The 57,671-nt window shown below is 47.1% G+C and carries 23 protein-coding genes and 4 pseudogenes (2 of these 27 running past the window's edge); 20 read left to right on the forward strand and 7 right to left on the reverse strand.

What is annotated here, in order from left to right:
• From QP794_RS06950 to QP794_RS06985, 10 genes and pseudogenes are all read left to right on the forward strand, one after another.
• A pseudogene (locus QP794_RS06950) lies at positions 1 to 15,505 on the forward strand (SDR family NAD(P)-dependent oxidoreductase); its annotated part reaches 1,217 nt to the left of the window's first position; the annotation flags it as partial.
• A 363-nt stretch (positions 15,506 to 15,868) separates the two neighbouring features.
• A complete protein-coding gene (locus QP794_RS06955; RefSeq protein ID WP_285075551.1) occupies positions 15,869 to 26,890 on the forward strand; it encodes an SDR family NAD(P)-dependent oxidoreductase in 11,022 nt (3,673 codons plus the stop codon).
• Between the two features lie 19 nt (positions 26,891 to 26,909).
• A pseudogene (locus tag QP794_RS06960) lies at positions 26,910 to 31,838 on the forward strand (SDR family NAD(P)-dependent oxidoreductase); the annotation flags it as partial.
• A gap of 165 nt (positions 31,839 to 32,003) precedes the next feature.
• Positions 32,004 to 33,593 (forward strand): annotated as a pseudogene (locus QP794_RS33290) (type I polyketide synthase); the annotation flags it as partial.
• A 429-nt stretch (positions 33,594 to 34,022) separates the two neighbouring features.
• A pseudogene (locus QP794_RS33295) lies at positions 34,023 to 34,265 on the forward strand (acyl carrier protein); the annotation flags it as partial.
• Between the two features lie 90 nt (positions 34,266 to 34,355).
• A complete protein-coding gene (locus QP794_RS06965) occupies positions 34,356 to 34,871 on the forward strand; it encodes an isoprenylcysteine carboxylmethyltransferase family protein (RefSeq protein ID WP_285075553.1) in 516 nt (171 codons plus the stop codon).
• Between the two features lie 51 nt (positions 34,872 to 34,922).
• Positions 34,923 to 36,122, forward strand: a complete 1,200-nt coding sequence (locus QP794_RS06970) for a cytochrome P450 (protein WP_285075554.1) — start codon at positions 34,923 to 34,925, stop codon at positions 36,120 to 36,122.
• A 149-nt stretch (positions 36,123 to 36,271) separates the two neighbouring features.
• Positions 36,272 to 36,805, forward strand: coding sequence for an antiterminator LoaP (gene loaP, locus QP794_RS06975; RefSeq protein ID WP_285075555.1), 534 nt, complete (start codon positions 36,272 to 36,274; stop codon positions 36,803 to 36,805).
• 342 nt (positions 36,806 to 37,147) lie between these two features.
• Positions 37,148 to 38,773, forward strand: coding sequence for a helix-turn-helix domain-containing protein (locus QP794_RS06980; RefSeq protein ID WP_285075556.1), 1,626 nt, complete (start codon positions 37,148 to 37,150; stop codon positions 38,771 to 38,773).
• 103 nt (positions 38,774 to 38,876) lie between these two features.
• Complete coding sequence (locus tag QP794_RS06985; RefSeq protein WP_285075557.1) at positions 38,877 to 40,541, forward strand: cache domain-containing sensor histidine kinase; 1,665 nt, start codon at positions 38,877 to 38,879, stop codon at positions 40,539 to 40,541.
• 70 nt (positions 40,542 to 40,611) lie between these two features.
• Here QP794_RS06985 and QP794_RS06990 read toward each other — a convergent pair whose 3' ends face one another.
• The 5 genes from QP794_RS06990 to QP794_RS07010 all read right to left on the reverse strand — a co-directional run bounded on the left by QP794_RS06990 (position 40,612) and on the right by QP794_RS07010 (position 45,715).
• Positions 40,612 to 41,502: a carbohydrate ABC transporter permease gene (locus tag QP794_RS06990; RefSeq protein WP_285075558.1), complete on the reverse strand. Its 891-nt coding sequence runs from the start codon at positions 41,500 to 41,502 to the stop codon at positions 40,612 to 40,614.
• Between the two features lie 15 nt (positions 41,503 to 41,517).
• Positions 41,518 to 42,408 (reverse strand): ABC transporter permease, encoded by an 891-nt coding sequence (locus QP794_RS06995; protein ID WP_079345264.1) that lies wholly within the window; start codon positions 42,406 to 42,408, stop codon positions 41,518 to 41,520.
• Between the two features lie 90 nt (positions 42,409 to 42,498).
• Entirely contained in the window at positions 42,499 to 44,103 is a 1,605-nt protein-coding gene (locus QP794_RS07000) for a type 2 periplasmic-binding domain-containing protein (protein ID WP_285075559.1), read from the reverse strand.
• Positions 44,104 to 44,391: 288 nt separating this feature from the next.
• Positions 44,392 to 45,138, reverse strand: coding sequence for a type I methionyl aminopeptidase (gene map, locus QP794_RS07005; protein ID WP_285075560.1), 747 nt, complete (start codon positions 45,136 to 45,138; stop codon positions 44,392 to 44,394).
• 7 nt (positions 45,139 to 45,145) lie between these two features.
• A complete protein-coding gene (locus QP794_RS07010) occupies positions 45,146 to 45,715 on the reverse strand; it encodes a TetR/AcrR family transcriptional regulator (RefSeq protein ID WP_285075561.1) in 570 nt (189 codons plus the stop codon).
• 276 nt (positions 45,716 to 45,991) lie between these two features.
• Here QP794_RS07010 and QP794_RS07015 point away from each other — a divergent pair, with 276 nt between their 5' ends.
• The 6 genes from QP794_RS07015 (at position 45,992) to QP794_RS07040 (ending at position 52,273) form a co-directional block, all read left to right on the forward strand.
• Positions 45,992 to 48,115, forward strand: coding sequence for a 5'-nucleotidase C-terminal domain-containing protein (locus QP794_RS07015; protein ID WP_285075562.1), 2,124 nt, complete (start codon positions 45,992 to 45,994; stop codon positions 48,113 to 48,115).
• A gap of 326 nt (positions 48,116 to 48,441) precedes the next feature.
• Entirely contained in the window at positions 48,442 to 49,137 is a 696-nt protein-coding gene (locus QP794_RS07020) for a hypothetical protein (protein WP_285075563.1), read from the forward strand.
• Between the two features lie 48 nt (positions 49,138 to 49,185).
• The gene (locus QP794_RS07025) at positions 49,186 to 49,899 is read left to right on the forward strand and encodes a cytochrome c biogenesis CcdA family protein (RefSeq protein ID WP_024629965.1); all 714 of its coding nucleotides are present in this window, start codon (positions 49,186 to 49,188) and stop codon (positions 49,897 to 49,899) included.
• A gap of 21 nt (positions 49,900 to 49,920) precedes the next feature.
• A complete protein-coding gene (locus QP794_RS07030) occupies positions 49,921 to 50,499 on the forward strand; it encodes a peroxiredoxin family protein (protein ID WP_024629966.1) in 579 nt (192 codons plus the stop codon).
• A 21-nt stretch (positions 50,500 to 50,520) separates the two neighbouring features.
• Complete coding sequence (locus QP794_RS07035; protein WP_094937730.1) at positions 50,521 to 51,216, forward strand: response regulator transcription factor; 696 nt, start codon at positions 50,521 to 50,523, stop codon at positions 51,214 to 51,216.
• Complete coding sequence (locus QP794_RS07040) at positions 51,197 to 52,273, forward strand: sensor histidine kinase (RefSeq protein ID WP_285075564.1); 1,077 nt, start codon at positions 51,197 to 51,199, stop codon at positions 52,271 to 52,273. Before QP794_RS07035 ends, QP794_RS07040 begins: the two co-directional genes overlap by 20 nt.
• 293 nt (positions 52,274 to 52,566) lie before the next feature.
• Here the strand turns inward: QP794_RS07040 and QP794_RS07045 are convergent, their stop codons facing one another.
• Complete coding sequence (locus QP794_RS07045; protein ID WP_285075565.1) at positions 52,567 to 53,160, reverse strand: LysE family transporter; 594 nt, start codon at positions 53,158 to 53,160, stop codon at positions 52,567 to 52,569.
• A gap of 126 nt (positions 53,161 to 53,286) precedes the next feature.
• Here QP794_RS07045 and QP794_RS07050 point away from each other — a divergent pair, with 126 nt between their 5' ends.
• Positions 53,287 to 53,841, forward strand: a complete 555-nt coding sequence (locus QP794_RS07050) for a helix-turn-helix domain-containing protein (protein WP_285075566.1) — start codon at positions 53,287 to 53,289, stop codon at positions 53,839 to 53,841.
• Between the two features lie 94 nt (positions 53,842 to 53,935).
• On the opposite strand, the gene QP794_RS07055 is transcribed toward QP794_RS07050, so the two are convergent.
• Positions 53,936 to 54,817 carry a LysR family transcriptional regulator gene (locus tag QP794_RS07055; RefSeq protein ID WP_285075567.1) on the reverse strand — a complete coding sequence of 294 codons (882 nt, stop codon included), beginning with the start codon at positions 54,815 to 54,817 and terminating at the stop codon, positions 53,936 to 53,938.
• A gap of 181 nt (positions 54,818 to 54,998) precedes the next feature.
• On the opposite strand from QP794_RS07055, the gene QP794_RS07060 reads away from it, so the two are divergent.
• From QP794_RS07060 to QP794_RS07070, 3 genes are all read left to right on the forward strand, one after another.
• Positions 54,999 to 55,982: an aldo/keto reductase gene (locus QP794_RS07060; RefSeq protein ID WP_285075568.1), complete on the forward strand. Its 984-nt coding sequence runs from the start codon at positions 54,999 to 55,001 to the stop codon at positions 55,980 to 55,982.
• 432 nt (positions 55,983 to 56,414) lie between these two features.
• On the forward strand, positions 56,415 to 56,975 hold the full coding sequence (locus QP794_RS07065; RefSeq protein WP_285075569.1) for a class I SAM-dependent methyltransferase: 561 nt from the start codon (positions 56,415 to 56,417) through the stop codon (positions 56,973 to 56,975).
• A gap of 263 nt (positions 56,976 to 57,238) precedes the next feature.
• On the forward strand, positions 57,239 to 57,671 hold the 5' portion of the coding sequence (locus QP794_RS07070; protein ID WP_285075570.1) for a hypothetical protein. Its footprint extends 140 nt past the window's final position; only the first 433 of its 573 coding nucleotides appear in the window; the start codon lies at positions 57,239 to 57,241; its stop codon lies beyond the right edge, outside the window.

Here is a 57,671-nt window from a genome sequence, read left to right on the forward strand (position 1 = left end):
TGAAGTGCGCATTTCGGTCAGGGCATTTTCCCTGAATTTTGGGGATTTGCTCTGTATTCGCGGACTGTATCCTACCATGCCGCCATATCCGTTCACGCCGGGCTTTGAGGCTGCGGGCATCGTGGTCGAAACAGGAACGGATGTAACGTCGGTAAAATCCGGCGACGAGGTCGTATTTTATGCAGATGCATCGCTTGGTGCGCATTCAACCGCGATTACGTGCAAAGCAGAGCAGGTATTCGCCAAGCCTCATCCGCTCACTTATGAAGAAGCCTGCTCGTTGCCAGTGGTAGCCATGACCGTTATTGCCGCCTTCCGCAAAGCCAATATTCAGCGGGGGGAACGGGTTTTGATTCAAACGGCAACCGGTGGAGTGGGGCTTGTGGCAGTTCAGCTTGCCCGTCATCTTGGAGCCGAAATCTTTGCTACAGCCAGTATGCAGCACAAGCTGGACTATTTGCGTGAAATGGGCGTCAAGCATGTGATCAACTATGCGACAACGGACTTTGAACAGGAAATACAGCGAAGGACGAATGGGGAAGGGGTACATGTCATTCTAAATACCCTGTCCGGCGATGCAATGCAAAAAGGATTAAATTGCCTCGCGCGCAATGGAAGATATATTGAAATCGCCATGACCGCCCTCAAAAGCGCCCATGCGGTCAACCTGTCCGGACTGAATCACAATCAGACCCTGTACAGTCTGGATCTGCGCAAGCTGGGCATGGAAGAGCCTGAACTGCTGGAGGATTACCGCCAAGAGATGATGAGGTGGGTTGAACAAGGAGTAATCCGCCCTCAGATCGGTCAGACGTTTCCCATGGACAGACTCCAGGAAGCCTATCGCTGCTTGGATCAAAGGGGAAATATCGGCAAGATTGTCGTAACCGTTCCGGAATATTTGCGCTATCAGCCTAACGCTGCTGCGAATCAATCCGGCGGTCATGTCGATGTCAGCGCCCATGGCCTGATTGCCACCGCAAGTTCTGGAAGCGCCCACGAAGTGAAGACACCCCATGAGCCGGTGGCTATCATTGGCATGAGTGGTCGATTCGCCGGTTCACGTGATGTAGCGGAATTGTGGCGGCATCTGGAGAACGGAGACGATCTGATTCAGCGCGAGCAGCGCTGGAATCTGGCTGAATATTATGGAGCGGACGCATCCTATTGCGACCAGGGCAGCTTTTTGGATAATATTCGTGCATTTGACCCGCTTTTTTTTAACATTTCAGGACAGGAAGCGGCCTACATGGACCCGCAGCAGCGCATTTTTCTGGAAGAAGCCTGGAGAACTTTGGAGGACGGTGGTTATGCCGGAGCCTCCATGCAGGGCCGGAAATGCGGTGTATACGTCGGCTGTACAGAGATGGATTATGGTCATTTAATAGGAGAGAAGCCTCCGGCACAGTCGTTCTGGGGAAAAGCCGGGTCTATCATTCCGGCAAGAATCGCCTATTATCTCGACTTGAAAGGCCCTGCCATCGCCGTGGATACCGCCTGCTCCAGTTCCCTGGTGGCCATTCATCTGGCTTGTCAGTCGCTGTGGGCGAAGGAAACGGATATGGCGCTTGCCGGTGGGGTATTTATCCAATCGACCTCCCAGTTTTTCCTGGATGCCAACCGGGCGGGTATGCTCTCATCCACCGGAAGATGTTACACCTTTGATGAACGGGCAGACGGGTTTGTTCCGGGAGAAGGAGCTGGAGCGGTTCTGCTGAAACGACTTAGTGATGCCGTCCGTGATGGAGATCATATCTATGGAGTTATTCGGGGGACAGGAATCAATCAGGATGGTGCTACCAACGGAATTACCGCGCCAAGCGCCAAATCCCAGACCGCTCTGGAAAAGCAGGTGTATGAACGCTTTCACATTGATCCGGCAGGCATTCAGATGGTGGAGGCGCATGGAACGGGAACGCGGCTTGGGGACCCTATTGAATTTCAGGCGCTGACCCAAGCGTTCTCATCCTATACGGATCAAAAGCAGTACTGTGCACTCGGCTCTATCAAAACCAATATTGGACATCTGGCTACCGCAGCGGGCATTGCCGGATTGATCAAAATTCTGTTATCGCTACAGTACAAGCGTATCCCGGCCTCGCTGCATATGAAAAAAGGAAATCCCAACATTTCGTTCAGCAACACTCCCTTTTATGTAAATACGGAGACCAAAGCATGGGTGCCGGACAAAGGCAAGGTGCGCAGAGCCGCCATCAGTTCCTTTGGCTTTAGCGGGACTAACGCCCACATGGTCATAGAGGAAGCACCTGTGCAGCCGGAACCAACGCAAGATGATCTGCGTCCCGGATATTTGATTGCACTGTCAGCCCGAACGGCAGATCAACTCCGTCAGCAGGCTGAGCGGCTTATGGCCTATTGCAAGGAGCACCCCGCCACGGCAATTGCACATATGAGCTATACCTTGCTTGAAGGCAGATCACATTTGGCGCATCGCCTGATCTGTATTGCGCGCAACGGGCCGCAGGTTGTTGAACTTTTATACCAGTGGCTTGCGAAAGGTGGAGCGGAGACAGCGGTTTACAGTGGAAACGTCAATCGGAACGAACAGCGTGGCAGCGCCTCGTTGAAGCGATATGCGGCAGAATGTGTGCGGCAATGCAGAGAAACGGATGATTCGTCGATTTATCTGGAACATTTGTCAGCCCTCTGCGAAATGTATGTACAGGGACACGACATTGGCTTCAATGAGCTGTTTCCATCCTCTGCAAGGCGTGTGCCGCTCCCGACTTACCCGTTTGCCGGGGACGACTATTGGGTATCTGCACGGCAAGATGACCGGGGCTCAGCGAAACTGAGAACTTCTGAATATCCTGCCGGGACTGTACTTCATCCGCTGGTTCACAGCAATACTTCGAGCATTCGGCAACCGCAATATTCATCCGTGTTCAACGGTGAAGAGTTCTTTTTCAAGGACCATCTGGTTAAGGGGATGAAAGTACTTCCGGGTGTGGCTCATTTGGAATGGGTACGCTTTGCAGCAGAAAGCGCCTGGGGCAGTCATTCAAAATCTCGGATGATTCGCTTGAAAAATGTGATCTGGTCTGCTCCGTTAATCCTGGACGATGCTTCATCTTCTTTTGCCATCCGTTTTCGCTCTGTTGAGCAGTCCGGAGAAGAAAAAGAGGATGAAACTTTGCATTTTGAAATTTGTCAGGATCAAGGGACCAGCAGTGGGCATCGGCAGCTGTACAGTCAGGGACAGGTGACTCTTGCTGATCTTCCAGGCCCGACGTGGCTGGATATTCAAACCGAGCTGGAGACTTGTGAACCCAGTCCGATTGATGCAGCAGCCTTTTACGAAGCTTCCGCACAGACCGGGATTAGACTTGGGCCACGCTTGCAGGGACTAAAATCCGTGTATCTCGGCGCTGATCGAGTCATTGCACTACTCTCGCTTCCGCAATCCGTAGCGGATGCCAGTGAGCCCTATGTTCTGCACCCCAGCATGATGGACTCGGCGCTTCAAGTCACCATCGGATACCTGCTGGGTATTGTGACAGACCAGGCTGCAGCTGGCAGACCAGCACTTCCGTTTGCGCTGGAGCAATTGGACATACTGGCACCATGTACAGATCATATGTTGGTGATTGCCCAATACGGTACAGGAAGCGGCCGGAACAGCAAAGTTCACAAACTGGATGTGGATCTGTACGACATGGACGGAAACCGATGTATCCGTATGACTGGATTTACACCGCGTGTGCTGGAGGGGGAACTCCCTGCTTTGGAAGAGAGGGCCGTACGTTCAATGGTGATGGTGCCGGAATGGACACCACTGGACATTCCTTCACAACAGGTAGCGACTCGATACAGCAAGCATTTGATCCTGATTTCGACTGGTTTTGAAAATCGGATCAATTCCTTGCGCGAATCATTTCCGGATGCCCGCTGCGAACGACTTGGAAGAGAATTAACTGCAACCGTAATGCATTCCAAGCAAGATCCTGAATGGCTGCATCCACTGGCGCAGTCTTATTCTGACGCTGCATCTCACTTGCTTGAAGAAATCAGACAGATTGTGAATTCGGGAATCGGAAGTTCACTCATTCAGATTGTTGTTCCTGATGAAGGTGAAGATCAATTGCTCACAGGTCTTGCCGGCATGCTAATGACAGCCTCCCGAGAGCATCACCAGTTAACCTGTCAACTCATTCAAGTTCATGCTGCTGTCCCAACAGAAGAACTGAACAACATACTGGCGGCAGAGGGTCAGTCTTCCCAGGATAGCTTTGCCCGTTATCCGGTTCCCGGCATGAGACAGACGAGGGTATGGCATGAGTTGACTGAACACGACGGGGACAACGTTTTGCCCTGGAGAGATGGTGGGCTTTATCTGATCACCGGTGGATGTGGAGGGCTTGGATTGGCCTTGACACAGGTACTTGTGAATCAGGTCAGAGATGCAACGATTCTGTTGAATGGCCGATCGACACCTGACTCTGAACAACGCTTTCAGCTTCAGCAGCTTCAAATCAACGGAAACCACATACACTACAGGACTGCGGATGTCACGTCTCGCGAGGAAGTTCACAAGCTGGTACAGGATATTCAGTCCGATTACGGCGAGCTGAACGGTATTGTTCACGCAGCGGGTTTGCTAAAGGATCGTGCTCTGCAGGATAAAGATCCGGAGGAGCTGCAATCTGTCCTGTCTCCCAAAGTGGACGGAACGATTTGGTTAGATGAAGCAACCGCTCATATGTCGCTCGATTTTTTCACCCTATTCTCTTCGTTGGCTGCTGTGACGGGCAACCAGGGGCAAGGGGATTATGCCTGCGCGAACGCCTTTATGGATGCCTACGCCGCGTATCGTAATGGCATGGTCAGGAGCGGCCAGCGAAACGGCAATACAGTGGCGATCAACTGGCCGCTCTGGAGGGACGGAGGCATGCAGCCGGGAGAATCATCGCTGCAGAGAATCCGCAGCCAATGGGGTATGCTGCCGATGGATACACCGATGGGATTCGGACTGCTCAGCATCGCCATGAACAGCAGCGCATCCCAAGTACTGGCTTTTTACGGCCAAACGGACATTTTTTTGTCAAAACTTATGCCCATCCCTAAAATTTCGACGAATCAGGAAGCATCACGCCATGATTCCTCAGTTCCTTTCATATCCAATTCGTCTCCTGCGACCCAAAGGGAAATCTCTCAGCCGGGAGAACAAATACTGCCGGTCGGGGATGAACGGAAACAGCTGCTGGCATCGAAGGTACAGGACGCTTTAATGGGACATATGTCTGAATTATTACAGGTACATCGGGTTGACATCTACCCGGATGTGGAATTTGGCGAATATGGATTTGATTCCATTTCGTTTACCGATTTTGCCGGAATGCTGAATGAACAATATAGCCTTCAACTTACACCTACCGTGTTCTTTGAGCACTCAACCGTGCGTTCCTTAAGCAGCTACCTAGTGACAACCTATCCTGAACACTGGAATGAATTCCTGCCGAAAATGGACGTAATCAGCCATAAGCTCAGTACTGATTCTGCTTATCCACGAACAGAAACGGAAAGCATCGCGATGCGTCCGGGCAACCAGAAAGAAAATCATTCGGGCCCCGAGCAGAGTGGGGAAAAAGGGTCTTCAATGCCTTTGCCGGAGCAGAAGGAAACGTACACCTTAACCGATTCCGTTGCTCCAAGCGTATTGGAACCCGTCGCCATCATAGGCATGAGCGGCAGATTCCCCATGGCGGACAGCATCGATGATTTATGGGACAACCTGCTTCAAGGACGGGATTGTATATCGGAGATTCCGCCGGATCGGTGGGACTGGAAAGACTATTATGGTGATCCTGAGCAGGCTCACAACAAAACCAATATTAAGTGGGGCGGATTCATGGAGGGTGTTGCCGAATTCGATCCTGCTTTTTTTGGCATTTCCCCGCGCGAAGCGGAACTGATGGACCCGCAGCAGCGGCTTCTTATGATGTATGCATGGAGAGCCATTGAAGATGCGGGCTATGCTCCACAGAGCCTGTCCGGGACCAACATGGGTATTTTCGTTGGCACCGCGAGCAGTGGTTATCATCGCTTGTTGGCACAGGCGGACACGGTAATTGAGGGTTATACATCCACAGGACATGTGTCTTCCGTAGGACCAAACCGGATGAGCTTTTTCCTGAATGTGCATGGACCTAGCGAACCGGTGGAAACGGCATGCTCCAGTTCACTGGTGGCACTTCACCGGGCTGTGCAAGCGATACGCAACGGAGACTGCGATACCGCTGTGGTGGGTGGAGTCAATACCATTTTGGACCCGGACTATCACATTAGCTTCAACAAAGCGGGAATGCTGAGCCAGGATGGGCGATGTAAAACGTTCTCCGACGAGGTTAACGGATATGTGCGCGGGGAAGGCGTTGGCATGATTTTTCTGAAGGGAAAACGGGCAGCCGAGCGGGCAGGTGATCACATTTATGGCTTGATCCGTGCTACAGACCAGAATCACGGTGGTCGAGCCGCATCGCTAACGGCGCCGAATCCACGAGCTCAGGCGGATCTGATCAAGTCCGTTTACTCCAAGGCTGGTGTAAATCCATCCACCATAGGCTACATTGAAGCTCACGGAACCGGTACACCATTGGGTGACCCCATCGAAATCAACGGCTTGAAAACTGCATTTCAGGAAATGCAGGCAGATAACGAACCAACTCCCCTGCCATCCGGATTTTGCGGTCTGGGGTCAATCAAAACCAATATTGGGCATCTCGAGCTTGCTGCAGGCGTTGCCGGAGTTATCAAAGTTCTTCTGCAAATGAAATACAGGACACTGGTAAAGACAGTCCATTATCAGAGATCTAACCCTTATATACATCTGGAAGGCAGCCCTTTCTACATTATTGATGAAAATAGGGAATGGGAGGCATTCAGGGACCCTGCGGGCAAGGAGTTGCCAAGGCGTGCAGGTGTCAGCTCATTTGGGTTCGGAGGCGTAAATGCCCATGTGCTGCTTGAGGAGTATGTCCCGGAACATCAGGCCGTTGATCGGGAAATGAATGACGGTTCCGATCGCGTTAGATCCATGACGGATGCTGTTCCTGTACCTATTGTTTTGTCGGCCAGAACGGAAGAAAGCCTTCTTGAACAGGCTAGACAATTGCTAGCTGCGTTGCAGTCCGGCCGGTATGAGGATCACCAATTGACCGAAATGGCCCACACGCTCCAGACAGGACGAACAGCGATGGAGGAGCGCCTTGCATTTATGGCAGGCTCCATTCTTGAAGTGAAGGAACGGCTGGAAGGCTATATTCTGAATCCACAATCGCCCGGAAAGATGTATCGTGGAAAAGTGAAACCGCACAGAGCAACACTTGCTGCATTAGCAGATGATGCGGATATGAAAGAAACGGTGAAAAACTGGCTTCGCAAACGTAAGTACGAGCAACTGCTCGATCTGTGGGTCAAGGGGCTGGAGGTTCCATGGTCCGAAGGTTACCGTGGAAGGAAGCCGCAGCGGATCAGTCTGCCTACGTATCCCTTTGCCAAAGAACGTTACTGGGTACCTGGAGCCAAAACAGGGAAAACCGACGCGCACAGTCTAACATCGGTTCTTCATCCGCTTCTCCAACGGAACACATCCGATTTGAGGGGCATTCGTTTCAGTTCGCAGTGGAGTGGCCAGGAATTTTTCCTGAAGGATCATGTCATTCAAAACCGGAAAATCTTGCCCGGGGCCGCCTATCTCGAGATGGCAAGGGCCGCAGCGGAACAGCTCATTCCGAATTTGTCTCTTCAGGATAACGTCATAGTGCTTCGGGACATCCATTGGACTACACCGCTAGGCATGGAGCTCCATTCGGACACAGGGGAGATGCTTCTGACGCATCTGGGAGTGACTCCACTGGATAAGGACCAGGTTCATTACGAAATTTACAGCGGCGGCGATCCGCAGGTAAATGAACCCTCCGAGCGGATCATACATCATATGGGCACTCTATTCACCCGGAAAGTAGATGCTTACCCAACGATGGATCTGGAGACCCTGCTTTTGCAGTGCGGTCATCAAACGATGATGGCTTTTGAATGTTACCAATATTTCGAGCAGGCAGGCCTGAACTACGGACCTGGTCATCAGGGAATCCAGAGCCTGCATATCGGGCATGAGCAGGTGATTGCACAATTAAAATTGCCTGCATCTCTGAAGTCCGCGGTGAACGAGTATGTTCTGCATCCGGCGCTAGTGGATTCGGCTATTCAGGCTTGTATCGGATTGCCGGAATTCAGGGAAGGAGGCGTTACTCCCTTTGCCCTGGAGCAGGCTGTAATCTACCGGAGCTGTCCAGATTCCGTCTGGGCATGGGTGAGGCATTGTCCTGAACAAGATGCATCCCGCACGGTCAGCAGAGTGGACATCGATCTGTATGATGAGCAGGGAGTGGCTGTTTTGGAATTAAAAGGGCTAACCCTTCTGCATGGTCCGAATCGCGGGGGATTTCAAGACAACAAACACAAGGATGTCATCTCAGAGCGGATACAGCAGTTGTTGCCACAGATGCAAGTATCAGGAGCGATGACTTATGCGCCCGATTGGAGAGAAGTACCGTCCGGTTCAGCTTCAATCGAGCTTGCGCCCATGCGTTTGGATGGTCAGGGGATGCTTATTGGAGGAACGTCGGAGCAACAGGTCACTGTAAAGCAGTGGTATCCCAACCTGAGACATGTTGAGGCCCTGCCGGGGACGCAGGCTGAAATGCTGGAGAGACAATTGAAGCAATATGGCGTAATCAGCCATCTGGTTTGGATCGTCCCCCCATCCCAAGCCGTGCACGGACCCGAAGATACACCTAACTTGATGGCAGAGCAGGAAGAAGGCTTGTATCAAGCGTTTCTGATCATCAAAAGCTTGCTGAATCAGGGCTATGGAGCTCGCAAGCTGGAACTCACCATCGTGACCCAAAGGGCAAGCAGCGTGCTGCCGGGTGAAGTCCATTGGCCTGCACACGCTGGAATTGGGGGGCTTATTGGATCTCTTGCCAAGGAAATGTCCGATTGGAGGGTCTGTCACCTTGACGTGGATGATGTCGATGGCATCCACATGCACCCTGAACACCATTTTCCCGGAATATGGGACGGAAATACGAGAGCCTGGAGGAACGAAAAAAGGTATGAGAACATTCTTCTGAATGTCTGTCCTGTGGGTAATTCCCAAGAAGCGTTTAGGGCAGAAGGTGTCTATGTCGTCATTGGCGGAGCTGGCGGCATTGGGGAGATGTGGAGTGAATATATGATTCGTCGCTACGGAGCCCGGCTTATCTGGATTGGCCGGAGGAAAGTCGATGAACGCATTGAAGCCTCGTGCAAACGCCTAGGCGCGTATGGTATACCTCCGCTGTATATCTCTGCGGACGCATCAGAAAAGGATAGCTTGCAGAAAGCGTACCACCAAATCAAACAGATTACGCCCGTCATTCACGGGGTGGTTCACGCAGCTGTTGGCCTGATGGATCACAGTTTGACGCAGATGACACTGGATCATTTCCGAGATGTAATGTCTGCCAAGCTGAATGCCGGCGTGAACATGATAAATATGTTTGGACAGGATTCACTGGATTTTATGCTGTTCTTCTCTTCCATGAGTTCCTTTACCAAACCAGCAGGGCAAGCCGGGTATGCTGCAGGTTGTGCTTTTGTTGATGGCATGGCAGCTATAGCGCAGTCCTGGAATTTCCCCGTAAAAGTGATGAATTGGGGCTATTGGGGAGAGACAGGAATAGCGGGTCAAGTGCCCGCGGCCTTTAAGCAAAGACTGAATCAGTCAGGAATCGGGACCATTCATCCTGAAGATGCGATGCAAGCGTTGGAGCTGCTGATGGCAGGCGGCAGAGATCAATTGGCATTTATCCAGACGAATAAACCCGGTGCAGTGGACGGCGTATCATCTGATCTTGTACTCGTTGCAGCGCCAGCAGCGAGACAGATCAGATCCAGCCATTTAATGAGCCGAATCCCAGATCGTCAGCTCATTGTGGAGTCCATCCAACAGAAATGGAGCGCCTTTAATCATGAATTTGAGAACGTGCTGGCCCGACTGCTGGCCATTCAATTGCAAGAATTGCTTTCAGGCAGTCATTCAAACAGCCCTATCAAAATCTATGAGCGCTGGATGGAAAAGAGTAAAGTATGGTTACTGCAGCATTCTTTGTCGGTACAAGGGCTTACGGCCGATTCCGCTTGGGCGGAGTGGAGTAAGGGGATGAAGCGATGGCTGCTGGACTCGGATTTTGCATCCCAAGTACGGCTGGCCGACCAGATGATCCGCCACCTGCCGGAGATGATCAGAGGAGAACGGGCAGCCACCGATGTCATGTTTCCCGACGGATCGATGCATATGGTAGAGGACATTTATAAAAACAACTCGGCCGCAGACTATTTTAACGGGATGCTCGCCGATACGGCTGCAGCATATATGGTGGAGAGGCTCGAAGCCAATCCGGACGCCAAGCTGCGCATTCTTGAAATTGGCGCCGGGACGGGAGGTACTACCCAAAAAGTGCTGGAGAGTTTAAAACCGTATTCTGCCTCTATTGCCGAATATGCGTATACGGACATCTCCAAAGCATTCCTGCTGCACGGCGAACAGGCATATGGTGTAGACCACCCTTATCTGAAATACATCCTGCTGGACATTGATAAGCCTCCAGTTGAGCAATTAATGGATTTGGGAGGGTATGATCTGGTGATAGCTGCCAATGTTCTTCATGCTACACGTAACATTCAGCGCACCATGGAGCATGTGCATTATCTGTTGAAACGAAATGGCTTGTTGCTGCTGAATGAGCTGACCCGCAGTTCGCTTTTTAGTCACCTGACCTTTGGGCTGCTGGAGGGGTGGTGGCTGTATGAAGATGAAGATATTCGGATCAAAGGTTCACCTATCCTTCACCAGCAGCAATGGTGTCAAATATTGCGGCAAACCGGATTTGGACAGGCCATTATGCCTGCGGAACAAGGCAACAGCCTTGGACAGCAGATCATCGCTGCATTCAGCGATGGTTACATCCTGCAGCCAGTACAAACCTCTGAATTTATAGCAGATCATGGCAAGCTCAGTTCTACAGGTACATCATCCGCGAAAATGGAAGATACGAAGGTGAAGCCGGATCAAATATGGCAGGCCAGCCTGACATTTTTCAAACGTTTGGTCGGGGAAGTCATCAAAATGGAACCTGAACTCATCGATGAATCCGAACCACTGGAAGCCTACGGCATTGATTCCATTCTGATTGTTCAACTGACCAATCGACTGCGTAAACATTTTGACGGGATAAATACCACGTTGTTTTTTGAACATAAAACGCTTGCGGCATTGATTCATCATTTTATGAAACAGCATGAAGTGCAGTTAATTGCTGCCGTTCTACCGGATAAGCCTGAGAATGAAATGTTGCAAGATGTAAGCTTGCATCATCAACAACCCGTATCCGAAGCGAAAAAGGCGGTCCTCGAACCTGTCTTAAGCCCGGCAGAGCCTGTACAGATTACAGCATCACGAACAGATTCAACCGCTTATGAACCGATAGCCATCATCGGAATCAGCGGACGGTACCCGCAGGCAGACAACCTGGAACAGTTTTGGGACAACCTGATCACAGGTAAGGACTGTATCTCGGAAATCCCGGAGGAGCGCTGGGCATTGGAAGGATTCTATCACCCGGATCGCAAGGAAGCGGCACGCAAGGGCAAAAGCTACAGCAAATGGGGCGGGTTCGTAGAGGGATACGCGGATTTCGACCCGCTGTTCTTTCAGCTTTCCCCGCGGGAGGTCATGAACATGGACCCGCAGGAGAGGCTCTTTCTGCAAACGGTATGGGAAGCCCTTGAAGATTCGGGCTATACAAGAGAACAAATGGATCGCCAGTATAGCGGTAAAGTCGGTGTATTTGCCGGTATCACCAAAAATGGCTTTAATTTGTATGGCCCACCACTGTGGAATGAAGGTGGAGAATGGTTTCCGCAAACCTCTTTCAGTTCGGTTGCAAACCGGGTTTCGTATTTGCTGAACCTTCATGGGCCCAGTATACCAGTGGATACGATGTGCTCCTCCTCTTTGACGGCCATTCATGAAGCATGTGAAAGCATTCGCCGCGGTGAGTGTGAGGCTGCCATTGCAGGAGGGGTAAACCTTTATCTGCACCCTTCAAGCTACGTAGCGCTGTGTGCCCAGCAGATGCTGGCGAGTGACGGGAAATGTAAAAGCTTTGCGGAGGAGGCGGATGGATTCGTACCTGGTGAAGGAGTCGGGGTAGTCATCCTGAAACGCCTGTCTAAGGCTGTTGAGGATGGCGATCAGATTCATGCCGTAATCCGAGGAACTCATATTAACCATGGGGGTAAAACGAACGGATATATGGTGCCGAATCCGGCAGCACAGGGGGACTTGATTCGGGAAGCACTCGACAAAGCAGGAATTGATGCCCGCTGGATCAGCTATATCGAAGCCCATGGAACCGGAACCCGACTGGGAGATCCGATTGAAATTGCAGGGCTTGCGCGTGCATTCCGTCTGGATACGCTGGATAAGGAGTATTGCTCCATAGGGTCATTGAAAAGCAACGTTGGGCATATGGAATCGGCTGCTGGAATCGGAGGACTCACCAAGATAATTCTTCAGCTCAAACATGGTCAGATTGCTCCAAGCCTGCACGCAGGAGTACTAAACCGTGAAATTGCCTTTCATGACACTCCGTTTATAGTTCAACAGTCCGCGAGTGAGTGGGTTAGGCCCACGGTTGAGGTGGATGGACAAATGAAAGAAATCCCTCGGATTGCCGGGGTATCCTCCTTTGGCGCCGGGGGTGCGAACGCTCATGTCATTGTTGAGGAATACATTCCTGTTCAAGCGCCTGTTTCCATAACAGCGCCTTCTTCTTACAGGACTCAGCGCCAACCGGGACGACCAGTCCTAGTGGTGTTGTCCGCCCGAAATGAAGAGAAGCTGCTTGCTGTAGCGGAAAAATTACTTCAGTTCATTCAGCGTCATAACGTGGAAGATCAGATGCTAGAGAAATTGGCCTATACGCTTCAAACAGGTAGAGAGGCGATGGAAGAACGTTTGGCTTTTGCGGCAACCGACATAAAGGAACTGTCTGCTACACTCTGCTCGATTCTGGCCAGTCAATTGAAGCCGCTCCCTCCCGGTGTATACAGAGGAAGAGTCAACCGAAGCTCCTATACGCCCTTGGATACGGATTTAGAGGGGAGAGAGGTCCCTACGGGAGATATTAGACAGGCCGTGACTAGTGGTAACGTGAACAGTGTACTGGACATGTGGGTTTCTGGTGTCAAGCTGGACTGGCAGCAGATATACGGTACTGAAACACCAGGAAAAATGAGTCTGCCCACCTATCCATTCGAACGTGAAAAATACTGGCTGCCTGCTGCGGAGAGGTTGTTGCATCAGTCATCAAGCACTGACCAAAACGCAGACAAGGCAGCTTCAGAACGTGAATCTGTGCTTCATCCGATGCTGCACCACAATACATCCCTATTATCGGAGCAGCGCTTTTCCTCCCGGTTCAATGGTGAGGAGCATTTTCTGTCGGATCACCGGGTCGGGCAGCATCGAGTGCTGCCGGGAGTCGCCTATTTGGAAATGGCTCGCGAGGCAGTTGATCGGTCCATTGTACACACTCATGCAGAATCCGAAGTGATGGTATTGGAAAATATTATTTGGGGCAGAGCGATGGTATGCAGTTCTCCTGCAAGCGACGTGCATATTCGTTTGTACGCGGAAGAACAGGGAGAAATTCAGTATGAAGTATACACACTTGATCATTCTGCCGAGCTGCTGCACAGTCAGGGCTCAGCGTTTCTGACATCGGCGGGCTCAGAAGCCCGTCTGAATCTGCATAAGCTACGCCAGGAGTGCATCCAATATTGGACAGCGGCTGAATGTTATCAGGCCTTTGAAGGAATGGGACTGAATTATGGCTTAACGATGCAAGGGATAGAGGCCGTTTACACGGGGGAAAACACGGTGCTTGCAAAACTTGTTCTTCCTGATCAGGCTAAGGGCTCAGCTAATCCATATGTTATTCATCCGTCCATGGCAGATGCTGCGCTGCAATCCGCGATTGGATTGTTGCTTGCCGAAGCTGGGCCATTCTCTGATGAAGTTCAATCGAATTCAAGTCCGCTGCTGCCTTTTGCACTGGATCGTGTGGTGATTCGACGTCCCTGCGTACCCGTAATGTGGGCATATGTTCGTTATAGCGACGGGCACAAGCCTTCCGACTCCCTACAAAAACTGGACATTGAGCTTTATGATGAAGATGGAAACGTATGTATTCAATTTGAAGGGTTTACCAGCAAACCATTGAAGGGAGAGATTCACATGGAAAGATCGTCATTTCCAACCGAATCACAGACATTGATGTTTGCAAACGAATGGAAGGAGCAGGAGGCCGTCGTTGTCCCTGAGCTTGTGTACAGCCGTCATATCGTCATGTTATCCGAACCCTGGACAGAACTGGAGCACTTGATTACTGCCGAGCTTCCAGACGTAAAATGTCTTACCCTTGACACAGTGCCTATGGATCGAACCGGCGATTCCGGCGGGATGGATAAAGCATACCCCGCTATTGTCCTAAAGGCCTATCGTTTTGTACAAGAATTACTGAAATCCAAACCGGAAGGTCCTGTTCTGATTCAACTACTCATTGCAAACCGGGAACATTACAGACTGTTCGGTGGATTGTCCGCATTGCTAAAAACAGCCGAATTGGAAAATCCAAAAATCATTATTCAAATCATTGAATCTGAATATCCCTCAAGTCCCGGACGGATGGTTCACATGTTAACGGAAAGCAGCCTGAGCGCAGGTGACACGCATATCCGGTATCTTAACGATAAAAGGTCCACGTCTTCATGGAAAGAACTGGGTATCCCAAATACTTCATCGTCAGTGTATCTGCCTTGGAAGGATCAAGGCGTATATCTGATTACAGGCGGTCTTGGAGCAATCGGTTATATGATTGCAGAGCACATTGCTGAACAGTCGGAACAGCCGACGATTATTCTTACGGGACGTTCCGAACTGGATGACTCCGATCAACATCGTCTGGCACAACTGGAGCAGAAGGGAGCACGGATTGTCTACCGGCGTTCGGATGTTTCAAACAGGAAAGATGTCGATGCGCTGATGCTTGAAATCATTCAAAAATACGGAATGCTGAATGGAATTATCCATAGTGCGGGTCTGATTCGAGACAACTATATGATTCGTAAAACCCTTGACGATATCGAGAAAGTGCTGGCACCAAAAGTAGCCGGAACAGTGAATCTGGATGAAGCGAGTCAGCATGTCAAGCTGGACTTTTTTGTCTTGTTCTCTTCGCTCGCCGGAGTGCATGGCAATGTGGGTCAGGCCGATTATGCGGCGGCAAATGCGTTTATGGACGAATATTCCAGATACCGTAATGAAAGAGTTCAGCAGGGCGAGCGCTATGGATTTACACTGGCAATCAATTGGCCTTTATGGGAAGAAGGCGGGATGGATATGGATGAACAGACCATGCAGAACATGGAGCGTATATCGGGCATGGTACCCTTGGCGCGTGAAAGCGCAATGTTAGCTCTTCAACAGGCGTTGCAGGAAAAAAAGTCGCCTATAGTAGTCATGCATGGGGAGCCTGAGCAAATGCGAACCTTTATGGGGGTTTCCGGAAGAGGGCCTCACATGAATCCGATTCCCCAGAGCAGCCGTGTCAACGAAGGGGAATACCTTCAATTGGTAGACAAAATCCGCAGTGGAGAATGTACCCTTGATCAGCTTATACATCTTAGATAAACCTGTACGATCCCGTCCTGGACCTATTTTCTATTGGAGGTGAGCACTTTGGAAGACCAACTGTCCATATTGTATCGGCAAATTCAGGAAGGAATGCTTGATGACCAGCAGGCAGCCGAATTGCTTCGCGGTCTTTTGACCGAATCCAGAGAAAGCGAGCCGAACTTGAATCATACGCTGGAGCAGCAAAAAGAGGAGGACAAGGAAGAAGCCAGAGCGAGAGCCATCCGTTATTTTAAAAAGATATTGTCATCCGGACTTATGCTGCCAGAGCGGCAAATTGAAGAGGATGCTCCCCTGGAGAAATACGGCATTGATTCCGTAATGGTAATGAAGCTGACGGATGAACTGGAACGGCAATTCGGTCCGCTGTCCAAAACATTATTCTATGAATACCAAAATATTGCGGAGCTGACGGAATATTTTATGAGCAAGCATCAGGATCGGCTGCAGCAGCTTACAAAGGCATCCATTCAGAACAAGGACCTTCGATCTCATGCACCTGAGCTTAAACCGAACACCATTCCGAAGGCTTCATCCACGTCGAAAAGTTCGTTCATAACCGGTACTTCTGTTGCTAGATCTCGAAGACAACATCGGGGCGCTGGTAAAACCAACGGGGAAGCAGTACACGAAAAACCATACACCAAAAATGCGCTGGATATTGCCATCGTTGGCATGGCAGGGCGATATCCGCAATCCGACAACCTTCAGCAATTTTGGGAAAATCTGAAAGAGGGCAGGGACTGTATTACCGAAATACCTGAGGATCGATGGGATTACCGCATTCATGCGGAGATGCATGCAAACAGAGGCAAGCGTTCCGGGAAATGGGGAGGATTTATTCATGGAGTGGATCGATTTGATCCACTCTTTTTTCAGATTTCTCCCAAGGAAGCTGAACGAATTGATCCACAGGAGCGCCTGTTTCTGGAATGTGTATATGAAACACTTCAGGATGCTGGGTACACCCGTGAGCTGGCGGCAGGGCCTGACTCCACCTCCAATCAGAAAGGGAACGTCGGTGTATTTGTAGGAGTCATGTATCAGGAGTACCAGTTGTTCGGCGCAGAAGCACGCATTGCTGGAGAAGAGCCCTTCGCCTTAAACGGCAATCCGGCGTCCATCGCGAACCGGGTCTCGTATTTTTGCGATTTTCATGGACCCAGCATGGTGGTGGATACGATGTGTTCTTCATCGCTCACGGCGATTCATCTAGCCTGTCAAAGTCTGGCTAAAGGAGAATGCCGGACCGCGATTGCCGGAGGTGTAAACGTGTCTGTTCACCCCAATAAATATGTCATGCTTACGCAAGGACAGTTTCTCTCTTCCAAAGGGAGGTGCGAAAGCTTTGGCGAAGGGGGTGACGGATACGTTCCCGGTGAGGGTGTAGGGGCCGTGATGCTCAAGCCGTTAAGCCGCGCTATTGCTGACGGTGATCATATCTACGGTGTTATCAAAGGAACAGCCGTTAACCATGGGGGCAAAACAAACGGGTACACGGTTCCAAATCCTGCGAGGCAAGCCAAGGTTATTGAGTCAGCCGTTGCCGAGGCGGGAATCCAGATCAGTGACATCAGTTATATTGAAGCCCATGGTACGGGGACTTCTTTGGGTGACCCTATCGAAATATCAGGGTTAACCCAGGCGTTCCAAAAGGGAATTGCATCGGAACGAAAATGCGCAATCGGTTCAGCCAAATCCAATATTGGGCATTGTGAAAGTGCAGCAGGCATTGCTGGGCTGACCAAAGTCCTTTTGCAGATGCAGCATCGGCAGTTGGTTCCTTCCATTCATGCGGACCCGCCGAATCCCCATATCCAATTTGAGGAGACCCCGTTTGCCGTACAGAAGCAGTTGGAAGACTGGGACAGAATGACGGAATACTCAGGAGGATCCATCCGGGAAGTTCCACGGATTGCCGGAATATCCTCCTTTGGTGCTGGAGGCTCCAATGCTCATATCATCGTCGAGGAGTATGATTCCACTCGGGAAGAAGAGTTGCTGCCCATTCATGCGAATTCAAATTCGGCTGAACCAGAGGTATTGGTGGTTTTATCGGCACGGAATGAGCAGCAGCTTCGGGAGTCATGTGAACGCATGGTGTCGGCTCTTCGGTCAAATCGATACAAAGAGGGACAGTTGGGGGATATCGCTTATACACTGCAAACCGGACGAGAGATGATGGACATGCGTCTGGGTATTGTGGCGGGTTCTCTTCAGGAACTGATTCTGAAACTGGAAAACTACTGTTCGGGAGAGAAAGACTCGAACGACATCTATGTCGGGCATGTGGGAGATACGATGCAACCCCTATCTGTGCTATCGGCAGATGCAGACATGAAGCACACCCTGATGAATTGGATTGCCAAACGAAAGTTCGGGAAATTGCTGGAGTTCTGGGTGAGCGGCCTGAATGTGGACTGGAGCCTGCTGCATAGCGGGTGCCAGCGTAACAAAATCAGTCTGCCCACATATCCGTTTGCTAAAGAGCGGTATTGGGTTCCTGAACAGGTGACACATGCCTTATCGGAGCTGAATCGGGCTTCTTCTCAGAGTGGCATGTCCGGCCTTATTCCAATTATTCATCCGCTGCTGCATGAAAACAAGTCCAGCTTGTCTGAGCAAAAATATGCGACCACTCTGACAGGACAGGAATTTTACCTGAGAGATCACCGAATTGGACAGGATTCGGTTCTCCCCGGTGCGGTTTATCTTGAAATGGCGTGCGCGGCAATCCGAAATGCGCTGGGAGAAGAGCGGGGCATGAACGTTCCCCTTTCTCTGACAAATCATGTATGGGTACGTCCTCTTGGGGTCAAAGAGTCTCCCGTATCCCTGGAGATTCGATTGCATGTCCCGGACAAGGAGCAGCGCATTCATTATGAGATATTCAGTAAATTATCCGAGAGCGGACAGAGTGAGGACGTTGTACACAGCAGCGGATACGCCAGCATTCTCCCTCTCGGGCCTGCGTATGAAGAAGGACTGGCCCGAGATCTGAAGGAACTGGAGGCACGCTGCCGCAATAAACGGTTTACTGGAGAGCAATGTTATCAGATTTATGATCACGGAGGACTCCGATATGGGCCCGCTCACCAGGTATTGACGGAGCTTCATGTCGGAGAAGGTGAAGTGGTGGGAAAAATTCGCCTGCCAGCCGCTTTGAAGCAAGAGATGCAGAATTACGTGCTGCATCCCGCCATGCTGGACGGGGCATTACAATCCGCGATTGGACTATGGATTGCGGACAATGGCCCGGAACATGCAAACCCTATGCTGCCGATTCCATATGCAATCGATGAAATTCTAATTCTGGACTACTGTACCGAGGACATGTGGGCGCATGTCCGATTCAGTTCCGGAGCTTCTTCTCTCTCTCCCGGTTCCATACCCAAGCTGGATATTGATTTGTTCAACAGCGACGGGAGGCCAAGTTCTCTGATTCAAGGACTAAGCTGTCGGGCCATGGACAACCATGCCGTATTAGCATCCGGGCAGCAAGGTATAGAGACGGCCTTGTTAGTTCGGAGCTGGGAAGACACAGCTGTCGATCGGAACCAGGCGAGTCATCGTTATGATAAACACATCGTAATGCTGGCGGAGCCTTTTTCGGTACTAGCAGAGCAACTGCAGGAAACATTGAATCGGATGCAAGTGCAGGCTGAGGTGGTATCTCTAGCATCTGGAAAGGTGGGCAACCTTCATGCCGAAGGCGCTATGCCCAATCATTTTGCTGCCTCTTCAATCCGGGTGCTTGAACAGTTACAGCAGGTCATCGGCAGAAAATCCGATGAAGAGAAAACGTTGATTCAAGTGCTGTGGAGCAGGGATAGTCGGTTTCTGTTATACGGCGGATTAACGGGAATGCTGAGAACGGCGGCACTGGAAAATCCCCGTATTCACGTCCAGTTTATAGAGAAGAGCGAAGATAGTGATGATGATGGTGGATATGACGGGTGGCCACAGAAACGGATCGATGCCAACCGTGTAAGCGAAATTATTATGTCCAACCGAAGTTCCCAGGATATTCATATCGGTTACAAAGCTGAACGAAGGCAAGTTCTCCATTGGAAAAGCACACAACTGAACGCAGGAACCGATACTCTGCCGTGGAAAGATGACGGTGTTTACCTTATTACAGGAGGGGCAGGAGGTTTAGGGCATATTTTTGCACGTGAGATTGCTGCCCAGGCCGCTAACGCTACACTGATATTGACCGGCAGATCGGAAATGCCCGCGAACCGGAAGCAAGAATGGGAACAGTGGACAACAAACGGAGTGACGGTGGTCTATCATCAGGCAGATATATCGAGGCAGGAAGAAACGGCGGACCTCGTATTTTCTATTCAACAGACCTATGGGCATCTTAATGGAATTATTCATAGCGCCGGACTGATGAGAGACAACTATACGCTGCACAAAACACAAGCGGAGCTGGAGCATGTGCTGGCTCCCAAAGTTGCGGGTACCGTTCATTTGGATGAAGCAACCCGGGAGATGAATCTGGATTTTTTTATTCTATTCTCGTCCCTTTCCGGTGTATATGGCAATCCGGGGCAATGCGATTATGCCACTGCCAACGCGTTTATGAGCAGCTATGCACACTATCGCCACCGATTGATGCTTGCAGGAGAACGAGAGGGGAAAACCCTGGCAATCAACTGGCCGTTATGGAAAGAAGGCGGTATGCATATGTCTGCCTTGGAAGAGAAGGAATTATGGAAAAAAACAGGTATGCGTCCACTGTCGCCTGAGGAAGGTATCACGATGTTATACCGCGCTTTTCAGTCTGGAGAGTGTGAAATAACCGGGATACAAGGAGATATTCCCAAGCTTGTTGCAAGCCTGGAGACACGATGGACGATGAACCGCGGAACTCCGCGATTCGGGGAGAGAAATAGTCTGGACACTCAGAATGTACAGTCGGATTATAGCGCACGCGTTCCAGACCCAAGCGCCCTGACTGTTTTGCAAGAATTGGCTGCTGACCTGCTTTGGGTGGAGCCGAAAGAGATCAGCCGCGATGCGGAATGGCTCGAATATGGGTTGGACCAACCTCAATTGACCTTAATGGCTCAAAAGCTGAATGAACGTTATGGCATGAACCAGAGCTATGTTCTGTTTGTGGAGTACCCAACGCTGCAATCTGCATCCGTATTTTTGACCCAACATTATCCGGATGTTTTTCAGTCGCAATCGCTCCCGCTTATCCCAATAAGCAGCCATATGGCGTATCGGCCTGAGACAAGCAAGCTATCGGATCAGAATAATGAGCGTGTACAAACTACAGCAGCGGACAACACATGGGTAGAAGCGTTGGACATATTTTTGAAAAAAGCGCTCTCTTCGGTGCTCAAAGTTCCCGTAGAGCAAATGGAGAGTCATGCTCCGCTGGAAAACTATGGTATTGACTCTATCAGCATTTCGCAGTTGACAGATCAGCTCGAAGCCACTTTTGGGCCGTTATCCAAAACTTTGCTTTTTGAATATCAGACCGTGAAGGAATTAAGGGGATATTTCATTAAGTCTCATCGTGATACAGTGGTGAGTTTATTTACGGTTCCCTCACTAAATCGTGGAGAACCTTCAGGAAAGACGGTAGAAGCCCCTATGCACCGCCCTGAATCTCGAACATTCCAACGCATCGATCAGCGTTTTCTGAGTCCGACTCCTGTAGAACATTTCTCACGTCCAAAGGATATCGCCGTGATCGGTTTGTCCGGTCGTTATCCTGGTGCGGACAACCTGGATCAATTCTGGGAAAACCTGATCCAGGGTAAAGACAGTGTTACTGAAATTCCTTCGGATCGTTGGGACTATAGGCTCCATTCGCATCATGCGGACGAAAAATCGCTAAAAGCGCGGAGCAAATGGGGAGGATTCATTCAAGGTGTAGATCGTTTTGATCCCTTGTTCTTTCATATCTCACCCAGAGAAGCTCAAATGATGGATCCGCAGGAGAGATTATTTTTGGAGACCGCTTACGAGGCCATTGAAGATGCCGGTTATACGCCCCAAGGTTTGGGCTCCGCAACCGGAGATGCCTGGGGGAACAGGGTTGGTGTATATGTGGGTGTCATGTACGAGGAATATCAGTTATATGCCGCTCAGGCTCAGGCCAAAGGGGATTCGTCCTTTGCATTAAGTGGCAATCCGGCATCGATCGCCAACCGGGTATCCTATTATTGCAATTTTAATGGGCCAAGCATGGCTGTGGATACGATGTGCTCTTCTTCCCTGACAGCCATTCATCTGGCTTGTCAAAGCCTTGCGCTGAATGAATGTGAAGTTGCCGTTGCCGGCGGGGTCAATGTTTCGCTGCATCCGAACAAATATATTTTGCTAAACCAAGGCGGTTTCCTATCAAGTGAAGGAAGATGTAAAAGCTTCGGGGCACAAGGGGACGGTTATGTTCCCAGTGAAGGTGTAGGGGCGGTTATCCTTAAACCACTCAAGAAAGCAATGGAAGACGGTGACCACATCTATGGAGTCATTAAGGGCACGGCATTGAATCACGGAGGGAAAACGAACGGTTATACCGTGCCGAATCCGGCAGCACAGGCATGTGTAATTGGCAGAGCCATTGCTGAATCAGACATTCCCGCCGATACCATCACCTATGTGGAAGCTCATGGCACAGGGACATCCCTTGGCGACCCGATAGAAGTTGCCGGGTTGAGCAAGGCATTTGCAGAATATACGGATCAGCGCCAGTTTTGCGCATTGGGTTCGGTAAAATCCAACATCGGCCACGCCGAAAGTGCAGCAGGTATCGCCGGACTGACCAAGATTTTGCTTCAGATGAAACACGAACAACTGGTTCCCACGTTACATTCGGAACCTGGTAATCCTCATATCGATTTTGTACAGTCTCCGTTTCGGGTACAACGGGAAACAGCAGCATGGGAGCAGATCCAGCGGATGGAAAAAGGCAGTCTGAAAAAGGTACCGCGCAGAGCAGGGCTGTCCTCCTTTGGCGCAGGCGGCTCCAACGCCCACCTGATTATTGAAGCACCCGAAAGCTCACTTGGTCATGAGAAGACATCCAATCGGATCTTGGAAGGACCCGTCATGATTGTGCTTTCGGCGCGCACTGCGTCTGCACTCAAGGAACAAACCAGACGCATGCTCACTTTCTTGGATGCGCAATGGACTGCTGCTGAAGCGGGGAGCGATTCCCAAAGCCTGCTGGAGCAGATTGCGTTTACCCTTCAGACCGGAAGACAGGACATGGGAGAGCGTCTCGGATTTGTGGCGCACTCCCTAGAGGAGTTAAAAGAAAGGCTGGAACATTTTCTGGAAAGCGAGGATGGGAACAGAGAGGAAATATATCAAGGCAACATCAAGACCTATCAAGCCGTACAGTCAGCAATAGCGATGGATGAGGATTTTGGCGAAGTAGTGCAAGGATGGCTTAAAGCAGGGAAATATGGGAAAGTGCTGGAGCTGTGGGTTAAGGGTGTCACGATCGATTGGAAGGTACTCTACTCTAAAGGGCATCCGTGCAGAATCAGCCTGCCTGCGTATCCGTTTGAACGCGAGCGCTGCTGGTTCGTCATGAGTGATGAACCGAGCGTTGGAGCAGGAACTGTTCCGCTATACACTCAAATGTCTTATGCAGAACAGAATATCGCCATGCATAACCGTGTGCAGGAGAAGGATGTACATGCAGCCGGAACAGAGCTTGGGAAGGCAGCACCTGAGCGTCACATGACCGCATATCACAAAGACTGGCTGCCTGCGAACATTGAAGCAACCATTTCCGATGCCGAGGGTCCTGAAGGAACAATTCTCATCCTCTCCAATCATGCTTCCGCTAACCTTGCAGCGAGGTTATCAGAACAGTTTAAACATTCAGTAGTCTTGAATGAAGAGCAGCTTGACTCTGCGAACCATTGGCTTAAAGAGAATCAAAAGGAGAATGGCCGACTGACAGGCATGATCGATCTGACGGCATGCAGAACCCAGACGTCTGTAACGGACCTTTGCCAAGAACAGGTCTTGCCGTCATGGTTGAAGCTTATGCAGGAAATGATTGAGAACCATGGAAGTGACGGGATGCTTTTGCTAATGGTCACCTGTGGTCTGGAAGCGTTCCGGAATTCCAAAGTCAATCTGACCCATGCTTCGCGTGCCGGTCTGTATCGTATGCTGCAATCCGAGTACCGCAGTATCCGTTCCAGACATCTGGATGTTGATCCAACTGCATCAGATGAGATGATTACCTCATGTATAACAGAAGAGTTCCGGCAATCGGATCGTGAACCGGAGGTATGCTACCGGGATGGCAAGAGATGGCGTTCATATATGCGGGAGATTCGGCCTGAGTTTGGCATGGACAATAATTCTTACAAACACTCCATGAATTCTGGCAATCCCGGACAGCTGACGCTGGATGAGAATCAGGTGCTGTGGATTACCGGAGGAACTCGTGGACTCGGCATGGCGTGTGCGCGTCATTTCGTCGAGCATCATCATGTGAAAAAGCTGGTATTAAGTGGGCGGGAGGCAATTCCTCCAAGAGAAGAATGGGACCTGCACGCAGACCGGGAAACACCGTTAGGAAGCAAAATCAGATCTTTATTGGAACTCGAAAAAAGAGGGGCCAGAGTGCTTGTTGTTCATACCGCTCTTACAGATGAATCTGCCATTCAGGCAGAACTGGGCAGAGTACGGGAAACATGGGGCCCTATCGGCGGAGTCATTCACTGTGCGGGTAGTGTCGATGATGTAAATCCGGCCTTTATACGCAAGCAGGCTAAGTCCATGCAAAAAGTGCTTGATCCAAAAACACACGGCGTGCATGTGTTGTATCGCGCATTCAGGCATGAGCCTCTGCGCTTCTTTGTCATGTACTCCTCCGTTTCTTCTGCGCTGCCTTCACTGGCAGCAGGGCAGAGCGACTACGCGATGGCTAACGCGTATTTGGACTATTTTGCCGAAGCAGCACGCCTGGAGAACACCATCTCACCATACCCGGTCATCAGCATTCAGTGGCCAAGCTGGGAGGAATCGGGCTTTGGTGCCGTTGCAAGCGATGCCTATCGACAGAGCGGGCTGCTCAACATCACTGACGCTGAAGGACTCTTCTGGCTGGATCGTATCATTCGCGAGGACATAGGGCCGGTCATTCTGCCAGCCGTGGTTGAAGAGCATAGCCTGCTGAATCAGGAAAACAATGCGGCAGAATCACTCTTCAAACAGGCAGAGCGGCCTTCCATTCCGTTATCTGGGCAGCCTGCCGAGAAGCTCCATGCCAACGCTCTTGATGCGTTGGAGAACGAGACCCTGAAATGGCTCAAGGCTTTGATGGCTGCTGAACTGAGACTGGATGAATCCCGTCTCGATGAGGATACACCTTTTCAGCACTACGGAATGGATTCCATTTTGCTCGTACAGGTGCTGGCAGTTATGGACCACCAATTACAACATGCTGCGGTGGACCCTTCGCTGCTGCTGGAGTATCCAACGCTGCGCCAATTGGCACACCATCTGGCTCGAATCTATCCTGAACGACTTGGTGAGATGTTAGCCGTACCAGAGCCTACGTTGACTCCAATTATGTTAACTCCAACGGATGAAGAGCAGGAGCATTCCGCTGCACGAGCCGGGAAACGCGATAAAATCGCAATTATTGGCGTCGCCTGTCATTTTCCCCATGCCGTGAATCCGGCGGAGTTCTGGTCCAATCTGCAAAGTGGCAGGGACAGCATGACTGAAATCACGGATAAACGTCTTGAGTTAACGGGAAGCAGTCGCTCCAGCGGAAAGTCAGCGTCCAAGAAGCGAATCGGTGCATTTATTCAGGATATTGAGCAGTTTGATCCGGAATTTTTCCGAATCAGCGATACGCTGGCTGCACAGTTGGACCCGCTGCAGCGCCAACTGCTGGAAGTGAGCGTGGAGGCCGCAGAAGACGCGGGATACAGCCGGGAACGATTATGGGACTCTCAGACCGGAGTATTTGTCGGCTCCAGAACAAGCAACTTTTCTTCCAAGCTGCAAGACAGCACCAAAGATACGATAGTTGGAATCGGACAGAACTTTATCGCTGCGCATCTGTCTCATTTTTATAATCTGAAAGGGCCTAACATGGTAGTGGATACCGCTTGCTCCAGCTCACTTACTGCCGTTCACCTTGCGGTTCGAAGCTTGCTGGACGGGGAATGCGACCTTGCTTTTGCAGGTGGTGTGGACATTCTGCTTGATGATGCACCCTACGAAATGCTGGGAGCAGCAAGCGTATTATCCCCGGATTATCGCTGCAAAACGTTTAGTGCAGACGCGGACGGGATCGGATTGGGTGAGGGCTGCGGCGTAGTGATGCTCAAACCGCTCTCTCGTGCCATCGCCGATCAGGATAACATCTATGGCGTCATCGATGGCACAGCCATCAACAATGACGGCCAAACGATGGGCATTACAACACCAAACCCGGAAGCCCAACAGGCATTGCTGGAAAAAGCGATTTCCAACGCAGGCGTTCACCCTGCTTCCATCAGTTATATCGAGACCCATGGAACAGGGACACTTATCGGTGATCCCATTGAACTGAAAGCATTGACGGGTGTTTTTGCAAAGTATACGGATGAACGCCAATTTTGTGGAGTCGGGAGCGTGAAAAGTAATATCGGGCATCTGCTGAGCGCGTCGGGTATCGCCAGCCTGATCAAGGTGCTGCTATCGCTTGCTCACCGCGAGCTGCCGCCGACACTCCACTGCGAACAACCGAATCCGCGTTTTCAATTCGGGGAATCTCCCTTTTATATCGTGCAGCAGCATCAACCGTGGGGAAATGGAGCGAACGAAATTCTGCGTGCTGGCATCAGCGCGTTTGGACTTGGAGGCAACAACGCACATGTGCTTGTCAGCAATGAAGGCATTCCTGCGGAGAGAAGGGTGGAGCTGCCACTTCAATATCCTGATGCACCTTTTCAGCGTAAGCACTGCTGGCCGCAATCCGTTCAGAAAGCATCTTGTATGGAGGAAGCGTCCATCCTGTCTCCTTCGTCATCGTTGCAACAACGTTCCGAGCCATCGAACTTTTTTGACTTCATCAAGTTATGAGAGGGAGTGAGTGTGAATCATGACATTGCCTGGGACCGATTCTTTTTTGCAGCGTCTGCGCCATAGCGACTATTTCGTAAGAGATCATCGTGTTCATGGAGTTTGTACACTTCCGGGTGTGGTACTGCTGGATATGGTGTACCGCCTTAGCAGCAGCCATCTGCGTACATCGTCCATTGAATTGCGGGATGTCCTCTTTACACAGCCGATTGTGACTTCGTCCGATTTCGATGTAGACATCATTCTGACGTTGTCTATGAACAGGAATGAAGAGCAGGGGCGAATCATTATTCACAGCCGCAAAGTACGAAAGGATAACCAGCCGCCTTTGCCTGAAGTACTGAATATGGAATGCAAGCTGTACATTCTCCGTGGACAGACACCTGCACAATCTATCCGCACATTGCCCAATACAGAGTCTGAAACAGTCCAGCGTTGGGACATGGATCAGATTTATCAACTGGCGAGGCAGGCGGACATTCAGCATTTTTCATTTATGAAGAATCAGGGAGAGGTGTACAGACAAGATGACTCGGAGTGGATGGATATCCGACTGAGCGACCTCGCCGAACAATCTCTGGACCAATTCCATGCGCATGTTGCATTGCTGGACGGAGCGACCTTTGCCGGGTCGTCCTTCCGTTTGGGCGATGCAGAAGATCCGAATGTTGAGGTTCCGCCGTACATTCCGTTTATGATTGAACGTTTTGTCATTTACGATCGTTTTCCAGCCGAGATTCGAACCTTTACTGAACGAACGGACAGCGATGTGACGGGAGGGGATATCATTTCCCGTAATATTGCCGTTACGGATCGGAAAGGCAGATTGCTTGCTGAATTTGTCAGCTTGAAAGCCAAACGCGTTCGGCATGCGGCAGCTATTACGGGATTAACGGAGGCAAGTCCAGCAGGAGGCGACCATAACCTAACCACTGAAGCAACGTTTGCTGCAAGTTCCCAGGGGACAAAGGAAAAAGAATTTTCACCTGCTGCCCAAGAGAAAGAGCAAGTTCGTGCCCACATTTCATTTTATTTAAAAACGGAAATCGCCCGAATGCTGCAAATCTCGCCTGAGGCGGTAGATGATCGTTCCGGCTTTTATGAGCAAGGCCTTGATTCCATGCACCTGCTTGATCTGGTGAAGCGCCTGGAGACGCGGGTTCGTACGTCGCTGTATCCAACGCTCCTGTTTGAGCATTCCTCTGTGCAAGCGTTAACGGATTATCTGGAAAATCATTGTCCTGACGTCTGGCTTGAGGCTGCAGCAGTGTCGGCAGAGAATCACCTGAACTCTCATTCGCAATCAAGCAAAGGGAATCAGGAGAATTCCGCAATGCTCTCGGAAACATCAGCAATGGAGAAGGCCATTGAAATGAACGGGGAACCTGTGTGTTATGAACCCAAATGGATTGATTCTCAGCCTGTGTGGGAGATGGCATCAACAGAAGATACCCTCCAGCAGGTGCAGCCAATTTGGACTCATGAAAACTTGTATCGGGTTGTTGTTCTTTATGGGAATTACCCAAACCTGGCAGCCCGGCTAGTTGGGCAACCCGGCGTTGACGAGGTTTTTCACCTGCCGGGTGATTCCGCGATGAACGCAGAATTGTACCGCCAGAAGATAAACGCATTATACGGGTTCATTCAGAAGCTGGCGATCCATGGAAAACATGAAGACAGACCCGTTATACTCCAGGTGCTGTCCGATTCCAGTGACAAGGAAGGATACATTCACGGACTGGAAGGATTGCTGAGAACGGCTGCCATGGAGCTTCCTAAGTTGAGTGCCCAATTAATCAAAATGGATCTGGCTGAAGGCTCCATAGATGATACGGTACTCCGGCTTCTTCAATTCGAAGCGGAAAACATCCCGGCAGGATCAGTTGTTTCCTTATGGTACAAAGGCATTTCCAACAAGCGTTATGTTCGCAAGCTGGTAGAAATGAATGTCCCGCAGGCTGCATCTGAACAACCATATACCCATGGTGGAGTTTACCTAATTACCGGCGGAATGGGTGGACTTGGATATGCGCTGGCCGCTCACCTTTCTCGCCAGTCCATGTGCAAACTCGTTCTTATCGGACGCTCCCCGCTGGATGAACGGATACGGAACCGACTGATTCCGCTTTACAGGGACGGTACAGAGGTTGAGTACATTCAGGTTGACCTGACCAATCAAGATGAACTGGAGCAGGCTGTGCGCCAAATTCGTGAAACACATGGAGAGATCACAGGCATTTTTCACTGTGCAGGCACGACCAAAGACGAATTCATACTGCAAAAATCGCTAATCGAGCTGGATCAGGTCTTGAAGCCTAAAATGGACGGAATCTGGAATCTGGAACAGGCTTTTCGCGATCTGACACCTGAGTTTATAGTTGCGTTCTCCTCCTTGTCGGCTATTGTCGGCAACAAAGGACAAGCAGATTATGCGGCAGCCAACAGTTGCATGGATATGCTTTTGTTGAATCATAATGGGAAAGAGTTCAGGAACGGTAAAGTCACACGCACATATACCATTAACTGGCCGTTATGGGCGGATGGCGGTATGCAAGTGGATGAGCGTATTCGCAACAGGATGTACGCATCCTCCGGTTCTATACCGCTGCCACTGGATGAAGGAATGGCACTTCTGGATCGAATCATCGCTCAAAAAACAGCACAGGTCGTTCTTTTATATGGAGAGAAATCCCGAATTCAATCCGCATTGGGGAACGAAATGGCCATTCATTTGCCTCCGCCGTCCGATCCGGGAGATATTGCTGTCATTGGTATGGCGGGAAGATATCCATCAGCGAATCATGTGAATGAATTAGCCCGGATCTTGAAGGAGGGACGCGATTCCATTACGCGTATACCGGATGAACGCTGGAATGGTCAGCATATTCCGTATTCTGCTTCAGAATATTGCCCGGCGGGGGGATTTTTGGACCGAATCGACGATTTTGACCCTGGATTCTTTAATATTTCGCCGCTTCAGGCCGAGATGATGGACCCGCAGGCACGCCTGTTTTTGCAAACGGCCTGGGCAGCTTGTGAAGATGCAGGCTTTGCCATTGACAGGGACAGAGATCATTATGCTTCAGCAGGTAAGCGAAGCGTGGGTGTATTTGCAGGTGTGTTCTGGAATCATTACGAACTGCATGGCGCAGCCATGACGCAGCGCGGAACGCCTCTTGCCCTGGGAAGCAATGCTTCGGCCATTGCAAATCTGGTTTCTTACCACCTGAATTTTCATGGTCCATCCCTCGCTGTAGACAGCATGTGCTCTTCTTCGCTTACGGCCATACATTTGGCCTGCGAGAGCATCCGGTATGGACAAAGTCAATATGCCATAGCAGGCGGGGTGAATCTGGTTACTCATCCCCATAAGTATGTATTCCTGAAACAGGCCAAGTTTCTATCATCCGACGGAAAATGTCGCAGCTTTGGCAAGGATGGTGATGGTTATGTGCCAGGTGAAGGGGTGGGGGCCGTCCTGCTCACGACAGTAGCTGAAGCTCGCAAGCAAGGCTTTCCCGTCTATGGTGTTATTAAAGGTTCTGCCTTGAATCATGCGGGTAAAACGTCAGGAACGACGGTGCCTGATCCGGTTGCCCAAGCGGAAGTTATTACGGATGCACTCACAGCGGCAGGGGTCCAACCTGGAAGCATTGGATATATCGAAGCCCATGGTACCGGGACTTCGCTGGGAGACCCCATTGAGATTCAGGGTCTGGAACGCGCCTTTCGCAGCAACAGCAATACGGGCCGCAGCTGTGCGGTAGGTTCCCTGAAGTCCAATATCGGTCATCTGGAGGCAGCGGCGGGAGTGGCTGGTCTGACGAAACTCATGCTGCAACTGAAGCACAGCGAACTGTTTCCCTCCTTGCATGCCAGCGAGCTGAACCCCCTGATTCCGTTTGAGGATACGTGCTTCCACGTCCAGCAAACGGGACAATCTTGGGAACGTCGCCATGGAACTATTGGAGGACGAAACGTGGAGCTGCCTGTTCGGGCTGGCCTTAGCTCTTTTGGTGCAAGTGGGAGCAATGCACATCTGATTGTGGAAGAATATATTGCACCTGCTTCACCATGGAAGCGTTCCTTCACCTTCACGCGGGATTTCGGAGGGGTGGACATGGAAGCAGTATGGGATGCTGAGGTTGTTATTCCGATATCAGCCAAAACGCAGGAAAGACTGCTCGAATACGCCCGTCTGCTTCACCGTTATCTGGAGAACGAAAACATAGCAGAACGCTTGTCGGACATAGCCTATACGTTTCAGGTCGGGAGAATGGACATGAAGCACAGGGTCGCTTTTAGAGGAAAGAGCCGCAATGAACTAATGGAACAGATCCATCAGTTCTTGAATGGGCATTTTTCATTAAAACCGCCTTACAACAATGATCAATCGATAGAAATGACTGCTTTTGAGGATCGTTCATGGGAGCAGAGGCTTGGTGAAAAGGCTATATTGTGGGAGAAAGGAGAAACGGTGGATTGGGCTTCGTTGTATGTTGGTCTTCAGGCAAAGCCAGCCATTGTTCGGGTGCCCACGTATCCTTTTGCCCGAAATCGTTACTGGATTCAGGATGCAGGCATCATGCGAAATGAAACAGCGCGAGAAGAGGTTGTCCGTCCTGACGCTGCGGAAACATCCTCCTTGGATGAAACAACAAATAACAATGTTCAGGATACGCAAAACGTTTTTGTCCCTCTTATCAAATCTGATCCGACGGTATCGTACCAGGAAGATGATCGGGGTAATCAGATCAGAACGCTATTAACCCGAACCGTATCATCCCTGTTAAAAGTGAGTGTTGTCGATCTGGATGTGAATGCCGATTGGGTGGAGTTTGGTTTTGACTCCATTTTGTTCACTGAACTGGCGGATCGGCTGAATCAAACACATGGATTGGGTTTGACACCTGCAGTATTTTTCGAACATAACACCATTCACGAGTTGGCATCCCATTTGTTGCAAGAACATGCTGATATGTGGGGACAACCGCCTGCCGTGACTACGTATCAGTCCAATTCGCCGAATGATCCAGCAGATATCTTGTCAGTTTCCTCCGGGAGGGAGCGCAATATGCTATCCGAATCGTGTGCCGACCGTCAGGCTTCACCGGAAACGATAGCAATTGTGGGGATCAGCGCAAAGTTTCCGATGGCTGATGATGTCGAGCAATTTTGGGAGAATCTGCTTGAAGGCAAAGACTGCATATCCGAAGTTCCGGAAGAACGCTGGAGCTGGCAGGAGTATATGGGAGATCCGCTCCGGGAAAATGGAAAAACCAATGTGAAACACGCAGGATTCATGAACGGCATCAGTGAATTTGATCCGTTGTTCTTTGGCATTTCTCCCAAGGAGGCCGCTCACATGGACCCTCAGCAGCGTTTGCTGATGATGCACGTTTGGAAAGTGATTGAAGATGCGGGTTACGCTCCGTCAGACTTGTCAGGCTCGGCCATGGGGCTCTTCATCGGCACAGGCAGCAGCGGATACAATGTCATGATGGCTCAGTCGGACGAAACGATTGAGGCTTATTCCGTAACGGCAACAGTGCCTTCGGTCGGGCCGAATCGGATGAGCTACGTCCTGAACATTCATGGACCCAGCCAGCCTGTTGAGACATCCTGTTCCAGCTCTCTGGTCGCTATCCATCGGGCGGTTCAGGCAATTCAAAACGGGGAATGTGACACGGCTGTTGCCGGCGGGGTGAATACAATCCTGTCGGTGGATGCCCATATCAGCCTGAGTAAAGCCGGTATGCTTAGCGCTGACGGACGCTGCAAAACGTTCTCAAGCGAAGCAAACGGCTACGGCCGGGGGGAAGGAGTCGGCATGATTTTTCTGAAAAGATTAAGTGATGCCGAGCGCGACCATGATCACATCTACGGTTTGATTCGAGGCAGCGGAGAAAACCACGGCGGGAGGGCAGGGTCACTAACCTCTCCAAATCCTAAAGCGCAAACTGCATTGCTGAATTCCGTGTATACCCGTGCAGGAATCGATCCATCCACCATCAGCTACATTGAAGCGCATGGTACAGGTACTCCGTTGGGTGATCCCATTGAAATCAATGCACTCAAGGCGGCATTCAAGGAGAGGAGGACGGGTTCCTCCCCGGCAGAACCTTTTTCCGTAAAAGAACATTCGAATGCTTCCTGCGGCATCGGCTCTGTCAAAACCAATATCGGCCATCTGGAACTAGCCTCCGGTATTGCGGGGGTAATTAAAGTCCTGTTGCAGATGAAACACCGTAAACTTGTTCCCAGTCTGCATGCAGAAGTTCTCAATCCGTATCTCCAGCTTGAACACAGTCCGTTCTATGTGGTCAGGCAGACACAGGATTGGAAGAACCCCATCGGTGCCGATGGCCGCGAACTGCCCCGCAGGGCCGGAGTAAGTGCTTTTGGCTTTGGTGGCTCCAATGCCCACATCATTCTGGAGGAGTACATCTCCCCTCACAATGAAGAAATATCCGCTGAATCAGAGTGTGCTCCTGTTGCTATCGTGCTTTCTGCCAAGAGCAAAGACAGGCTTCGGGAACAGATGAGCCAGCTTTCGGCTGCACTTCATCGTTATGAGGATACTCCTGATCAGCTGCAGCGCATTGCCTGCACTCTTCAGACTGGCAGGCAAGCCATGGAATACCGTGCCGGCTTTATAGCCTCATCTCTTGCAGAACTACAATCCGTGCTGGACGGTTATGTCCAAGATTCGGAGCTGTGGACAGATACTCCTGATGTCGTGTGTGCTCAGCAAGTACTTGAGGCGCAGGACAACCGCAGGCTATATCTCAGCTGTATAACGGCTAACCGACGCACAGCAGCACTATTCAGTGATGATGAAGAACTTAAAGAAGCCATACGCAAATGGCTGACACGCCGGAAGTATAATCAATTACTTGAATTGTGGGTACAGGGTGTGGAGGTAAGGTGGGAGCTATTATACGGAAAGCATCGGCCTGAGCGGATTGCTCTCCCCACGTATCCATTTGTATCGGAAAAATACTGGGTCGGAAAAAGCCATACGTTGAAAAAGGACTCGCTCGCAGCAAATGCCGCAGTGACCGAATCCGCTGATAACGTTGACATGAAGGAGAAGAACGGGCTTACTCCTTCGGTGGAGGATAAGGTTAGAAGCATCATGAGCAGTCTGCTGGGAGTCGAACCCAAGGCCACGGACGAACATCGCTCGCTGGAAGATTACGGAATGGATTCTGTATTGGCTCTTCAGCTTCTTCACCATCTGCAGACCGGAATTTCCACGGAAATTCGTATGGAGGAGCTGAATGAATGCCTTACGCTACAGGACGTTATCAGATTGTCCCTGAACAAAACGTCCCTACAAGAACAGAAGATCATGGTCACTCGACATCCCTGATTCAGAAGCTATTCATGTGAAGAATTTTTGCTTACAAACGTGCTGCACACCAATACCTATACCCAATGTAATTAGAAGGAGCGGATAACGATGTGGATTGGATTTTTGTTGATATTGATTTCACTCATTCGTATACCATCGGTCATTATTGCTATGCGCAATGAGAAAAAAATTGTTGAAGGTGGGGGTACCGAGTACGGAAACACGAATAGCAAAGTGCTTTTCGTGCTGCAAAATCTGATTTATTTGAGCTGTATTGTATACGCCTTTGTCTATGATGTGCAATTCAACGTATTGACGGTTATAGGCCTGGTCGTGTATATATTCGCACTGTCCTGTCTCATTTATGTTATCCGTACACTCAGTCCTTTCTGGACCTACAAATTATACATTGCCAAGGACCACAAGCTGGTGCAAAGCACCCTGTTTCGACTCGTACGCCATCCCAATTATTACTTGAACATTATTCCTGAACTCATTGGTTTTGCGTTTATTTCCCAGGCATGGCCTGTGTTTATACCGTTGTTTATTCTTCATCTTATTACGCTGTTCAACCGGATTAATCTGGAGGAAAAGGTGATGAAACAAACATTCAGCCAGTACTGAGCTTGACGCGTGTAGGTTGAAACTTTATCCGATAAAAGGAGTGAGAATTGCATGAGTATCAAGCAAAGAAGCAGTTTTCCCGATTTGAATCAGGTCACTGGTTTCAAGACCAACGCTGAGAAATATGAGCCGTTTGCATGGTATAAAACAATGCGTGAGGAAGACCCGGTTCATTATAACGAGGCCGAAGATGTATGGAGTGTGTTTAAATACGAGGATGTGAAGCGGGTGGCCGAGGACAAGGAGTATTTCTCCAATGAAGTTCTTGCGCCTCCTATTATTCAGGATACGATCATATTTCAGGATCAGCCGAAACATACCATTAGCCGTGCGCTTCTGGCAAAGGCTTTTACACCAAAAGCGATGCACTCCTGGGCGTCCAGAATTGAGATGATTGTAGAGGAATTGATGCACTCCATTCAGGGCCACAGTGAAATCGATTTGGTGCAAGACTTTGCGTCCCCCTTGCCAATGATTGTCATCTCAGAGTTGCTGGGCGTACCATCAAGCGATCGCGAGCAATTTCGGGATTGGGCCAATACATTGACTCTGGCACCGCAGGAAAATACACCTGAGGAATACATGCGTATTTATCAACTGCAAACTCAAGCAAGCTCAGAACTAGCGGGCTATTTTCTGGAGATCATGGAGCTAAAACGCCGGAATCCGGCAGATGATATCATATCCGACTTGACGCAGGCCGAAGAAGAGGGAGAAAAGCTATCTCCCGAGTCACTGATTGCCAACTGTGTTATGCTGCTCATCGCAGGGAACGAAACGACGGCCAGCCTCATTACCAATTCCATCTATACGTTCAATGATTACGGGCTGGTTCAGAAACTGGCGGATCAACCGCAAACCATCCCCTCGGCCATTGAGGAGATGCTGCGATATCGTTCTCCCTTGCAGCGGGCAGTTCGTAAAGTATTGAAACCTGTATACCTTGGTGGCAGACTGCTGGAGCCCGGCGACTATGTAATCAACTGGATTGGGTCGGCCAATCGGGATGAGCAAATGTTTGAACAAGGGGATGAGTTCCTGCCCGGCAGAAAACATAATGCACATTTGGGGCTGGGAAAAGGAATTCATTTTTGTATGGGCTCCCAATTAGCCAGAATGGAAGCCAAAGCTGCGCTGACCGCGATGATTACCACCTATCCTAAGCTTCGTGTACACCCCGGCTATGAGATCGATGTCGCTCCGAGCAATGTATATGGACTGAGAAATTTATCCGTCTTGCTCCATGGCTAATTGTTCATGTTGGTGAAACTATGAAAAGTGCCTAAGGTGAACCATGACCTTAGGCACTTTCTTTTTTACTTAATTGGGAATTATTATATAATTGTAGAATAAATAGGTTTGCTGTGTACGTATTCATAAAAAAGATCATGGGAGGACCTATGAACTGGTACAGCTTTTTTGTACGGAGTGGGAGAGAAGAGGAAATCAAACTTTTTATGGATCGTTATTATGCACGTCAACTGTTGAGCTGTCTGGTACCCAAACGAATGATTCCAGAACGAAAGCAAGGCAGAATCTATCATTGCACAAAGCTACTTTTTCCAGGGTATATTTTTATCCGAACCGGACAAATTCATGATCTCTATTACAACATCAAAGAAACGCCGCATATTTTGTATATGGTAAACGGTGGTATTAATAAGTATGATCAGGCAGCTAATTTTTTCACTCCGATACCCAAGGAACAGATGGATTGGCTCATCCAGTTATGCGGAACCAACGGAACAATGGGGTATTCAGACATTATCGTAGGTGGAGAACATTTGAAAGTGACTTCAGGTCCACTTCTCGGCAAAGAAAAAATGATACGGAAAATTGACAAACGAAAAAGTAGAGCCAAGATTGAGGTACAACTGCTTGACGAGGTGAAGCTGATTGATGTTGGCATCAATGTATCAACTGTAATGGAATGACTTTTAAAAAAGATACAATAGTTTGAACACTTGCCCTGTCTATCTCATTAAACTAACCACCGCTGACAACTGTCAGCGGTTTTTTTACGTCTGGTAAGGAAAACCGACTGTCCGGGTAGCGGTCGAACATATTCAGCAACAGCGGCCAAAGATCCCAGAAGTCATCTGTAACTCGCCACATGTTGGCTTGTTCAGCAAAAAATGATTATAACTGAAAATTAAAGGGTGTTCTTTGAAGCCGTTCTCTATTAATATTGTATAAAACTTAGATGGAAACAAGCCAGATTTGTTAGGGTACGTGGGATAAGAACAAGTTTATGACTAACGAAATCGGGGGATTTCATGTACAAACTGATGATCGTAGATGATGAATTACTCATGCGTGTTGGAATTCGTTCCATGCTGAATTGGGAAGAGCACAATTTCTATGTTGTTGGTGAAGCGGGGAATGGAAAAGAGGCGTTGGAGCTTGCGCTTGAAGTGACTCCCGATCTAATCATTACGGATATCAAGATGCCGATTATGGATGGGCTGCAGCTTATACAAGAGTCCTCCAGGGTACTGAAAACCTGTAAGTATGTCATCCTAAGTAACTTTGACGAATTTGATTATGTGAAAACGGCACTAAAACTAGGCGCCGCTGACTACTTGATTAAAAGCGAGATTACACAAACCTCCCTTATCGAACTCTTGACTACCATTGAACAGAAACTGCAAAGCGAACATGTTAACCCGACAAACATCCCCACTATGGCACAAGATTACTCGAAGAGCCTGAGGCATCTAAAGGATAGCTTCTTTCAAGATATTGTAAGCGGATTCATAAATGAAAAGGACATCGTCACCAAAGCTGAGGAGCTGCATTTTCGTATAAGATCGGATCAATTGGTTGTTATCAAGTTCATTGTGAACTATTACGAGGATGCGAAGAGGAAGTATGTGGAGAAGGGGGAGAAACTACTCCGATTTTCTATTCTTAATATTATGGAAGAAATCATTCCATCGAAATGGGAGAAAGAAATTTTCGTTGAGAATTCGTCTGAGTATTGGGTTATAGTCAATGTACTTCCTGAGAGTAAATCTGTGCATGCGGACTTAAATAAACTATGTAATAAGCTTCTGTCTTCAATCAGGGATTTTATGAACTTATCGCTTACAGCGGGTGTAAGTACAATCGTTTCCGGTTTTCAATGTATTAGAAAGGCATGCCAAGAAGCCGAGTCCGCCTTAAGACAGGGTTTCTTCACAGGCAGCAACCAGATCCTGTACTACGAGGATGTAATTCGAGCTCCAGCTCGGAAAGAAGTGAATGGGATGCTGAACCCGGAGCAAGAACGAGATTTTCTGAAATTATGGATAAGTAAAGACAACAAAAAGGCGGCGGATTTCCTTGAAGGAATTCGTTCTGAACTGGAGACGGTACGAGCGGATGAGAACAGTATTCGCAGGCAGTATATCATGGTGTTGGAAACAATACACTCCCATGTGTCACGGGCTACAGAAAGAGCTAAGCCTTCCTTTACCGAGAAATCTCCTTACGAAATCGTTCTGAAGGGTGAGTATTGGGAGGATATTCATCAAGATATCCTGGCTCATATTGCGTACTACTTTAAAACGGATTCTCAGTTTATGCAGGAGCTTAGCTACACAGATCTGGCCATTGAGTTAATCGATAAATATTATGCCGAGGATATTTCGTTGCAAAGCATTGCAAGCCAAATTAATGTCAATCCCTCGTATCTCAGCCGATTGTTCAAGCAGGATAAGGGAGAGAATTTTATCTCTTACTTGACACGAGTTCGGATTGAACATGCGAAGGCCTACCTAATGAGCAGGGAATTGAGAGTATATGAAATTGCAGATAAAGTGGGTTATCATAACTACACCTATTTCAGTAAGATTTTCAAGAAAACGGTGGGCCATACTCCAGAGGAATATCGAGAACGACTGCAGCAGGGATCCATGTAATCCATGAATAGAGGTGCATCCTATGAGGCATACCCAACTCTTTCGAATCCAGTACAAAATCATGGTGATATGTATAACGGTCATTATACTTCCGGTATTTGTAATGACGATCAATTCGTATTACTCCTCTGAACGGTTATTGGCACAGAATTATACGAAGCTGCTCAGCGATCTGGCCAAGCAGACGAACATTCGCATTGACGAGTTTCTAAAAGAGATTGAAAAAATCTCGCTGCTGGCCAGCAATGGACTGAGCAATAACCTGTCTGCAACACATGAGGGAAGCTTTCCGATCCAGGATTTCCTCCGCGATGGTGATGAACAGCATGAGATTGCTGCATACAATATTCTGATGAATTATATCATGATGAAAGATCGCGTATTCTCCATCTACCTCTACAATTTGAACGGGGGACAAGATCTGTTTGTCAGTCCTAACCAGCCTATTGACCCAAACTTTAGAGTAGCGAACGAATTATGGTTTAAAAAGTTCTTGCATGATGAAGATCGAACCATCACGTTGACAACCCGAATAGATGAGCAACTTGAGAATAAAATCCTGGCAGTCTCGCACGCTCGGAAAATTCATGATGTGTCTAGCGGGAAGCTGCTTGGCGTGATCGTCGTCAGTATTGATATAAAATTTATTGAAATCGTCAATCGCAATTTACAGGAGGGGCTACGCTCCAGATTCATGATCATCGATGGGAATGACAAGATTGTATATAACGTGAATGACCGATTAATCGGCACACTGTTCCGGGACAACGTCCGTCCATCTGAATCATTGAATGTCGTGGTGACCAATCCCCTTAGTCAGCAAAAATGGACAACTTATTTATACATGCCATTGGATGAGCTGACTGCCGACGGCAAAATATTGGGCCGTAATTTGGTGACGCTGGCTATTGTTATAATTCTTTTTGCTGCTGTAATATCCATATTTCTATCTCATGTCATCACTACCCCCATTAAGAAGTTCCTGCGTAACATCGCTTTGGTCGAAAAGGGGCAGTTTGAACAAGTGCAGCATATTCGCTCACGAGACGAAATAGGCCACTTATCAATCCGATTTAACAAGATGTCTCATGAATTGAAGCGGATGGTCGAACGTATGCAGCAGGAAGAAATAGAAAAAGCCAAAGCTGAGATGCGAGCCCTCCATGATCAGATCAAACCTCATTTTCTGTATAACACACTTGGATCGGTGAAATGGATTGCGTCCATGCAACAGGCTGACAAAATCGTGGAAATGACAGATGCACTCATCTCGATGCTTCGCTATGCGACAAGATCCGATGGAACCCTCGTTACGATTCGTGAGGAGATCGATAATATAGCGAATTACATAACGATACAGAATGTCAGGTACTATGATTGTATTCAGATGAGATATGAGATTGAGGATAGCCTGATGGATTATCGTATGCCCAAAATGATCCTTCAGCCCCTTGTAGAGAACGCGATTTTTCATGGTCTGGCCGAACTTGAGGAAGGCGGAGTCATTACCATTCGGATTCAACCGAAGGACAGTGATATTACGATCGAAGTCCGCGATAATGGGGTCGGTATGGATCATCATATGATCCTGAACTTGAGGGAAGATAAGCTTGAAGCAGGCACCGGATCCACAGGAATCGGTCTGCATAATGTGCAGCGGCGCATTCAGCTTCATTTTGGCAAGCCCTATGGAATAGAAGTAGATAGTCAGATTGGAAAAGGTACGGTCTTTACCATTCTGCTGCCTGTTATATCAGAAACAAAGTAGTATTGTGCTTGGGGTAACATGAGGTGAACACACCCAAAAGGCTTGCAGTTTGGACTGCAAGCCTTTTGCGTTATCCTTTAACGCTACCGAGCACCAAGCCCTTGGTGAAATATTTTTGCAGGAACGGATACACGAGCAAAATCGGAATGGCACCCAAAAACATTTGAGCGGCGCGACCAGTTCTGGCATTCATCATGGATAGTAGTTGAGTATAATCGGATCCAGATTTCAGCATGATTTGCTCAAAACTCTGCAGGAGAGTCTGCAGGTAACTTTGTAATGGATAATTGGCTGGATTGTTCATATAGATAATACCATCGAACCATGAATTCCAATGGCCGACGATACTGAACAAACCGACTGTTGCAAGAGCGGGCTTGAGGAGCGGGAGTAAAATACGAAGCAATACCTGTACAGGCCCGGCACCATCGATGATGGCTGATTCTTCAATTTCCTCTGGCAAGCCCCTAATGAAATTCATTAAAATAATCATACTAAATACGGGTAGAGCTCCAGGCAGGATCAGAGACCAGATCGAATCAATCAGTCCCATTTTGACTACCACGAGATAGGTTGGAATCAATCCTCCACTAAATAACATCGTGACTATGAAAAATCCCATATAGATATTACGGCCCATCAATTTTTGTTTCGATTTGGAAAGTGGATAAGCCGTGAGTACGATTAAAACAAGATTGACAAATGTTCCGAGAACGGTTCTTTGAATGGCAACCCAGAGAGAAGAAAAAAATGACCCTCCAGTTAAGGCAAATTCATAGGCCTTGGTCGTAAACTCAACGGGCCAGAACGTTACACTACCAGCAGATACAGCCGCACTGCTGCTGAACGAAACTGCCAATAGATTGATAAACGGCAGGATACACAGGAGAGAGATTAGAAGCAATATCGTGTAGTTTAGGACGTGGAACAAACGCCTGCTCATACTTTTATCATAGATCATAAAGATAGTTCCTCCTTAGAAGATGCGATAGCCGGCTACTCTGTAGGCCAGAACGTACGATACGGCAACCAGAACACTGGAAATAATGGATTTGAATAATCCGACAGCCGTACCTATCGAATACTGTGCCTGCTGAATTCCCAGACGGTATACATAGGTATCAATGATATCACCGGTTTGATAGACGACAGGGGAGTAGAGATTATAGATTTGGTCAAAGCCTGCATTGAGCACGTTACCAAGCGACAACACAGTCATTAAGACAATCGTTGGCATGAGCAGAGGTAGGGTAATGTAAATGGTCTGCTTCCAGCGTTTGGCTCCATCAATCACCGCGGCCTCATAAAGTCCAGGGTCAATGCTGGTCAGGGCTGCCAGGTAAACAACCGTGCCAAATCCGAAGCCCTTCCAGATATCACTGACGATCATGGTCCATGGGAATATGGATGGTGTGCCAAGAAAGGAAATAGGCGCAATCCCGAATACGCCCAGAAATGTGTTAATGATGCCATCGGAGCTAAGGATGTCCAGCATGATCCCGGCCATAATGACCCAAGACAGGAAATTCGGGATATATACCAGGGTTTGGAATGTACGTTTAACTCCGCTATTTAGTACTTCGTTAAGGAGTAATGCGAATATAACGGGCACGATAATGCCTCCGATAATCTTGAAGACGGACATGTATAAGGTGTTCCAGATCGTCCTTACGAAGTTCGGCTGACTAAATACGTGTGAAAAATTGTCCCATCCTACCCATGGTGAATTGAAGCCAAGACCCGGATTGTATTTCTGAAACGCAATAATAAGTCCATAAAAAGGGATGTAACTAAAGATGAAGACCAATACGAGGCTTGGGACCAACATTAAATGGTAGGGACTCTGCTGCTTCCACTTTTTCAGCATTCCTGTTCTCCTCCGTTCTTGGTTTAATAGGCGTGTAACCGTTGCCAAAAAGGGGGGAGAATAACTCATCCCCTCTGGACAACAGCATTCTTATTTTCCGTAGGCGTCATTGACTGCCTGGGTTGCTTCATCGCCTCCTGCTGCTCGCCAGTTCTGGACGACAACATCGAAATAATCGATACGTTCGCTACCCATAATGATCTTGGTGAAGCCTTCCGTCAGGATGTCATCCAAGGTTGTGCCATAGCTCGACAGTACCTCCGGTGTAACACCCCATAGGGCTGTCTTCGTGTAGTTCTCACTGTCGAGCACTTTTTTAGCAAGACTATAGGCATTCTTTGGAGCTCCTTGCTGCAAATAATCACCGACTGCTCCTGGTGTTGCATTCTCCATGAATTCAACACTGTTGTTGTATTTTTGCCACATTCCCGAAGTCGTAAGTCCACTGGTATCCTTGGATTGAAGAGCGGCTGAAACAGCCTCAAATTGCTCGTAGTCGGAATTCGGATTAAGTACACGGAACGCTCCGACCACATGGGCTATATCATTGTCTAGCAGAGCGGATAGCGTTTCTGTGGATTCCTTGCCATTGCCTTCATCAACAATATAAGCATAGTCGTTCAAAATTTTTATCACTTCTTGCGGGCTTTTGAATCCTTTTTTCATGACGATATAATTGTTGTTGGCGAAAAAGATGGACTGTTTAGCTTCCTTTCCATCGATGGTTGGGATGATATAAGGGTAGAAGATGGCATCCTTGCCCAGATTGGATACCGTATCGACACCCGGATTATAACCCCACCACTGGTAATAAGGCTGTATCCCAACCTTGCCGGCTACGATATCGGCATTCATTGCATTAAAGTCTTTGATTGCGAATTCCGGATCAATGATGCCTCGCTTGTACCACTCTGACCATTCAGCCAGCGCATTCTTCATCTCAGGCTGCACTGAGCCGTACACCAGTTTTCCACTGGTATCCTCCATCCACAGATCTGGATGCGCATTCCACGCAATAGCGAGCAGATTGAGATAATCCAACGACTGGTCAACCGCAATACCATAACCGCCATGCTTTTCCATGAATTTCAGTGCGATATTCTTGATGTCTTCCACAGATTTCGGATCCTGGAGCGCCAGTTCTTCTTTCCAATCGTTCCGAATCCAGATGAAGTCTGGTTGTTCAATTAATCCCCAGTGCATCTGTGGTATTCCGTACAGCTTACCGTCTTTCTTTCCTGACTCATAACTGTCCGCATCCGCTTCCATGTAACCCTTGAGACGATCTGAAGCGTTTTGCTCAAAGACATCGGTCAGATCCATCACCATATCCGCTTCGACCAACTGCCTTAATTGGGATGGATTCACCCTGAATACATCCGGAAGATCGTTCGATGCTATAGCCAAATTCAATTTGGTATCGTACTCATCGCTAACCCAGTCTGTTTTGACATCGATATTAAACTTGTCTTTATATCGCTTAATCCACACATTATTTGTGATATCGTCGCCCTTCGGATATTTCGCAGAAGTGTATTCTGACGTTACTGTGTGAATGGTGGTTGTTCCGCTCTCGTTGGCATCCGGGTCTGTATTAGTTGAACTTTGCTCGGTGCTGCTTCCATTTGTACAGGCTGCGAGTAATAAGGTCGACATGAATAATGACAACACTAAAGTTTTGGTTTTCTTGTTCATATTGCTTCCCCCTTTTTCGCGATAGTTTAATATCAATAGCTTGAAAATAGTGTAAACGAGAAAGGGGACACGTGATATAAAAGTTATTGACCAGAACCAGTACGTTTTTTGACTTTTTGATTGAATGAGGAGAGTTGGAAAAAGAAGAACATGCACTTTTTTTACTTTGAATAAATCTTTTTTGACTACGTTTGTGCCAAGCGGAAGCTAATTCCGAATACGAAAAAAAGAAGTCGACCATTTGGGTGGTCGACTTCTAATTCATTTTTATTGTTATAAGAAACTATTCTATTGCGCGGTCAGAATTTGTGGACCGTCAGCCGTGATGGCGATCGTATGCTCGTATTGGGCTGCGAGCTTGTTGTCCATCGTCCGTGCGGTCCAGCCGTCCGCATCGATTGTCATGAAGTAGGTGCCTTCGGTGATCATCGGCTCAATTGTGAACACCATACCTTCCTTGAGACGTACGCCCTTTCCGGGCTTGCCGACATGCATATACGTCGGCTCCTCGTGCAGGTCACGGCCGATGCCATGGGCGAGAAGGTCACGCACAACGCCAAAGCCGTGTGATTCTGCATGCCGCTGAATCGTGCTTGTCACGTCGCCGAGACGATTCCCAGGCCGCGCCTGCTCGATACCCAGGTCAAGACATTCCTTCGTGACGCGCATCAACTTCTCGGCCGTGGGCGAGATCTGTCCGACCGCATAGCTCCAGGCCGAATCGCCGAGCCAGCCGTCGAGCTCCGCGACCGTGTCGATCGTCACGATATCACCTTCCACAAGTGGCTTATTGTTAGGAAAGCCATGCGCGATCACGTCGTTAACGGATGCGCAGGTCGCATAAGGATAGCCTCTGTAGCCCTTTTCGTATGGCTTGGCGCCGTGCTTCAAAATAATATCCTCAAATATGCGCTCAATTTCGTTCGTTGTGATGCCCGGTTTGATGAGTGGGGCAATGGTACGATGGCATTCAGCCACCACTTGGCATGCCTTGCGGATGGATTCAATTTCATGCTTGCTTTTTAAGATGATCATGTTCGTATCAGGTCTCCTTCGTAATAGCTTGCATAGCGAGTCGGGCGATTCGATCGACGTCCAGGTCAGAATTGCCAGCATAGTAGTACATCCCATAACAGCCGATTAGCACAGCAAGCATATGGTCGATGCAGTCGTCTTCGCACTGGGCAATCGATTGGAGTGGAACGTACAGCTGTTCCGTAAATCGTTTCTTGGCGTGGTGTCGATCCTTCTCAGGCAAGCCTGTAAAATGTTCCGATGCCATTTTGTAGACGAGATATGCGCGGGCGTCTAACTGCCACAGCTGCAGCAGCGCTTTACAATACGTTAATAACTGCCTGTCACCGATCTTTGCCCATTTCACAATAACTTGTTCGCATCGCTCGAAGCCGCTTCCCAACACATCTTCTATTAATAAATGCCGGTTGGGATAATAATGGTACACTGTGCCGTAACCAAGCCCTGCCTCGCGCGCAACATCCCGAATATCAAAGCTGCCGCCCGTACGAAAGTAGGAGCGAGCGGCGACATCCAGGATCTGTTCTCTGCGTTGTATACGTATGAGTTCATTTTGTTCTTTGGTACGCGGGCACATGGTGTGAGGACCTCCTTGTTTAGACCTGCAAATATGTCGATAAAAAGATAATAACGCATGGGGAGGAGAAATGCAAAAGATCTGTTGGTGTTTGATGAAAGGCTTTACTTTATTCCGGAAGGACTCTAGTACTAAGTTTGGTGTAGAGCCAGATATGTTTCTTCTCTATTCATTTTTTCAACTTTTTACATAGATTTGATATAAACTATGATTTTAATGTAATTACTTATGTTAAAATATCTCAGGAACGAAAATTCGAGAGGGGTTTTAAAACTCATGTCATGGAAGAAACAAGTAGGTAAAAGCACGATCCGTGTAGCCACTGCTGCACTATTACTTTCCCAACTGTTAGGCGCAGTAGGTTCTGTCTCTGCTGCAAGTACAGATGTAGAAGTACACTTGATCGGAATCAACGACCTGCATGGTCAGTTAGATACGACTTCGGTGATTAGTGATAAAAAGGCGGGATCTGCTCCAATTCTTGCAACTTATCTAAAAGAAGCTCAAGCAAAATATGAACATTCCCTACTCTTCCATAATGGAGACTCTGTCGGTGCATCTGCTCCAGTTTCATCTCTGGATCGTGACGAGCCTACGATGGAATGGATGAATATGATGGGCTTTGATGTAGCTTCACTGGGCAATCATGAATTCGACCAAGGTATCGCTGCATTAAAAGCACAAATCTTTGGTGGCCTTGATCCAAAAGAAGGCAAGGTTACTCATGCTGGTGCAAAATTTGATTATGTCAATGCAAACGTCATTGAAACATCCACCGGCAAAACATTGATTAAGCCATATGTAATTAAAGAATTGGGCGGAGTCAAAATTGGATTTATCGGATTAGTGACGAAGGCTACACCTGCTAAAGTATCCCCATCGGGTACAGCAGGCGTGCGTTTCCTAAGCGCAGAAGAAGAAGTTGAAGCAGTGAATAAATATGCAAAAGAATTGCAAGATCAAGGTGTAGAAACGATCGTTGTCTTGGCACATGATCCAGCAACTACCAAAGAAGGCGTAACAACTGGCGAAGCGGCTGACCTGGCAAAAGCTTTACCAGCAAATTCCCCTGTTGACGTTATCGTTGCAGGTGACAATCACGCTTTAGCTAACGGTGAAGTGAACGGAAAATTGATCGTTCAGGCTTATTCCTATGGTACAGCATTTGAAGATATCAAGCTGATGATTGACCCTGCTACCGGGGATGTAACTGAGAAATCAGCTACCATTACAACAACTTTTCAAGAGGGTGTAAAAGAAGACCCTGAATCTTTAGCTATTATTAAAAAATCATTGGACAAGCATCCTGAGCTGACTAAACCAGTAGGTACAACGGATGGTTCTGTTACTCGTACCGATGCTTATAATAACGAAGCCGCTCTTGGCAACCTTATTGCAGATTCAATGCGTGAAGCAGACTTTGGTGATAAGGCAAGTGCTGCTGACTTTGCATTTATGAATCCAGGTGGTATTCGTGCGGATCTGCCAAAAGGCGATGTGACCTTTGCTGATCTTGCCAAAATCCAACCTTTTGGCAATACTCTGGTGAAATTGGAGTTGACTGGTGAACAAATTAAAACTTTGTTGCAGCAACAATGGGGAACCAATGCTGACGGTACACCAAACACTAAAACTCTACAGATCTCTGGTCTGAAATATACTGCAGACTTCAATAAGCCTGTTGCAGAACGTGTTACTGGCCTCACTCTCGAAGATGGCACACCTATTGATCCTGCAAAAACATATACGGCTGTCGTTAACAACTTTATGGCCGCAGGTGGAGATAACTATAAGGTGCTAGTGGATGCTAAATCATCTTTAGCAGGTCCTATCGATCTGGATGTATTCTACCAGTACATTGTAGATACGTATAAAGGCGGCGCTATTCAAGCTAAAACAGAAGGACGTATCACGAATCTGGCTGCAGCTACAGAGCAAACAGAAACACCTGCAACAACAGAATTCATTTCCCGTGCTGAATTTGTAAGTGCTCTAGTAGACCTGTTGAAACTTAACGAAGTAGCTACAGCACCTGCATTCAAGGATGTTGCTGCTAACGCTGCATATGCCGATGCAATCGCAGAAGCTACTCATGCTGGATTCATTCAAGGCTACGGTGGTAACTTCAATCCTGATCGTGAGATCACTCGTGAAGAAGCTGCTACCATTCTTGCTAAATTGTTGAACGATCAAGCTTCTGATAAAAATGCGGCTGCGATCATTGCAGGTTTTGAAGATGGAAAAACCGTTTCTACTTATGCGGTTAAATCTATGGCAAAACTGATTGACAAAGGTATTTTCAGTGCAGCAGAGAAAAACCTGCTTCAGCCAAAACAAGGACTTTCTAATAACGATGCAAAAGCTTTGATTCAAAAAGCTGTTGCAGCAAAGGCTTCATAATTTAGAAATTCAAACCTTATATTAAAACAGGAAAAACACATTCTTTTTGGTGAATAAGCTTTCTCCTATGGATAAACCTCAACTCATGAAAGGTTTATCCAGGAGCATGCAATATACCAAATTAGAATGTGTTTTTTCATTTTCCATGAATATAGCTATCTATGGTTAGTGCTACTTTTATTTTGCACTGAGATTCAAAGGGATTACACGATACATATCTCGCACCTACTAATAGGCTAGATGCCTAATAGTAGGTTTATTCTAGTTAAACGAATCTTAACAATCGGGCTGTAGAGTAGAAAATAATTGTAAAAAGGGGGGGAGACATGATGCAAGAAGCTATCGTTTGGGGGCCGCTGATAATTAAATACAATTGGATCGCGATGGCGTTCTCTGCTTTTGCAGCTTATATAGCCATGAAATATTGGTTGAAGGGAAAGAGCGATTTAAGCAAGCCTATTTTAGAGGATATAACCAATGTTCTTTTATGGGCATTCTTGATTTGGAAGTTTAGTGTCATTATTTTTAATCCTGTCGCTGTTTTAAATAACCCATCCTATATTCTTTATTTTACTGGGGGTGAACGCGGGATCTTATTATCGGCAATTGTAGTTCTTATCTTCTTATCTATTCAAAGTTATAAGCGCAGAATTACCTTTTGGATGTATGCGGCAGTATTGGGGGCAGGCTTATTATCTTATAAAATGATCTATTCATTGTTCCAGCTCATCTTTAACGATCCGATACCATCATCATTTCTGTATGATCTCAGTCAATTTGTTTTAGCGAGCATACTATTGATTTGGATGTATATCAGAAAAGATAGCTTTGAAAAGCCGCAAGAAGTTAATCAAATTGTTCTTTGGTTCAGCATCGGACAGATTTTAAGTGCCTTTTTTAAAAGCTTTTCTGTAGTCGTGTTCTTAGGATTATCTAGTGCGCAGCTTGTATATTTGGCTATTGCTTTATGTTGTTTGACTATTCACAACGTTAGAACAAAAGAGAGCTTAAATGAATCTTAACAATCCTGCGTTATGGTTGTTGGGAATACTTTGCTGGAGGAATTACAAATGGACAATATTTCAATTTTATTTGCTATAACGGCGGGGGCATTATCCTTTTTTTCACCCTGTATTTTTCCGCTTTTGCCTGCTTATCTTGCGAATCTTACAGGCTCTTATGGGAGTGGGGAGAAAACAAGTGTATCCAATAGAACACTGATGATTCGTTCTACTCTCTTTATCCTCGGTTTTACTGTGGTTTTCCTACTTATGGGTGCTTCCGCAAGTATGATTGGACAAATTTTCGCTGCGAATCGAGGGTTGCTAGAAAAGCTTAGCGGACTACTTATTATTATATTCGGCTTACAGATTGCAGGGATTTTAAATCTTCGTTTTCTCATGTTTCAAAAGCAGCGGGAAACCAAAACTCCAAAGAACGGAAGCGGTTGGAATTCATTTGTCGTGGGAGTTGCTTTTGGAACGGGCTGGACTCCTTGCGTCGGTCTGGCTTTATCTTCAATTTTGTTGTTGGCTGGATCATCTGAAACGATGTTCAATGGAATCTTTTTATTATTGTTTTATTCATTGGGTTTAGGAGTTCCTTTTTTATTGATATCCATCTTGATTACGAAATCTAAGGGTATTATGAGAAAAATAAATAAATGGTTACCGCGTTTGGCGCTGCTGAATGGCTGGATTTTAATCGCTATGGGCTTACTGTTATTTACGGGCCAACTGCAAAAATTAAGTGCATGGCTCGCTTCCTTCGCGCCAATGTTCTAATACGAGAGGGTGATTGTTCCTATGAAAAAAAATATAGTCGTCGTTGTTATTCTGATCGGATTGGTTGCGTGGGGCATATACGATACAATGAAGAAAAAGGATGAACGTCAAGCAAGCCTGGCTAACAGTGAACAAGTAGTAGAGGGAATGGATATGTCCACCCTAACCGTGGGTATTAATCAAGGCAACATTGCACCAGACTTTGAGTTAAATACACCGGATGGTGAAAAGTTAAAGCTTTCTGATTTTAGAGGACAAAAGGTGATTGTCAATATGTGGGCAACCTGGTGTCCACCCTGTAGAGTTGAAATGCCGGATATGCAAAAATTTTATGAGAAGTATAAAGATGAAAAGGCCACAATTATTGCTGTAAATATGACATCTTCAGAGAAGAGTTTAGACAGCATTCCTAATTTTTTAAAAGAATATGGGATTACATTCCCGGTTGTATTGGATGAGCAAAACAAAGTAGGGGAAATCTATCAGGTATATGCACTCCCTACAAGTATAATCATTGATTCGCAGGGCATTATTCAGCAAAAAGTTTCAGGTCCAATGAATTATGAAATGATGGAAAAGTTTGTTTCAGAGATTCGCTAAGATACTATGGAGGGTTTGGGAATGGCTGTGAAGGGAACCGGAATTTTAGTTGTAGAAGATGATGTGAAAATCCGAAAGCTCATTGTCCTGTACCTGGAAAATGAGGGGTATGACGTATTTGAAGCGGGTGACGGAGAGGAAGCTCTAGATGCTTTTAAAAAATATGACCCTTGTCTTGTTATTCTGGATTTAATGCTTCCGAAAATAAGTGGGGAAGAAGTCTGCAAGAGCATCCGTGCAGATTTGAAGGAAGACATACCTATTATTATGTTAACCGCTAAAGTAGAGGAATATAGCCGGATTGGAGGATTGAAATCGGGAGCCGATGATTATGTAACGAAACCGTTTAGTCCGGGTGAATTGGTTGCTCGGGTAGAATCCATTTTGCGGAGGACGGGCCAGCGTTGTAGCAAACTTACGTACCGCGGAGTAACCATCAAACAGTTACGGGGTGAAGTACATTATAAAGGGGAAACCATTCAACTGACACAGCATGAGTTCCGTCTTTTGTATTTTCTAATGGTGCACCCCAATCAAATTCTAACTAGGGAACAGATCATCGATGAACTGTATCCTAATAATGAAAAGGCTGTAACAGAAAGGTCGATCGATGTTCATATAGGCAGATTGAGAGAGAAACTGATGTGGGATGGAGATAATGAACTAATCGAAACGATCCGAGGAATGGGGTATCGCTTTGTCGCTTTTCAAAAATAATCCGTTTCGAATCAACATCATGTGGAAATTCACACTGATTAATGTTGCGGTCATTGGTATTGCCATTTGGCTCGCAGGGGTTTCGGTAAAAGACTATGCTTGTCTGTTGTTTGCTAATTCCCCGTCTGTGACTCCGGAAGAGAGCGCCATTTTCACTCAAACGATGCAGACCTTTTTAATTAAAGCAAGTCTGACAGCTGTGTTGATTGCAGCGTTTATCCACTACTTTTTAGTAAAAAAGTTGATTCTTCCGCTTAAGGAATTGGGTCATGCAACCCGGCAAATGGCTCAAGGGGAAATGCCAAACCCCTTATCCATTCGTGTTCACGATGAAATTGGTCTGTTAACGGCTGACTTTAATCAATTGAGTATGAAATTGAAACATGTGGAGGATTTAAGAAAAAAAATGCTGTCTGATATGGCACATGAGCTGCGGACACCATTAACGAATATAAACGGATATTTGGAAGCTCTAAGTACGGGGGTAATTCGGGGCAATAAAGAGCTATTCGAATCCATTCACGAAGAATCCATACGCATTACCCGTTTAGTTGAGCAGTTGCACCAATTGAATGTGTGGCAAGGAAAGAAGATTTCCAATGAGAATAAGATGAATGTACTCTCTATAGAAAAGCTGATTGAATCCTGTGTGGATCACTTTTCATTGGAGTTCATGAATAGAGGGGTCATTATTGATCTCAAGACTGAAGCAGCGAAAGTAGTAGGAGATGAAGACGGTCTTAAACAGGTACTGCATAATCTTCTCACCAATGTACTGCAGTATGACCAGGGTGGATGGGTTGAGATTACAGGGAAGCGGAAAGAGTCAAACTATCAAATAACCGTCAAAAATGTAGGCCAACCGATTCCTGTAGAACATGAATCTCTCATATTCGAGCGATTCTATCGGGTAGATTCATCCCGCAGCAGAGATTCAGGAGGTTCAGGATTAGGTTTATCTTTAGTGAAGGAAATTATAGAGCAGCAGGGTGGAAAAGTAGGGTTGCAGTCAAAAGGAAATGAGCATTCATTTTGGTTTACTGTACCTTTAAAGTAAGAAAAGACACCAAAACATCTATCGAGAGACAGAAACATAATCCTATTGAAAGTCGCTATTTTAGCGGCTTTTTTTATCGGTACAAGTTCTTGTTGCGAGCCGTGGAAAGCACTTGTACCGAACGCCGAAATTGTAAGATACAGATTACCGTGTGTTCTTTAGATTACTACATGCGTAGATTGTCTGTTTAAAGAGGCCAATATGCCGTTCCCTTAATAACAAACAGAACGGCATTTGATCCCATGTACAATTACTTTCTTTTCATATCCATATCCATATTCATTTACATTTCCTTACTTCCAAATATCAGCAATCATTGATGCTGCGCTATATACAAGTAAAAGTGCCATAATCGCATTCAGAACTTTACCATATTTTTTAAAAATCTTATCAAATGTTGCTCCAAACAATGCCCAACAAGAGGTCCCGACAAATCCAACAAAAGATAATATTAGAACAAAAGCACTTATAATTATTAAACTCCTATAGTAGGGCAGAACAAAAGAAGAAAGTGCAGTAATTCCGTATAAAATGACTTTAATGTTTATAAATTGTAGAACCATACCTGAGAATACGGTATTGTTCTGTGAACGTGCCAACTTTCCCTTCTTAGGTTTATCTCGCCAGATTGTCCATGCTAACCAGAGGATATAGATGGCACCGATACAAAGCATATAGGGCTTTATAGATGGGATAACATCGTATAGTTGGGATGAGAACAAAGCGCAACACGAGATGATGACAAGAAAACCCAGTAGAACCCCAAAATTAAACGGAAAGGATTTCTTGAAACCATGTTTTCCAGCATTGGACATAGCCATAATATTGTTAGGCCCTGGAGTAAATGCTGTTAATAAAACATACGAAAAAAATGCAGTAAAGCTCATTTGAAACTACTCCCTTTCCACTTTGTATGTTATAATGCACAAATAGGGTGATATATAAGACACATTGCCATGCGATATATAATACTTTTTGTGCGTTATAATGTCAATACGCTGAGGGAGAGAAAAATGGAACCAATCAACTTAATTGTCGCTGAAAATTTTAAACAACTTAGGGAAAAAAGAAAAATGAGCTTAGATGCTGTTGCAAAGGTGTCAGGTGTAAGCAAGAGTATGCTGGGACAGGTTGAAAGGGGAGAGGTGAATCCGACTATATCAACCGTTTGGAAAATTGCCAACGGACTAAAGATTTCTTTTACCGAACTTATAAACCGTCCGGAAGCAGAGTATGAAGAAGTTAAAATGGAAGTGATTCAACCTTTACTCGAAGATGAAGGACACTTTCGTAACTATCCTTTTTTTCTGTTCGACAGTGAACGTCGCTTTGAAATCTACTATTTGGAGCTTGATGCCGGAAGCAATTTGACGTCTGATCCACATCCAGCGGGGACTCAGGAGTTTATCACTGTGTTCTCTGGAAAGCTTCAAGTCTCTGTTAACAATGAGACACTTTGTGCAGAAACTGGAGGAGGAATACGGTTCAATGCGGATAAAGTGCATCGGTATCAGAATATAGGAGAAGAGATCTGTCGACTGAATATGGTGATCTATTATCCAAATTGAATAAAAAAATAAATTAAAATGACGGTTTATCCATTAAAATCAAGGTAAACCGTCGCTATATAAAAAGATCTCTGGATACCTTTTCGGTCCTTTTTTACGAAGGATAGGTTTCCTTTATAAATTGGATAAAGTATGTAGTAGCTGAACTAAATATCTTATTTTTTTTCCAAGCGATGACATGAGTCGTTATTCGTTCAGGTTCAAAAGGAACAAAACAAGTGCTATTACTTTCCCGGATCGTATATGCTCCACTCACACAGATGGCATATCCGAGTTTCCTTTCCACCAACAGCATCGCATTCGTCAATAAATTATGGGATGCATAGATACAAAGGCTATCATTCTCAACACCAAGCCAGCTTGTAATTTCGTTTTGTACAATTGTACGTCGGGGTATAATCAAGGGCAAGGAAAGGATGTCTTGGATACGAACATATTTTTTCTGGGCAAGAGGATCATCACGTCTCATCAGAACTCCCCACTTTTCCTGATGAGGCAATCGAATATAGTCATATTTTGCTGTTTCAATCGGTTCCAGTAATATGCCGATATCTATATTTCCCCGGTCAAGTTTCTCCCGAATGTCATCTCCGTCTGCACTATATAATTCATATTGTACCCTGGGGTGCTGATTAGAAAATTCCTCTAACAGCTCTGGCAAAGCTCGGGATACAGTGGACTCTACACAGCCAACAGAAACAATTCCACCAATCATATCTTTTTGTTCCACTAGATCCCTTCCTGTCTTGTCCAAGAGGCAAACAATTTCTTTTACTCTTTGCTGAAACAAAAGTCCGCTATTTGTTAGTGTGATCTGTCTCTTGCCACGTACAAATAAACGAGTACCCAATTCTTCTTCAAGATCCATAAGCTGCCTGCTTAGAGTGGGCTGTGTGATATGAAGGATTTCTGCTGCTTTTGTTATATTACCAACGTTAGCCACCGTTAAAAAATACTTAAACACACGAATATCCAATTCATATCATCCTTCCGTATTTCATCTGATGAATTGTTTACTTAGTATTATACGATACATATTAGGCATGATAAAACATTCACCATAAGCATTAGAAATTATTGACTCTGGAAATTACCATGAGAGTATATAAAATACACAAATTTACGGTTTAAAAAAACGCTTAGGAAGGGAAACGATTATGAAGAAAAGAATTCTGGGAAACAACGGTTTGGAGACTTCTGAAGTTGGATTTGGATGTATGGGACTAAACTACCATCGGGGACCGGCAAAAGACCGTCGCGAAATGATTTCCGTTGTACACTCAGCTATTGATGCGGGCATCACAATGTTCGATACAGCTGAAGTTTATGGGCCTTACACAAATGAGGAGCTTGTTGGTGAGGCGCTCGCAGGGCAACGGAGTAAGGTGCAGATTGCAACAAAAGGCGGCTTTAAGATCACTGGCTTAACCAATGAGCTTGACAGCCGACCAGAATCAATTCACCTTTCGGTTGAAGGGTCATTAAAAAGATTACAAACGGATTATATCGATTTATACTACATCCATCGCGTAGATCCCAAGGTTCCCATTGAGGAAGTGGCTTTGACCATGCAGCAGTTGAAAAAAGAAGGAAAGATCCTTCATTGGGGGTTGTCAGAGGCAAGCGCTGAAACGATTCGTCGTGCACATAGCGTTGAACCACTGACTGCAGTGGAGAATGAATACTCGATTTGGTGGCGAGAAATTGAAAGCGACATTTTCCCCGTACTCGAAGAATTGGGGATCGGCTTGGTAGCCTATAGTCCCCTTGGGCGTGGATTTCTTACCGGGAAATTAGACAAGAATGCTTCTTTCACCGAGAACGACAACAGGGGCGAGCTTCCACGGTTTACTAAGCAAGCGATGGAAGCGAATCAGGTGATTGTTGATTATTTGAATAAACTGGCTGAGGTGAAAAACGTAACCACAGCGCAAGTTGCACTAGCATGGATTCTTGCTCAGAAACCGTATATTGTTCCTATTCCAGGGACAACAAATGTTAATAGAATCTCAGAAAATGTTGCAGCAAGAAATATCGTCTTCACTGAACAGGAGATGATGGTAATTAATAAAGAGGTAGACAAGATTCAAATTGTAGGCCATCGCTATCCAGAAGCTGAGAAGAGGAGAACAGGCAAATAAATTGGAGATCTTAAGGTTTCAGAAATGGGTATGGGATGTATGGGATTTAGCCATGCTTACGGTGCTGTGCCGGAAGAATCATACAGTATTTCGGCCATTCATCAAGCATATGATAAATCAGGTTACAGTTCATGGTCAAAGATCAGAAATAGAAGAACTGCTATGATTGATTCAAGGAAACACCCCGCTCATAATGAATATATGTCAGAGGAAAAGCTTGTACTGATTACTGATTAGATTTATCCCGGGCATTGAGGTTTGGCTAAAATAAACATTGTTATTTACAAAGCTTATTACTTATATTATAGTTATTACAGATATATATTATCTGTAAAAGAAGCCCCAGCGATGGTCTCTTGAGCAGAACGTATTGATCCCTTGGAAAAAGATCAAAATGCTGTTACAAATACGAGTATGCGAGGAGCATAAAAAATGAATTCAAAGCTAGAAAGTAAAATTAAGAACTTGGAGAATATTGAGAGGTTCCCAGCAGAGGAGTTATTAGAGTTTATACAGCTTAATAAAGAGGACGAACTATTAGATATTGGAGCTGGTACGGGTTATATCAGCTTTTCTTTTGCTAAATATGTGAAAAAGGTAGTTGCGTTTGATTATGATCATGATATTTTACAGTATCTAGAAGCAAAAGCTAAGGAAAAAGGGTTAACCAATATTGAAACCACTGCCGCAAACATTAAAGAGATGCCATTAGAGAACGAGTTATTCGATAAAGCCGTTGCTTCAATATCGTTACACGAGGTTCAACCACTTTCGATGGCCTTGAGTGAAATCCACAGAGTTTTAAAAGACAAAGGGCTCTTTTTATGTATTGAATTAGAGAAGTCAGAGCTGTCTAAGGGACCAAGGGTTTCATCGAAGGAAATGGAGGAGGAAATCGTTCAGGCCGGTTTTTCTATTATGGATACGTTTCATTCACCAACGCAAGTGGCTAACCAACCCGTTTATATCATTATTGCACAGAAGAATAAATAAAAAAATTCAAAACACTTTCAAAGGGTTGATCCTTTTGGAGGTGTTTTTGCATTGAAGCAACAAGAGGATGTCAGCCTTTTGATATCCTGTTGAAATAAAGAAGAAAGCCATAGAAATGAAATTGGCTCAGGTGACCGTGAAAGAGGTTACATATAAAATCAATTTTTGCACGCTAATTCATTAAGCTAACGGGTAAATTAGTGCAACTTTTCATCTGTTAAAAATGTTAATAAAGATGTATGAAATAACATGATGAGAAGTAGGTGGAAAAATTGAAAATTCGTTTATTCACGTTAATATTTTTTTTCACTACCGTATTTTTTATATCAAATGGACAAGATGCTAAAGCTTTGTCCTGTGCCGAGCCGGGAAGCCCCCAAGAATCGTTAGAGAGATATAGTGGAGCTGTTTACGGTGAAGTAAAGCAAATAAAGGCCGACTTGAAGCAAGAGGGATTGACAGGGACAAAAGAGAAAATCAGATATATTTTAGTGGAAGTTGAAAGAAGTTGGAATACAGAAGTTGACTCTCAAATCATTGTCGCAACTGACTACAGTTGGGGGTTTAATTTCAAGAAAGGCAACAAATACTTGATATACATTAGCAAAGGGGATGGCGAATTAAGCAGTAGTCCGTGCAGTTCGACAATCGAAATGAATAACCTTAACCAAGCAACTGAACTATTCGGCGAAGGAT

It is taken from the genome of Paenibacillus sp. UMB7766-LJ446, assembly GCF_030226665.1.
GTDB lineage: Bacteria > Bacillota > Bacilli > Paenibacillales > Paenibacillaceae > Paenibacillus > Paenibacillus vandeheii.

What these genes read in the sequence shown, in the direction of transcription:
- QP794_RS07025 (WP_024629965.1), top strand. Translation starts at nt 49,186, where the DNA reads ATGGACAATATTTCAATTTTATTTGCTATAACGGCGGGGGCATTATCC.
- QP794_RS07035 (WP_094937730.1), top strand. Translation starts at nt 50,521, where the DNA reads ATGGCTGTGAAGGGAACCGGAATTTTAGTTGTAGAAGATGATGTGAAA.
- QP794_RS07000 (WP_285075559.1), bottom strand. Translation starts at nt 44,103, where the DNA reads ATGAACAAGAAAACCAAAACTTTAGTGTTGTCATTATTCATGTCGACC.
- QP794_RS07065 (WP_285075569.1), top strand. Translation starts at nt 56,415, where the DNA reads ATGAATTCAAAGCTAGAAAGTAAAATTAAGAACTTGGAGAATATTGAG.
- loaP (WP_285075555.1), top strand. Translation starts at nt 36,272, where the DNA reads ATGAACTGGTACAGCTTTTTTGTACGGAGTGGGAGAGAAGAGGAAATC.
- QP794_RS07060 (WP_285075568.1), top strand. Translation starts at nt 54,999, where the DNA reads ATGAAGAAAAGAATTCTGGGAAACAACGGTTTGGAGACTTCTGAAGTT.
- QP794_RS06980 (WP_285075556.1), top strand. Translation starts at nt 37,148, where the DNA reads ATGTACAAACTGATGATCGTAGATGATGAATTACTCATGCGTGTTGGA.
- QP794_RS06985 (WP_285075557.1), top strand. Translation starts at nt 38,877, where the DNA reads ATGACGATCAATTCGTATTACTCCTCTGAACGGTTATTGGCACAGAAT.
- QP794_RS06965 (WP_285075553.1), top strand. Translation starts at nt 34,356, where the DNA reads ATGTGGATTGGATTTTTGTTGATATTGATTTCACTCATTCGTATACCA.
- QP794_RS06970 (WP_285075554.1), top strand. Translation starts at nt 34,923, where the DNA reads ATGAGTATCAAGCAAAGAAGCAGTTTTCCCGATTTGAATCAGGTCACT.
- QP794_RS07030 (WP_024629966.1), top strand. Translation starts at nt 49,921, where the DNA reads ATGAAAAAAAATATAGTCGTCGTTGTTATTCTGATCGGATTGGTTGCG.
- map (WP_285075560.1), bottom strand. Translation starts at nt 45,138, where the DNA reads ATGATCATCTTAAAAAGCAAGCATGAAATTGAATCCATCCGCAAGGCA.
- QP794_RS07050 (WP_285075566.1), top strand. Translation starts at nt 53,287, where the DNA reads ATGGAACCAATCAACTTAATTGTCGCTGAAAATTTTAAACAACTTAGG.
- QP794_RS07020 (WP_285075563.1), top strand. Translation starts at nt 48,442, where the DNA reads ATGATGCAAGAAGCTATCGTTTGGGGGCCGCTGATAATTAAATACAAT.
- QP794_RS07015 (WP_285075562.1), top strand. Translation starts at nt 45,992, where the DNA reads ATGTCATGGAAGAAACAAGTAGGTAAAAGCACGATCCGTGTAGCCACT.
- QP794_RS06990 (WP_285075558.1), bottom strand. Translation starts at nt 41,502, where the DNA reads ATGATCTATGATAAAAGTATGAGCAGGCGTTTGTTCCACGTCCTAAAC.
- QP794_RS07010 (WP_285075561.1), bottom strand. Translation starts at nt 45,715, where the DNA reads ATGTGCCCGCGTACCAAAGAACAAAATGAACTCATACGTATACAACGC.
- QP794_RS06995 (WP_079345264.1), bottom strand. Translation starts at nt 42,408, where the DNA reads ATGCTGAAAAAGTGGAAGCAGCAGAGTCCCTACCATTTAATGTTGGTC.
- QP794_RS07045 (WP_285075565.1), bottom strand. Translation starts at nt 53,160, where the DNA reads ATGAGCTTTACTGCATTTTTTTCGTATGTTTTATTAACAGCATTTACT.